The following is a 57,671-nucleotide window of genomic DNA, read 5'->3' on the forward strand; positions in this document are numbered from 1 at the left end:
CTCGCCGCCCCCTGTCACGGCGAGCCTGTCGAGCCACCTTTGGAGGGCCTGCCGCCCCATTCTGGTGTCGAGCCTCAACCTCCCGCGGGTTTCGAACCCGCGGGAGGTTCGATGCTGGTACAGGTACGCATAGCCGCCAGTGGTTCGCCAGTGGCTCCGGGGCCTATGGCGGCCGTGCCGTGTGCATGCTGTTGTCTTGAAGACAGTTCAGTCGGTCTGGCTCGACGCAAGGTTCCTCGCGCGGCAGCTCGAAGAATTGTTTGTGGGCGCTCGATGCCTGCTCATGCCTCGCGCGGCACCAGTCGCCAGGACAGGGCATACAGGGCGAACGCGGCGAGCAGGACGAGCCGGAACCCCCACGACACCGCCAGCACCATCGCCAGCACCGCACCCACCACCGAGGCCGCTCCATTCACCCCCCACGCCCACGGCGTCAGCGCGGGCCGCGTCTGGCCCAGGAGCCGCAGCCCGGAGGGGAACGGCATGCCCATGAAGAAGGCCAGGCTCCCCGCGCACGCCGTGGCCGCGAGCGCCCGAACGACGAATGCCTGCCCCGCAAACCAGCTCAGCAGCCAGTCCATTCCGAACCACAGAGCCAGCCCCAGCCCCAGAATCCACAGGAGGGCGCGCATTGCCGCGACTCCGGGCGGCACAGGCGTGCCGCCAGCGCTTCTCCGCCCCGCTGCCAGGCTGCCAAGTCCCGAGAAGACCATGAACGCCGCGAGCACAATCGCCGCCGAGTAGATGGGGCTGGCGAGGAAGAGCGACAGCTTCTGCATCATCGCGATCTCGATGAGCATGTAGGCCACGCCGAGGCAGGCGAAGTAGATGAAGGCGGGGAGAGACCCATGGCGTGTGATGCGTGATGCGTGAGAGGAGGGAGAGCGGAAGAGGAGGGGAAGCATGATGAGGAGGGCGCTGAGGACCAACGCCTGGGCCAGCGTGGCCCAGAGAACGATGTAGCCCCAGTCGGCATAGCGCACCCATTGGCCGCCCAGCGTCTCGCGCAGATGCCGAATGCCGCGCCAGCCCTGCGTGAGGGAATGATACGGCCGGTCGTCGGTTGTGGGGCTGAGCTCGAAGGGTTGACGCCTGATGAACGACGCCCTCTCAGGGGCGCCGAAGAGGCCGAGCAGATGCGGCATCGCCAGGTAGTGGTACGGCTCTGGGATGCGGTTGTAGCCGTTCACCTGGTCCCCGCGCGGCAGCATGCGGCCGGGAGCGAGGATCGCATGGTCAGGCGCGGTGATGAACTCCGGCGTCCAGATCACGTCGAACGACCGCCTGTGGCGGAACGCGCTCACGGCCGTCTCTTGCTCCTCTGAGAAGCGCCCGGGGCTTGCGCAGACGGTTGCGGTGAACCTGCCCCGCAGGGCCACGATGCGCAACGCTGGATGGGGGGCCTCGTGCCCCATCGCCTCGATGAGGGTGGAGAGGATGCGGACGAAATCGTAGTCGGTGTGCGGGTTGCGCAGCCAGCGTGTGACGCACAGGATGCCGTTGGGCGCGAGGTGGTCGAGGTAGGAACGGAATGCCTCGACGGTGTAGAGGTAGCTCTCGTTGAGCGACGCCACGCCTGCGCCTGCCACGCCGAAGGAGTCCACCAGGGGGAGCTGGATGAGGTCGAACTTCTCGCGCGTGCGCGCCAGAAAGCCGCGGGCCTCGGCGATGACCAGCCTGACGCCCGGCTGGCGGTAAAGGTGGCCCGCGAACTCCGCCTGGCTGCCCGTCATGATGTCCGCGATCGTGGGGTCGAGTTCCAGCGCCGTGATGTCGGGGCAGCCGTGGTGGCGGGCGAGCCACACGTCGCCTCCGCCGCCCGCGCCGATGATGAGGGTCTTCGGCTTGTCGAGGAGATGGTAGGGCAGGGCGCTCGTCGTGTAGTTGAAGACCTCGGCCTGCTTCGGTTCGTCGAGTCGGTAGATCGCTGAAGAGGCATCGGCGTCCACCACGATGGCGCGCTGCCGCGGCTGGTCCCCCTGCCAGGCGAGGCTCAGGCCGGGCACGAGGCGGATCATCGAGCCGTCGAGGACATGGATGGTGCCCAGGGGGCTCGTGCGAGTCTCCACCACGTTCGCCCCCATGTCGCGGAACGAGTTGAGAGCCTTGTAGGGCGAGACCTTCATCTCAGGGCGAGCGACGACCGCCAGGCAGGCGCACATCAGGGAACCCGTGACGGCGAGCGCCCACCGTCTCACGTAGATCGCCCATCCGGCGGCAGCCACGGCGAATGCCCCGAGCGGCAGGGCGGAGGGGAAGGCCACGAACATCAGCCCCACGATGCCCACCGAGCCCAGGCCCGAGCCGAGAAGGTTCCAGAAGTACAGGCGGTGCACGCGCTGTGTCTCGCGGGTGAGTGCCAGGCCGATGCAGGTTGCGCCCAGGAGGAACGGCACGAGGAGAATGAGGCACGCGAGCGACAGGTTGGCGAACTGGCGCCAGTCCCAGGCAAGCTGGAAGATGTCGAACGGCACACTCTGTGCGAGGAGGAACGAGGCGGGGATGGCGAGAGCGAACGCCAGCGCGAGGGCCGACAGGCTTCGCTCGAATCGGCGGCGGAGGCGTTCGCCCCACAGCGCCAGCAGCGTGCCGCTGGCCCCGAAGCCCAGCAGCGCCGTGCTCACGACCAGGTAGGCGAAGTGGTGGCCGAGCGCCACCGACAGCGCGCGCATCAGCGCCACCTCGTAGGCGAGGATGGCGGCGGAGACCGTGGCGATGAGGATGGCTAAGCGCACGGCGGAATCCACAGAGAGGCGTCTCTCCTATCCCTCTTCTTACGCATCACGTATCACGCATCTCAGATTCCTCGCGTCATCTCACCTCTCTCGTCAGCGGCACGAAGGCCACGCCCATCAGGCTCTCCGTCCGCACCTTGCCCTCGGCGTCCTTCGTTACGAGCACGAGGTCCTGGAAAAGGCCCGGGGGCCCGACGGGGATGCACATGCGGCCGCCCGGCTTGAGCTGCTTGAGCAGCGGCGGCGGCACGCTGCCCGCGGCGCAGGTGACGATGATGGCATCGAACGGCCCCTTCTCCTCCCAGCCGAAGTAGCCGTCGGCCACTTTGACCTCAACGGTCTTGTAGCCCAGGCGCTTCAGGCGCGCCGCCGCTTCCTCGCCGAGGGCCTTGATGATCTCGATGGTATAGACGTGCGGCGTCAGTTCGGCCAGCACGGCGGCCTGGTAGCCGGAGCCCGTGCCGATCTCGAGCACTCTATCGCCGGCCTTGAGCGCCAGCGCCTGGGTCATGTAGCCCACAATGTAGGGCTGTGAAATGGTCTGGCCGTGGCCGATGGGCAGCGGGTTGTCGTCGTAGGCGCGGTGCTGGAGGGGCTGGGGCACGAACTCGTGGCGTGGCACCTTGCGCATGGCCTCGAGCACCGCGGCGCTCGACACGTCGCGGCGCTCGAGCTGGAGGCGCACCATGTCCGCTCTCTCCTCGGCCCTGGGGGCAGGCTGGGGAGGAGCGGGGTCTAGCCGCTCCTTGGGGGGGGGCGGGGCGGGTCGGATGGGCGGCCCCGCGGCCGGCGCGGCCGGGCGGCCCACGAGCAGTGCCGCCGCGGCTGCAAGCCCAATCGCCGCAAGTACAAACGCTGCCTGGGCGCGCATCGTGCATCCTCCGGTCCCAGGCTAGCCCGGCCGGGCGGGGATGTCAAGCGCGCGCCCGCAGGAAAAATTCCGGTTGACAAGCGCCATGCAGGGCAGTAGAATCATAGGTCTCTATCGAAGCCTTGTGCTCGGGGCACTGGGAATCGCCATTCCGCCCCGATCCGGCCCGCGCGGAGGAGAATCGCGACGATGAACAAGCAGGAGCTGGCCTTCTACAAGAAGCTGCTGCTCGAGCGGCGCAGCATGCTGGCGGGTGACGTGAACCACTTGGAGGAGGGCGCCCTGCGCAAGTCGAAGGACGATGCGGCCACGCTCGATATCTCGAACTTCGCGGACCTGGGCAGCGACAATTTCGAGCAGGACTTCATGATCGGCCTGATCGAGAACTCCGAGGAGACCCTGCGCGAGATTGACGCGGCGCTCGATCGGATCGACCGGAATACGTTCGGCCTCTGCGAGGAGTCGGGGCACCCGATCGGCAAGGACCGCCTCAAGGTCATCCCCTGGGCCAGACTGTGCATCGAATGCCAGCGCAAGGCTGAGCAAGAGACCAAGGAATAATGCGGACCGGGCACATCTTCGGCCTCACAGCCGCCTTGGGCCTCGTCGCGGACCTCGTCTCGAAACACTACGTCTTCGCCTTCCTGAGCCAGCTTGCGCCGGATGCCCACGGGCGGCTCCGCTACCCGGTGCTCGAGCCGTGGCTCGTGCTCCAGCTCGAGCGGAACACGGGCGGCGTGTTCGGCGTGCTGCGCGGCAAAGGCTACGTGTTCGCCGTTCTCGCGGTGGCCGCTCTGGGCGTGGTGGCCTGGATGTTGCGCAAGGCCGGGCCCGACCAGCGGCTGCTGCCGCTTGCCTTGGGCCTGGTAGCCGCCGGCGCCGTGGGCAACCTGGTGGACCGCCTCTGGTTCGGCCACGTGCGCGACTTCCTCTACGTGGAAATCATCAACTGGCCGGCCTTCAACGTCGCGGACGCGTGCATCTGCGTGGCCGCGGGCCTGCTTGTGCTTGAGATCTACCGGGCCGAGGCCCGCGAGCGGCGGGAGGGCGCAGCCCGAGGCGGAGGCAAGCGGTGACGGCCCGCGGCTGCCGCTTCAGCGGATCAGGCGAGCGTTCGCCCAGTCCACGTGATCGCAGATGTCGAAGTCCCCGCCGAAGTCCACCACCAGCGTGAGGCGGGCGGCCCCGGTCACGTCGAGAGCGACGGGAACAGGCTGGTCTCGGCCCGTGAGGCCCTTGCGCTCGAACCTTGTGACACCGTCCACCTGGACCGCGACGTCCACGTTCCCCTTCTCGCCCACCTCGTCGTCAATGCCCACGGTGGCCAGGAAGCGGCGGTAGGTGCCGCCCAGGGTGTAGGTGAGCACGCAGCGCGAGTGCACGCCGAGGCCTTTGCGGAAGGTCTGCCCGCCCAGGCGCAGAGGGTTGCCATCCACGCTGCGGTCGCGGCGGTAGCTCCACACGAGGTCGAAGTAGGGCGTCTCCCGGACCGCGCTCGGCTCGAGATCCGAGAGATACGCCAGGCGCCCGCCGCGGAACTCCAGATGGAGCAGCCGGTCCACGCGGAGCGCCAGAGTCGGGCCGAATGCGGCCTGGAGCTCCAGGTGGCCGGCCTTGAGGCCCTTGAGTTGACCGGACACCGTGGTGCCGTCGTCGGCGCTGGCGATGGCCACCACGCCGTCGGCCGGGCCGGGCGACGGCGCCGCGTGGGTGGCCAGGGCGACCGCCGTGAGGCGGTCGAAGGCCACCTCGAGGTCGCCGAGAAGGGCGGAGCGGAACTTGATGCCCGTTGCGCCCAGCGATTCGAGGGTGCCCTCGACAGTCTCGCCGTTGCGCAGGAGCAGGCGGTCGAGCTTCTCGGCCGCCTGGAACGGTTGGCCAGGTTGGGGGCCGGGCAACTCGATGCGCGCGATGGCGGGGAGGGGACACTCCGCGACGCCGAACGCCCCCGTGCGGAGCGTCACGGCGCGGCTGGTGCCCCCCTCGACGGCTCCGCGGAGCGTGTCGCCGTTGCGCAGCGTGATCGCGGCCGTGCCGGCTTCGGGGAGGGGCTGGCCCCTGCGAAACTCCAGGGCGAGGAGATCAGCGCAGGCGAGCTGCCGCGGCTCATTGCCCACCTTGAGTTCGACTGCTGGCGTGGCATGGACGCCCAGGAGGATCCCCTCGACGACCTGATCGTCTACGGTCACTGCGCGCACGGCCGCCCGCGGCGGCGCGGCTCCGGCCGAGGCGGCTACCGCCTGGGAAGTGGCCGTGAGCAGGAGGCATAATCGGACCAGCATCGGGCTATTCCTCCGGCGGATGTTCCGTCGGTTCATCGTCCTTGGCCGGCGGTTCGGCCGCAGGGGGCTTGAGGGCGAAGGCGCGATACTCGGGGATCTCCTTGGGGTCCACGTTCGGGAACGGCTTGAGGGCCTCGAGAATGGCGCGCTGGAGTTGCGTGTCCTCCTCGCAGTCGCAGGCGAACTCGGCGCCCCGGTCGTCGGCCACCACGATGCGGAGCCAGGCGCGCAGCAGGCGGCGCGCCTTGTCGCGACTGACGCCGTTGCCGAGTTCCTTGTACCAGGCGTCGAAGCCGGGATAGGCCGCCGGGTCCAGACCGTCGAAGTCGGCCAGTCGGCTCAAGGTCTCCTTGTGCTGGGCGAAGTGGGTGGCCGTGTAGCGGTGGAAGGCGCCGGTCTCGCGCAAGTGCTCGAACTCCTTGGCCGTGTAAGGCGCCTGGTAGGCCACGCGGATGTCGGGCTCCACGCCTTTGCCGTGGATGCTGCGGCCGCTGGGCAGGAAATACTTGGCCACGGTGAGCTTGAGCCCGCTCTGGCCCGCGGTGGCCTGGAGCGGGAAGAGTTTCTGCACGCTGCCCTTGCCGTAGGTCTTCTGCCCGACGAGGATCGCGCGCTTGTGGTCCTGGAGCGCGCCGGCCACGATCTCCGATGCGCTGGCGCTGCCGCCGTTCACCAGCACCACGATGGGATAGTCGGGATGGGTGGTCGGGTCCTTCGTGCGGAACTCCTCGCGCGGCGCCACACGCTTGTTGCGGCCCTCGGTGTAGACGATCAGCTTGTCGTCCTTGAGGAACTGGTCGCTGATCTCCACGGCGCTCTGAAGCTGGCCGCCGGGGTTGTTGCGCAGGTCGAGGATGAGGGCCACGATGCCGTCGCGCTCCAGCGCGGCGAGCGCCTTGTCGAGGTCGCGCGAGGTCATCTCGCTGAACACGGTCAGGCGAACATAGCCCACCTTGCCCGGCAGAACGCGGGAGCTCACGCTCGGCACGTCAATGTCGGCGCGGGTGACCTTGAGCTTGCGCTTCTCGGCGGACCCTGGGCTGGTGACGGTGATCTCGACTTCGGACCCCGGTTTGCCGCGCAGGAGGCCGACGATGTCGTCGGCCTGCTTGCCCGTAGTGGGCTGCCCCTCGACCTCGAGGATGCGGTCGTAGGAACGCACGCCTGCCTTGTAAGCAGGGCCGTTGTAGCTGGGGCGCACCACCGTGAAGAGCGGCGTGTCGGCAGCGTCGAAATGCTTGAGGAACTGCACCACGGCCCCGATGCCGCCGTAGTGGCCCGAGATATGCTCGCGGAACTTCTTCCAGTCCTCCTCGTCGAAGTAGGCGCTGTGCCGGTCAGGGTGAGGGCCGGCTTGGACCGCGCTGACCATGCCCCTGGCCGCCGAATTGACGAGGATATGGTCGGGGAGCGGCTCCTCGACGTGGAACATCTGGATGCGGCCCTTGACCTCTTCGAGGAGCTTGTCGTTGAGCGAACCCTCGCGGCTCTTGGGCCGCAGGAGGAGGGCGCGGAGGCTGCGATTCTGGAGCAGCACACGGGCCAGGCGCCCCGTGGGCGTCGGCTCGGCCTCCATCGCCTTCAGAATGCCCTCGACCGGTTCCGCGAAGTCGTCAATCTCGGCGAGCACGAGGGCGCAGTCGCGCCGCACCCCCTCGTCTTTCGCGGACGCGAGGAGGCGCCGCAAGGCCGCGTTGGCCTTCTTGAGGCTCTCGTCGGTTGTGGCGGTGAAATACAAGGCTCGGGCCACGGCGCGGGCCACTTCGGGCGCGAGCGACGCGTCGTCGGCCAGCCGATACAGCTCGCGCTCGGTGACGGGCAGGTCCCGCGCCGGCTCCTCGCCGAGAATCGTGGCCGCCGCCACGGCCAGCTCGGGCGCACGCTTCGCCTCGATCAGGGCCACAAGGGGGCGCACGGTGTCCTGAGCGCTCCCCAGCTCGCAGAGGGCCTTAGCCAGGGCCACCTGCGCCGGCGGCTGGGCCTTGGCGAGCTGGTCCTTGAGGAACGGCACTGCATCGGCCCCGAGCTGCGTGAGCTCGCGCTGGGCCGTGAACAGTTCCTCGATGCTGGCCCGCTTCAGGCGCGAGACGATCGCATCCACCTGCTTCTGGAGGTCGGCCTCTGCCGCCGCGGCCAGCGGCAGGAGACACAGGGCGACGATCAGGCTCACGGCAAGGCATGGGCGACGCATCGAACTACTTCTCCTTGGACAGACGGATGCGGTGGACGCGCACGGCGTCGTCCCGCGGGGCGACGGGGGGCGTCCAGAGGGGGGCCGGGCCGGCCGGGCGCCCGGTAAGCACCACATCGCCGAAGTAGGCCGGGGTGAAGCCCCGGACCATCAGCGCACGGTCACGATCGAGAATCATCCCCGGAGTGAGCGAAATGCACTTCACGGCGCGGTCGCCGTCGTCGTCGGTCACGGTGACGTTGAAGCCGAAGCGGAGACCAGGCTTGGGGTCCTCGATGCCCAGGTAGTCCCACGGAAGGGCCACCTCATAGACGGCGCCCGAGTTGTCCTCTTTCAGGCGCACGCGGTATTCGCCGCTGGGCTCGTCCTCGCCCTCGTCGTCGCGGCGCTCGTCCTTGCGCGTCAGCGCCAGCGTGAGCAGCAAGTCCCTGCTCGTGAAGCGGTAGCCGTAGCCGCCGTCGTTCTCGCAGTCCACCGAGATGATCAGCCCGTCGCCTATCCAGGTCTCTCCCTGGCTCGTGTACGTGCGGTGCACGTCGTCGGTCACGTCAACGGCGAAGTAGAAATAGCGGGCGTCCCAGCCCGTGTAGACGACGGCGGAGAGGTCGCTGGGCGAGCGCCAGCGGGCCTCCGAGATGGGGATGCCCTGCACCTCGTCAATGGCGGTCGGGTCGTCGAGGCGCGCCGCCAGGTCCGCGCGCCAGGGCTCGTCAATGGCGCCGTCAATGTTGGGCGGCACGGCCATGTGGGCGGCCTCGAACGTCGCCGGCGAGCGCGCGGCAAGGGACTCGCGGAGCGAGTTGAGCTGGTCCTTCAGCGTGGCGTAGTCGGAGGCGGAGAGCGCTTCGCTTGCGCACGCTCGGGCGAGCATGGCGATGGCGTGCCTCTCGTCGCCCCGCTGGTAAAGGGCCGTTGCAAGCGAGGCCAGAGCCGCCAGGTCGCCCGCCTCGGCCCTGGGGCCCAGGGCAGCGATGCGCTGGTCCAGCGCCTCGCGCTGCGAGGAGCCGAAGGCGAAGACCCCCCGGTCGGTGGCGAGCACGAGCAGGTCCTCGGCTAGTGCCGTGGAGAGTTCGCTGGCGCCCCTGGGCGACGCGTCGCCGAGGATGCGGCCCGTGGCGGCATCCAGGAGGAAGGCGGTGCGCTGGCCCGCATGGCGCCCTGCGATGGCCACGAAGCGGTCTCCGACCGCCAGGGGCGATGGCTGCGCGACAGGCAACGGAGCCGCGCGCCAACGCTCGGCCAGGTTGCCCGGTTCCAATGCGCGGACGACCAACGCATTGTCGGTGTCGCGTTCCGCCACGTAGAGGGCGGCGGGCGTCAGCGCCGCATCGGTCAGCGAGCCGCCGAGCACGGTGCGGCGGCGGTGCACCTTGCCCGTGTCGGCCAGCAGCGAGACGATCTGCGCGTTGTGCAGGAAGCTGTCGGGCACGGCATAGGCGAAGCGGCCATCGTCGCTCGCCAGGATGCGGTTGATGCTGAAATCGAGGTGGGATTCCCACAGGCTCTTGCCCGCCCCCAGATCGAGTGCGTGCACCGTGTGGTCGTCCACGACCACGTACAGCCTGCCTAGGGCCGGAACCCAGGCCGGGCGGTCGGTGAGCCTGGGCAGGCGGAAGGCGGCCTCGTCGCGGCGGAACCCGATGGTAAGGTCGGGCGTCCCATCCTGCTCCTTCACGCCGATGACGGCGGCGGGGCTTTCGGCGCAGGCCCAGACCCGCCCGTTGTGAACGAAGAGCCCCCTGGCGAGCAGCACCCGGGTGTCGAGCTGGCGGCTCCACGCTTTCCGGCCGTCGGCCAGGGCGAAGGCTCCCACTTGGCCGCCCGCGAGGCCCGCGTAGAGCGTCTGGCGCCCTGCCGCCAGGGCCACCACGCGGCGGTGCTCGGCCCGTCGGCGGGGCAGGGGCCTCCAGGGCGCTTCTTCCTCGGGATCGAGCCCTGGGGCGGGCGGTGGCCTGGGGGCCACCTTGGGCTCGGGCGGGGCCTCCGCGATGGTCTCCGCGAGCGCCACTGTCCAGCGCTCCATCCCTGTGGCAGGGTCCAGCGCCCGCAACTGATCGAAGGCCGCAAGGATGAATTGGCCGCCCGCGAAAAGGGCGAGCCCATTCCAGTCATCCACCTCGCGCTGCCACACGAGCTGGCCTGTGTCGGCTCGGCGGCACTCGACGGCGTCGTAGGGTGTCGTGCGCTCGAAGCTGCGCCGCCCTGTGGCGAAGTAGATCAGCCCTGGAGGAGCGCCGGGCAGGGAGAGCACTTGCAGCCGCTGGTGTGCGATGCGCGTCTGGACCTGCCAGCGAGGCGACATGGGCTGCCCCGTCCCTGCGTCGCGGGAGAGCTCGGCGAACTTGGCTTCGAGGGCCGCCCGGGCCTCGGAGGCCGCGTCGGCGGGCATCGCTTGTGCGAGCGAGGCGAGGTGCGGCGCAAGGGCCTTGGCATTCGGCCTCGCGAGCAGGCGGAGCATGGCCTGCTCCGCCGCCGCACTGTTCGGAAACGTGCGGACGACCGCCTCGAGCGCCGCCTCGGTCTCCGCCTCAGCGAGCTGCTTCGCCGCGGCCGTCTCGATGGCTCGGTAGGGCGCGCGCCCCTGAGTGCGAATCATTCGGGCGATCTCCCCCGCCGCGAGGGCCTGCGCCGCAACGGTCAAGCCGCCTTCGATGCGGCATGGCGTCGCGCCGAACTCTGCGATGGTTCTGTGGTAAGCGGCAATGGCTTCCGCAGGGCGCCGCCGCTCCTCGTGGCGGCATGCGAGCGCGAGAAGGGCCGCCACGCCCCCTTGTGGTGTGTCGGCAAGCGTCGCGGACTTCGCGAGGGCGGTGTCGTCTCCCTGCTCACCCAACGCGCGCCAGGCCGCAAACAGGGCCTGACGGGCACGGCGCGCACTATCCTGGTCCTTTCGGGCGTCCGCGAGGCGATGGGCATTCTCAAGAAGTGGAATGGCCGCTTGCCATTCCCCGCGCTCCAGTTCGTGGAGTCCCGCAATGAGCGGCAGCAAGGGATCATTCGGGTCCTTATCGCGTCGTGGGGCGAGAGCGGCCAGGGTCCCTGCCCAGTCGCTGTAGGCGCAGAGGCGATCGCGGGTGGCCACGAGGAGCGCATGCTCCCCGACCGTCACGTTTCCGGGCGCCTCTCCCGGCTGCCAGAGACGCGCGGTGGCCAGCGTGCCGTCGGGGGTCTGGACCGCGAGGAGCGCCTTGCCCGTGGGAACATAGAGGCGCCCGCGGCACAGAGCGGGCCACGCAGCCGCCGCGCCGGGCAACTCGATCTCCCACAGGCGCCGTCCCGTGAGCGCATCCAGGGCGGCCACGTGGCTCCCCACGGCGAAGGCGATGGCCTCGTCAACGCCGAGCAGATACCGGGCCCCCTGTCGCGGAGCCGACCAGGCAAGAGAGCCGCTCACCGCATCCAAGGCCAGGACGCTGGAAGCGTCCTGGGGCGCCAGAAGCACCATGCCCGTGGAGACAATGGGGGGGATGTTGGTCCAGCGCTCGTTGCGTTCGAGGACGCTGCGCCGCAGGTGCGTAGGGAACGAGGCGTAGCGATGCACCCAGCGGAGCGCCCCTGTAGCTGCGTCCACAGCGGCCACGGCGCCGAGGTTGGTGGCGTAGTAGACGGTGCCGCCCGATACAGCCGGCGGGGCCGGTGTTGCCCCCATGCCGAGAAACGCCGGGATGCTGCGGGAGCAGGCGAACGTGCGCCAGAGTTCCTGCCCCGTCGCGGCGTCGAGAGCAACCAGGCTGGCTCGAGCCTCCTCCCCCAGGTGGGTGATGCCGACGTACACCCTTGCCCCAGCCACCACGGGCGGGGTCAGGAGGAGGGTGCTCTTTGCCCCCAGGGACTTGCCCGGCCTCCCCTTCGCCTTGCGTGGGGCATCTTTCTCCTCGGGTCCCCTCTGGGGGGGCTCCTCCGCGGGTTTCTCCTCGGGGGCTGGCTCGCGCCTCTCGTGAGCGAACATCTTGCGCCAGAGCAGGCGGCCAGTGGCCTCGTCGAACGCGGCAAGGCCCTGGGCCATGCGAACGAATGCCCGCCCGTCCGAGCACGCAACAGCGTGCAGTGTCTCGTCGAGGATGGGGGCTGGACCGTGCTCAGGTGCGTCGGGGAACAGCCAGGCGGGGGTTCCGGTCTCGAGATTCAATGCGTACACGCCGTCATGGTCCGCCAGGAATGCTCGGGGGCCCCGCACAGTTGCAATCATAGGCATGGCAATGGGATAGGGAGACTCGCCCGTGTCAGGGCTCTGGCTCCACGCGGCGGCGTGGGGGAGGGGGAAGCGCCAGGCCAACCCGCCCACATCCTCGAACCCAGCCGCCACCCTGGCGTGCGTGGCGTCCCCGCCCAACGCCGGCCACGAACCCAGCGGCGGCAAAGTAGGCGGCGTGACTTCGCGGCCAAGGAACGCGGCGACCGCGAGGTCCTCGCCAGCCACGCGAAGCATCTTCGCCGCGTACTGCGCGCGGAGGCGCTCGGCGATGGCCAGCGCCGCCCCCGTGTGGCCCAGCATCTTGTGGCAGACCCACATGCGGGCGAGAACCGAATGGAGGGGCACACTGGGCTCGGCGCACGCGTCCAGCAAGCGCCCCCAAGCCGACAGGGCGCCTACGAAGTCTGCACGCTCGAAGGCCAGCGACCCGAGGGCCATCAATGCGTCGTCGCCCCACGAACTCGCAAGGTAGCGCAGGGCGACGGTCTCAAGCACCGAGACATCCCGCGCAGTCACGCCGCGGTCAAGCAGGGCTTTGGCGGGGGTGTCGTAGGCTTGGCGATAGGTCTCGAGCGCGGGGCGGGGAAGCTTGGCGAGTTCGAGGGCGGCGGCCTGCTGGACCGTCAGGTACACGGCGGGGCTGGTCTGCGACGCCACGAGGGGCTGCGCCCCCGCCTTACCTGCGTAATCAGCGACGCGCTGGTACGCCTCTACCGCCGCGCGCCAGTTGCCTGTGCGGGCCTCGGCGCGGGCCGTGGCGAGGAGCTTCTCGGCGTCGCGATCGGCCTCGAGGTAGAGCGACGTGTCGTCGCTCGGCGGCCGGGTCTCGGCAGCGTAGGAGTCGAGGCTGCTGAGAGCCAGGCAAACGCCGCTAATGGCGGAAAATGTCCTCCGCAGCACAACTTCATCCTCAGTAGCCGAGGGGGAGTACAGCGGAACAGCTTGCATTCCCGCTTGGAGTATACCATAATCATGAAGCGGCAATCAACTGTTTTCACCGCAGGATGGGGAGCTGCCCAAACTCGGGGAGGAGCGACAGAACTTCAACGAAACACCCCTTGACACAGCCTGGGTCGGGGGTATACTAACAATGAGCGGGTGCAGACACCAAGTCAGCGAGACTCAGCGACTTAGGGCAATCTATGGCGAGACGAGTGATGAACTTGGCTGGTGCCCTTCTGTCGAGCGAGCGCGCCCAGGTCACGGTGGAGTACGCGCTGGTGGTGTCGGTGGTGGCGGCCCTGCTGATGGGCGTTTCAGCCATGGTAGTCAGCGGGCTGTCGAACCACTACAGGGAGATAACGTCCGTGGTGTGCCTGCCGCTGCCGTAGGTGGCGGGCCCTTTTTCAAGGAGGTCGAGTATGGGCTTTGGGCGTTGGCGTAGGCGGGGCCAGTCCACGACAGAATACATTCTGATCGTGGTGCTGGTTGCGGTGCTGTCGATCGGAATCATCACCGTCTTCGGCAACCAGATCCGCGACCTGTTCAGGGTCTCGACTGAGCGCCTGGGCGGTGACGACAGCTCGACGCTGGATTCCGGGATCACCGACAGCGCGCAGGGGCAAGTCAGAAAAGGCCTCCCCGATCTCAAGGACAGTGGGCCGTAGCACAGGGTGCGGCGCCACGAGCTTCCGGCGAGGCTGCTGCGCAGAGCGCGTGTCCGCCTCGCCTCACAGGCTGAGTCTACAGCCGGTTCCCGGCGGCGCTCCGACGTCGCCGGGAGCCGAAGCTGAGGGCGGCGGCAACCGCACTGTGTGGGTGCCTTGCAGGAAGCGAACACCGTGCTGAGCACCCTGGACGCGGCGCGTGAGATTCTGCTGTTGGCGGTCCTCGTGATTGCCGCATATACGGATCTCGCGTGGGGGAAGGTGTACAACTGGGCGACGCTGCCGGCGATTGCTGCCGGCCTGATGCTGGGCTACATCCTGGGCGGGGTGGGCAGCCTGGCGCAGACGGTGCCGAGCGCTGCGGCAGCAGCGGCGACGGGCGAGTCAACGAGGGGCTTCTGCCTGCTCGACAGCGTGTTGGGGATCGTGCTGGCGGGCGGCATCTTCGGGGTGTTCTTTCTCTATGGGGCGTTCGGGGCCGCCGATGTGAAGCTGGCCTGCGCGATCGGCGCCCTGAAGGGCTGGTACTTCGCGGTGCTGGCCATTGGCGCGTCGGCGCTGGTCGGCGGAGTGCTGGCGCTGGGCGTGCTGATCTGGAAGGGGCAGCTCCGCAGGGGGCTGCGGGACTCCTTGGCCGCGGTGCTGCGGCCCGGGAAGTTCGCGCGGCGCCAGCAGGAGCAGACCCCGGCGCGGCTCACCGTGCCCTACTGCTTCGCGATCAGCGTGGGCACGTTGTGGGTGTGGCTGGCGAGGGCCGGTGTGTTCTGAGAGGGGCGACAGGAGCAACGGGCGCCGAGGCGGGTGAGGCTGCCGAGCGCCGGCAACCATGTGTATCCTTCGCGACCAGCGCGGCCAGGTGATGGTCGAAACGGCCATCGCGTTCCCAATCCAGATGCTGATGACGCTCGCCGTCATGCAGTTCTGCCTCCTGGCGGTGGGCAAACAGGTGGTGAATTACGCCGCGCACGCGGCCGCCCGGGCTGCTCTGGTAGGCGACGACCCGCAGCGCGCCGCCGAGATCGTGTGCAGCCCCATCGCCGGCTCGAACTGCACGGGGGGCAGCGCGACCCCGATCTTCATGCCCGGTTGGGGCAACCTCCCGAAGTCCATCCAGTCCCAACTCAAAACGACCACGAGCGTGCTCAATCCCCTGGACGACGGGGACAAGATGGTCAGCGTGGAGGTGCAGCATGAGTTCGAGCTCATCCTCCCGTTCATCAGTGCGACGCCGTTCCCGAACTGGCATCCGATCTGGGGCAAGATTGTGAAGCTCGGCCCGCGCGGGGTCGTCCACAAGGTGCTCACGCAGACCGTCAGCATCCCGCAACCCTGGGATGGCGACCTCGTGGGTGTGAGGGGGCATGAGATCATCCCCGACGTAACGTCGGACGGAAGCGGCAGCCCATAGGGCGCGCGGGAGTTCATCGTCGGAACCGAGGCCCGTAGCTGGAAGGCGACAGGCATGCGACTCACGCTCAAGAAGCTGGCGTCGGACGAGCGGGGCCAGGCGCTGGTATTCGGCGCCTTGACTCTCTTCATGGTGGCGGCGTCGGTGATCTTTGTCGCCGACTCCGGCATGGTCACCAGCACCCGGATCCAGGTGCAGAACGCCGCCGACGAGTGCGCGTACGCCGGCTGCCTCTACGAGGCCAACGTCATCAGCTCCATCGCCTATCTGAACGAAGCCATGGCCTATCTCTACTATGATGGAGTCCGTTATGCGGCCAATACCACCATGTTGGGGGTGCTGGCCGGGCTGAAGCGCTGGGGGCCCCCGTTCCCCAGCGACGACCTGGTCTACAAGGACGGTCCCGACAACCCCTTCGGCGACGCCGACCCGCCCGACTACACGGGCGACGTGGTGGCGCACTACGACGCCGCCTATGCGCGCGCCAAGGAGTGGATCCCGCAGATCGAGCAGACGCTCAACATGTTCGCCCGCTGGGAGTGGGGCATGGCGCTCGCCTGCGCCGAGCTCGTGAAGATGGAGATCCATCGCACGGCCCTCAAGCACAACATCGAGGCCGTGGCTATCTATCCGGATGTGGACTTCTTCCCGGGGAATGGCGTGCAGTTCGACCTTCACATCCTCAAGCTCATGGAGGGCGGTGAGCACGTCGGCTGGCGCGTCTGGACCGACGACCCGCCCTTCTACGCCGAGGCGCGCAAGCTCGGCCCCTTCCATTGGCTCATCACCAACACCGACCGCAAGACCTATGAGATTCAGCGGATCAGCGACACCACCTACCGCGTCAAGAGCGACGATCAGGACGTCACGGTCGAGCGGATCAACGACCGGCACATCAAGCTCAAGCTCATCCAGCAGGACAACACCGGCACCACGCAGACGAACGTGGACGCCCAGTACCTCCAGGGCCTCGGCTGGGCCGTGGCGATGAGCAGCGACGACTACTCGGTGAGCTACGTGCCGATGACCAACGGCGGCTTCCAGATCAGCGTCACGAACAATAAGACGGGGCAAAGCGGCTCCGCAGGCGTCCGCCGCGACCCGGCCACCGGCAACCTCCAGCAGTGGAACGGCTCGCAGTGGAACGATGTGCCCGGCCAGAACGACACCGTCACCGTTGGCGGAGTGCGCATCCCGGTCCAGGTTGATACCCGCATCAACCTCGGCCAGAACACCTGGTTCAACATCCCCAACGAATTGCATCTCAAAGACATCACGTACCTGATCCCCAACGTCTTCCAGATGCAGAACATCTGGGTCACGCTGCTCCAAGACAGTTGTCGGATTGATGCATTCATAGACATCCGCACGCCCGGCGGCAGCCGGCGCCTGCGCTTCACCATCGAGGAGAACGACCCCGAGTTCCTCACCGTCTACGGCCTCATGGGCATCAACTACCGAGTGCCCGGCAACACGACCTGCAAATGGTTCGCCAGCGCCGACGGCGACGAGCGCGACCGCATGTGCCGCGACTGCCAGCTCCTCGAGCGCCGTTGCGACACCCCCGAGAGCGAAGAGACCGAATGGACCTATCAGTACCGCCTCGGGAAGCCGTACTTCATCAAGGAGGACCTGCGCCGGTTCGCTCACCATGCCCTGTGTGACCGCGACCCGTGGGCCCGCGCCAACAACTTCACCTATCCCCAGTGGACCGAGTGGTACGACGTCGCTCAGGGCGCGCCCAATGGCACCGACTACTACCAGACCCGGCCCCAGTGGGGCGCCCCGGCCAACTACGACTTCGACGGCGACGGGCGGAACGACTCGGTGCGCATCTACGCCTCCGACCACGGCGCCCTCACCCGCGATGACACACGCTCCTTCGACCCGTGGTACCAGCAGGTCAAGCCCTGGCAACTCCGCGACGTGGCCGAAGCGTCCCTGCGCTATGCGCCCCCCATCCGCCTGAGCGAGGACTTCTTCTACTATGCCCTCACCGTGGGCTGCTGGAAGAGCCGCTTCGACCGCCAGAGCACCCCGCTCACACTCTTCCGGAACCCCCCTTGGGGTTACATTGGCGTGGCCAGCGCACGGGCAGGATTCCTCGAACTCCGCAGCGACGACACCGACCCCGCGCCCCATTACCGGTTCACCTGGAAGTGGCCCAGCCAGGTCGAGGACTTCGTGAACGCGGGCTACGAGAACCTCTACGAGCCGGTCTGGACCTCTCATCTGTGGCCGATCAGCGACGCCATCCGCAGCGAGCACCTCGATGCCTACGTGGACAACCAGACGGGTCTCTCGTATCTCCTCTATGGCCTCATGCACACCCACTGGTACGAGCCGCGGCGACCCGACCAACTCGGCGAAGAGCCGCGTCTGCGCACCGACGTGAACCACGCACTCGGGCAGATGAACCTCAACACCGACGACCCCCGCATCGGAGAAGTGACCAAGCACTGACCGATGGCGGGCTGGTGACTGCGGGGCTTGAACCAAGGGGCGAGTGAACCAGGGCAAGGATTAGGTGCCAACCGATGAGAACGCGGCTCCTGAGGAATCTGCAACCGCCGACCCGCACTCGGCAGAAATGCCGCGGTGCCATGGCAGCCGAGCTCGCCGTCCTCACTGCCTTCGTCTACGTGCCGCTCATCTTCGGCTCCATCTATGTCGGCTGGCTCGCCACGGCGCGCCAGCGCGTTCACGAGGGCAATCACTACAGCCTGTGGGCCGAGGGCGACCAGAGCGAGGACTTCCCCACGCGGGGCGAGGTCCACGGGGTCGGCTTCCGCGAGTTCCCGGGCCAGGTCCGAGTGCAGGAGACCGATCCTCTCGATGCCGACGTGCCCGGTCCGCACGAGATCCGCGACCTCTTCGAGGAGTTCACGAAACTTCAGCACTACCGCAACGTGTCGGCCCACGGGAGCTTCTACCTGGACGGCAGCACGGTGCGGTACCGCGAGAGCGTGCGGGTGGATGAAGGCTACCGCATGCGCCCTGAGGGGCAGCTCGTCGAGGCGTGGAAGCTGCTCGACGACCAAATCCCGGAGCGCATCACCGACCAACTCATCGAGTACATGCGTCGCCGCCAGGCCCACACGAACTACCAGCACATGTGGTTCCACGACAAGGACAAGGTCGTGGCCGGGGACGGCAAAGTGGCGGGATGGAACCTCGAGATCCCCAACGACGCGAAGGCGACGAAGGACGAGTGGAGCCCCGTCGCTGCCGTGCGCTGGACCAAGAAGCGCGAGGCCCGCGACCAGTCGCCCCCGGGCGCCCGGGAGCGGAGCGAGGTGGGCATCTCGAACAGTCTGCCCGTGGTCGAACCTGACTACGATGTCTGGCATCCCTGCGAGGGCTGGAAGGCGCAATCCGGCCCGCCGCCGGGCGGCAATACGCCCTGAGGTCTACACGGAGCCGCACCATGAAGCTCGACCGGCCGACCGTCCTCAAGTACGCCTGGCGCGGCGGGCTGATCGCCGTCCTGAGCGTGGGCATCCTGGCATTCGGCTATCGCCACGGGCGAGCCTGGCTCGGCAGCGGGGCGGCGCTCACCGCCGGCCCGTCCCGTGTGCAGAACGTGGCGCCGCTGGCGCCGCTGCCCGACTCCACACTGCTGCGCTCGCACGATTGCGTGTTCAACGGCGAGCGGACTGCGTTCGCCCAGTACCGTTCCCCCAGGCCGGCGCGGGAGGTTATCGAGCAATTCGAGGAGCGCTACGGGAAGCCCACGGACCAGGCGCCTCCCGCTCGCGGTACGATGATGCACATGGCAGCGAGAGGCTACGCTGCTGCGGGAGCCGTGGACGCGGAAGGCTGCACCGTGGGCATCGTGGCCTTCGAAGACCCCAAGGCGAGCGGCTGCACGTACTTCGTTGGTCGCAGCAAGCCCAGTGCTCCGACACTTGCGCCTGGCGGCGATGTGCCCGGCGAGGAGGTGCCTGGCGTGCCGCGTCCTCCGCGGGCCCGGCGCGTCTTCTGCATTGACGGGCTGGGCGGCATCGCCTCTCGCCTGCTGGTCTACGAGGGGTGGGGCACGCTGGAGGAGGCGGCGGCCGTGTTCGCGGCCGACCTGCCTAAGGCCGGCTGGACCCGCAACAGCGACGCCGAGAACGTCATCCAGAGGCGCCTTGAAGGCAAGTTCCTCTCGTTCATCAAAGGCACCCGGCGCACGATGGTCTACATCGAACGCGACCCCGGCTCCAACAAGGTGCGCACCGCCGTGGCCTACACCGTGAAGGACTGGCTGCCGCCCGACCGTGGTCTGTGACCGCGGGGCCGGCCCGGCCCGATACACCAGGAGTGTGGAATGCGAACCAAGCTGGCTCTGCTGGCCGCTGTCGTCCTCGGGTTCCTTGCCGCCATCGGCGTTCGCCATTACGTGGAACAGAAGAAGGTGGAGCTCGAAGGCACGGCGCGGCGCGCCGCCATCGCCATCGCGCGTGAGGGGATCAACCGCGGTGACATCTTGCGCGAGCACATGATCAAGCCGGTTGAGGTCGAGGAAGTGGCCATCGGCGCGATGCACATCCTCTACGACCAGCGCAAGTCCTGGATCGGCACCCCGCTCGCCCGCAAGGTGAAGGCCGGCGATCCGCTGATGAAGACTGACTTCATTGGGGCGCCCGACATCGAGCAGACCTCGGCCCGGCGCATCGAGCCGGGCTGGCGGGCCATCACGCTGCCAGCCGACCAGATTTCCGGCGTCGCCGGCCTGATCACGCCGGGCGCGCGGGTGGACATCCTGGGGACCTTCCGTGAGCAGGGCGGTGGGCCCAATGTGGCGGCGACCGTGGTGACCAAAGTCATCGCCCGCAATGTCGAGGTGATCGCCGTAGACAACCGGACAGAGCTCACACTGGCCGCGCGCGCGGGCGGGCGCGCTCCGCAGAGCGATCGTGGCTACAGCTCGGTGACGCTGCACGTCACGGCCCTCGAGGCCTCGCTGCTTACCTTCGCGCAGGGCGCGGGCAAGCTGAGCTTCGCACTCCGGCGCACGGACGATATTCAGGCCAGGGCGATCCCGCCGATCACTCAGAATGAACTCGACGCGATCATCGCCGCGGCGGGCCAGGAGCGCGAGCGCCTGCTGCAACAGCAGTCCAACAAGCCGCCGGCGCCCGCGAGCCCGTGAGCCGGCAAGCGCGGATGCCGAGGGCCCTCAGAACAGAGTTTTTCGTATGGCAAACGGGCGCGGCGAAGTCCGCATGCCCTCAGCGAGGCGAACCCGATGCCCTTTCTCCACGTAATTGACAGCGAGACCAACGTCCAGCGGCGCATCCCGCTCACGAAGCCGTCGTTCACCATTGGCAAGTCGCCGGCCAACGATCTGACGCTCGACAAGGTCGCCATGTCGCGCCAGCACTGCGAGATCGTGAGTTCCAACGGCGCCTACGCCATCCGCGACCTGGGGAGCCGCAACGGCACCTACGTGGGCGGCCGGCGCATCACGGCGGCCACACCCCTCACCGACGGCACGCGGATTGACCTCGGCCCAGTCCAGATCATCTTCTACGCGGGAGAGATGCCTGCCGCGGCGACTCCCGCGCCCGGCGACAAGAAGGCCGCCCCAGGCACCCAGTTGGTGGCCCGCGAGGCGGGACCGCCCGGCCGTCGACTCGTGCCTCCCGAGCTCAAGAAGAAGATCCACGAGCGGCTCCTGATGGACCTGGACCTGCGGCACGTGGACCTCACGCAGCACACGGACGAAGAGCTTCGCCAGAAGGCGGAGGCCGTGGTGCGCAACGCCGTGGCCGTGATGGCCGCTGAAATCCCCCTCTGGCTGCCGCACGAGCAGTTGATCAAGGAGGTGGTGGACGAGGCGATCGGCCTTGGCCCCATCGAGGACCTGCTGGCGGACCCGACCATTGACGAGATCATGGTGAACAACTGGGACCGCATCTACATCGAGCGGAAAGGCAAGCTCGAGCTCACGGACAAGTGCTTCACCGACAACGCCCAGGTGATCCACATCATCCGCCGCATCATCGCCCCGCTAGGCCGCCGCATTGACGAGAGCAGCCCGATGGTGGACGCGCGCCTGCGCGATGGCTCGCGCGTGAACGCCATCATCGCGCCCCTCGCGCTCACCGGGCCCACGCTCACCATCCGCAAGTTCGCCGCCGAGCCGTACACGGAGAAAGACCTCGTCGAGAGGTTCGGCACCCTCACGACCCAGGTGGTGGAGTTCCTCAAGCTCATCGTGCAGTACCGCGCCAACATCCTCATCTCCGGCGGCACCGGCTCGGGCAAGACCACGCTGCTCAACGTCGTCTCGTCCTTCATCCCGCGCGATGAACGCATCGTGACCATCGAGGACGCGGCCGAACTCAAGTTGCACCAGGAACACGTGATCAGCCTCGAGGCCAAGCCGCCGAACATCGAGGGCAAGGGCGCCATCCCGATCCGCGAGCTGGTGCGCAACAGCCTGCGCATGCGGCCCGACCGCATCATCGTCGGCGAGTGCCGCGGCGGCGAGGCCCTCGACATGCTCCAGGCCATGAACACCGGCCACGACGGCTCGCTCACCACCATCCACGCCAACAGCGAGCGCGACTCGCTCGCCCGTGTGGAAACCATGGTGCTCATGGCCGGCATGGAACTGCCCAGCCGGGCTATTCGCGAGCAGATTGCCTCGGCCATTGATTTCGTGGCCCAGCTTTTGCGCATGACGGACGGCACCCGCAAGCTCGTGGGCCTCAGCGAGATCACGGGGATGGAGGGCGACGTCATCACGATGCAGCCCATCTACCAGTTCGAGCAGCGGGGCTTCGGCGAGGGCGGCAGAGTGCTCGGATCCATCAAGCCCACCGGGGCCATCCCGAAGTTCGTCCACGACCTCCGCGCCCGCGGCGTGCCGGTGGACATGACGCTGTTCCAGGACCTGAGCGTTCCGCCCCCGCAGCCGCGGCCGATGGTCCGCCACTGAGCCGGTTATTCCCCGACGGGGCGCTCGGTTGACAGCCCCCACGTTCCCGCCTATGATCCGCCGATGCCGGCACGCCCGGCTTCCAAGGAACTGTTCCACACGAGGCGAACGGAGGAACTCAGGGCCGTGAAGAGTGGAATGTCGCGCAGAGAGTTGTTGGCTGCCTTAGCGGCATCGGGCCTGGCGGCCCGAGCGCTGGGGGATGACGCAGCGGACGGGCCGGCGGCGACGCCGAAGGGCGACCTGGTCACGCCCAACGTCGTCCCCGCGACCCTGGTGGACGGCAAGGTGATCCAGCCGCAGCGCGAGCTGTCCGTGCTCCACAAGACCGAGGTGCTCGTGGTGGGCGGCGGGCCGGCGGGCGTGGCCGCGGCCATCGCGGCCAGGCGCGCAGGGGCCGACACCACAATCGTCGAACGCTACGGCCACTTCGGCGGGCAATGGACGGGCGGTCTGGTGCTCATCGTGATCGGCATGCACGTCAAGGGCGGCAAACACGTCACCAGAGGCATCGGCTACGAGATCATGCAGCGGCTCGAGAAGCTCGACCGCGGCATCGTGAACACCCGGCCTGGCGCCAGCCCCACCGTGGACGCCGAGGCGCTCAAGTATATGATGGTCGAGATGATCCGCGAAGCCGGCGTCAAGGCCTTCCTCCACTGTTGGGGCGTGGACGCCATCGTCGAGGGCAACGCGGTGCGGGGCGCCGTGTTCGAGAGCAAGAGCGGCCGCCAGGCCATCCTCGCCAGGGTGGTGGTGGACGCCACGGGCGACGGGGACATCTACGCCGCCGCCGGCGCCCCCTTCCAGCATCTGAGGTTCCGCATCGGGCTGGTCCACCGCCTGGGCAATCTCGACAAGGTGGACGCCGAGAAGGCCAAGACTGCCTCGAAGAAGCCCCGCGACCTCGGCGGCGTGACCCCCATCAAGGGCGTGACGTGGGTGAACATGCAGGGCCCGGACGCCGATGCGCTGAATGTGGCGGACCTCACAATGCTGGAAATGAACCACCGCCGCTTCATCTGGCGCAGCGTTGAGGAGATCCGCAAGACGCCCGGCTACGAACAGGTCTATCTGCTCGAGACGGCGCCCCAGCTCGGTGTGCGCATCTCGCGCCTGCTCGCCGGCGTCAAGCAGCTCACGTTCAAGGGCGTCATGGACCGCCAGGAATTCCCTGATGTGGTGGGCGTGGGCGGCATGTGGAACATGGAGCACCCGGAGTGGCAGATTCCCTACGGCGCGCTGGTGCCAAAGACGGTGGACAACGTGCTGGCAGCCGGGCGGTGCATTTCGGCCGAGGCCAAGATGGCGGAGATCATCCGCATCATCCCGCCCTGCTTCGTCTCGGGGCACGCGGCCGGCGTGGGCGCCGCCGTGGCGGTGAAGGACGGTTGCCGGCCCCGCGATGTGGACGTGGCGAAGGTGCAGGCCATCCTGAAGGAGCAGGGCGCCTACCTTGGCTGAAGGCGGCGTGAACGGGCGAGTTCGTAGTGCGGCCTTCAGGCCGGACGCTGGGTGCCGGATACGGGCTGAAGCCCGCACTACAAACTCCCTGATGGGGGTGTGATGCTTCGCACAGTCACCCGCTGCTGCGTGCTCGTGCTCGGCGCGCTGGTCGCGCTGCGGGCGGCGCCGTGGCCCTGGGTTGCGACGGGGCTGCCCGCGTTCAGCCCGTTCGTGGCCTTCTGTTCGTCCGTGGCGGCACGAGCCGTTGGCCTCGTCGCCCTGCTGGGGTTGCCGATTCTCATCCTGAGCGTCGCCCTTCGGCGCGGCTTCTGCCGCTATGGGTGCCCCGTGGGGTTGGTGCTGGAGTGGGTCGGCCGGCTGCGCGCCCGCGCGCGGCCCCCCCACCTGCCGCCGGTGGGCCAGTGGGTGCTGCTGCTCACCGTGGCCGGCTCGCTCGCAGGCTATCCGCTGCTGCTTTGGCTCGACCCTCTGGCGCTGTTCCAGGGCTTCTTCGGGGCGGTGCGGCCGCCCATCGTGTGGCTGTCGGCCATCGGGCTGCCGGCAGTTGTGCTCGTGACGCTCCTGTGGCCGGGCGCATGGTGCGGCAAGGTATGCCCGCTGGGCGCGGCGCAGGACCTGCTGACGTTGGCGCGCCGCCCAAGCGGCGAGGCCGCTTGCCCGTCTGGCCTTGCCCGCCGCTCGGCGTTGGCGATCGGCCTGGGGGCGGTCTGGGCGCTCTCCACCACGCGCTGGGCGCGGGCCGGCGCGTCCCGGACCCTCCGGCCGCCGGGGGCGCTCGACGAGGCGCGCTTCCCTGGCGTGTGCGTGCGCTGCGGCAACTGCGTGCGCGTGTGTCCCACCGGCATCCTGCGTCACGACACGGCCAGCGTGGCGGGCTTCCTCGCCCCGGTCGCGAGCTTCCGGAGCGGCTACTGCCGCGAGGACTGCGCCCGCTGCGGCCAGGTGTGTCCCAGCGGCGCGATCGCCCGCCTCCCGTTGGCTGCCAAGCGCACCAGGCCGATGGGGTGCGCTCAGGTGGATATGGGCCTGTGCGCCCTCGGCAACGGCCGCGAGTGCTCGGCCTGCATTCTCCGTTGCCCGTACGAGGCGATCACCACGGCCTTCAACTGGGACGACTACACGACCACCCTGCGCGTGGACCCGGCCAGGTGTCCCGGCTGCGGCGCGTGCGAGCTCGCGTGCCCCATGCCCCTCAAGGCCATCGTGGTCGTGCCACCGGCCAAGGAGAACCGACCGTGCCCGACCCCGCAGTCCGGCGCTTTGAAGGCAATCCCATCTTGACCGCGGGCGACGTGCCCTACAAGGCCACGCTCGTCTTCAACGCGGGCGTCACGAAGTATCAGGGCCGGTACGTCATGGTCTTCCGCAACGACTACGGCACCTGGGGGGATCCCTGCCTCGAGGGCACCAACCTGGGCCTCGCCTTCTCCGAGGACGGCCTGCGGTGGCGCGTCGAGGCCAAGCCGTGCTTCGAGCTCAAGGGGCCCAACATCACGCGCGCCTACGACCCCCGCCTCACGGTGTTGGACGGGCGGGTCTGCATGTGCTTCGCCGTGGACACGCCGCACGGCCTCCGCGGCGGCATCGCCGTTACGGACGACTTCGAACGCTTTGAGGTTCTGTGCCTCTCCGTGCCCGACAACCGGAACATGGTGCTGTTCCCGGAGAAGATCGGCGGCAAGTACGTGCGGCTGGAGCGCCCGTTTCCCGTCTACAGCCGCGGCGGAGGCGAACTGTTCGACATCTGGCTCTCCGATTCGCCCGACCTGCGCTATTGGGGCAACTCGGACGTCGTGCTCACCACGCGGGATGTCCCCTTCTGCAACGCCAAGATCGGCCCCGCCGCTCCGCCCATCAAGACCGCGAAGGGCTGGCTCACCACGTTTCACGCCGTGGACATTGATCCGTCCCGCGGCAAGAACGGCTGGGAGGCCGCGTGGAAGAAGCGTTACACGGCCGGCGTCATGCTCCTCGACCTCGACGAGCCTCGGCGGGTCGTGGGCTTGTGCAGACGGCCGCTCCTGGCGCCTGAGGCGCCGTACGAAACCGCCGGCGGCTTCCGCAACCACGTCATCTTCCCCTGCGGCACGGTCCTCGAGCAGGACGGCGAGGTGAAGATTTACTACGGCGCGGCCGACACGGTGATCTGCCTGGCCACGGCGCACGTGGACGACCTGGTGCGCCTGTGCCTGGAGGGGTAGCCAGAAGAGACTCGCCAAACATGCGAAAAGGATGCGAAAATGGCAGAATGGCGAAGGAGAGTCCTTCCCGCGGCCGTCCTGATGGCCACCGCGGCGTGGCTCGAGGCCGGAGAGGCAGGACCGTTCCAGCGGCGCTGGGTGTATGTCTCGGAAACGTCGGCGGTCATCTACTGGCAACTCGACGACATCCGCCGCGAGGCCCTGAGCTACGTCGAATACGGGCAGACGAAGGACCTGACGCAGAAGACGCCCGCCACCACAGACCCGCGCTGGGCGCACTTTCATCGTCTCAAGGGCCTCCAGACGGGCAGGCCCTGCTACTACCGCATGGTCATCGTGGATGCCGAGTCGAAGGCCGAGACGAAGAGCGAGGTGCTGAGCCTTGAGACGACGAGGCGGGAGGGCGCCATCCGCATCCCCCAGGAAGTCAAGGGGCCGCCCTTCACCCTGGACAAGCCGGGCGCGACCTACGTGCTCACTCAGGACGTGACCGCCGACGGCGACGTCTTCATCATCACCGGCTCCGATGTGACACTGGACCTCGACGGCCACACGGTGGTCTTCGGGAACAACACGGGGGAGCAGGTGAGCGGCGTCCTAGCGAAGAACACGGGCAAGGCCACGATCTGCAACGGCCACGTGGTCCAGGGCGCAAGGTGCAAGGCCTACAGCACGGCCGTCGAGAGCCGCTGGCGGCCCGAGCCGACCGAGATCTTCGGGATCAGCACCGACGTCCACCTGCCCAACGCCTACCCCGTGAAGTTCCTGGGCAAGGCGACGGGCGTCCGCGTCCACCACAACCTGCTGGCCAGCCGCGTGACCGAGATCGAGAGCCGCCACTATCCAGGCAACGACCTGCTGCGGCTCGACATCGCGGGCGGCAACATCGAGGTCAGCGACAACCTGCTCAGCGAGGGCTGCCACATCGGCATCCGCCTCGCCGGCGAGGGGCCGAACGTGGAGGTCCACCACAACGACATCCGGCACCACCAGCGCTACGTGAACGGCTACGCGCTCGCGTGCTCGTGCCCCGGCCTCAAGGTGCACCATAACCGTGTGACGTCGGCCGGCCGCGGCGCGCACCTCACGGCCGAGGGGATCGAGTTTGCCGACAACTACCTCGACCTGGTCGGCCGCCCCGACCTCGACGACATGCCCGCCAGGTCGCGCCCCTTCAAGACCATCGCCGTCGAGTTGCACGGCATCAAGTTCGAGGGCGATAAAGTGCGTAACTGTCGGGTCACGGGCAACTTCTGCCGCATCGTGCAGAAGCTGCCCGACGCCCGGGGGCTTTATGTGCCCGCCACACCCCTCAACATCGCCTGTTACGATCCGAATGCGATGAACGAGATCGCGGAAAACACGTTCGTCGCCCTCACCGAGCACCGCAAGACGCGCCACGGGGGCTACGGGGACTCGGGCGAGTGGGCGGCCTCAGTCTACTTCGTTGGGATGGACAAGGGCCCGGCCCAAGCAGGCAAGTGGTCGGCCTGGTTGCACGACAACCGCTTCATCAGCAACGACCTCTTCCTCGGGTCGCAGACGCCTGTCAACATGACCATCCGCATCGAGAGGAACACCTTCGTCCTGGCCACCGAGCCCCCGCCGACCGAAGCCCATGCCCCCTTCTGGCGAGTTGGCCCAGCCCTCGAGGCCGTCGTCAAGGCGGGCGGCAACCGCTTCGAGTGATGGACACAGTGTGTGATCTGGGCCAGATTCCTGATTCGTGCTTGTCACATCATGGAGCGGGTATGGGGGGCGGCCGCGGAGCGGCCAAGAGGGGCGCCGCACGTGGAACGTAGGAACGAGGGGACCGAGGGGAGGGAGGTAAGCCCAGTATTTTCAATTGGTTAGGAGTGGCGGCGACAAGGGGTGTCTCGGCCGGGTGTCGCCGGCGTCGCGTGGCTGTGGGGTAAGCGCCCATACTTGCTCATTCCTGAGGGAGAGGAAGTGAGCAAGTATGGGTGGAGGGGCGAGAATGGGCGATTGTGGCGGCTCCGGCCATACCGGCTCAGTCGGGGCAATGAGCAAGTATGGGCGAGGCGGCCGCAGGGCGGCCAAGAGGGGCGCCCCCACGCGGAGCGTAGGGACGAGGGGGCGCGCTACCGAGTGGAAAGGACAGGGTGGTTGGCGTCCGGTGCTCCCGAGCCGGAGGCGTCGGGTCAGGCGACTCTGGGCTTCCCGTGGTGGGACGGACAAGACTGGTCGGTCGAGGGGTCAGGAGGCTGGGGAGCGGAGTTCCCGCAGGGCGCGGAGGAGGGCAGCGAAGTCGGCGGGCGGCGGGGCGGCGAATTCGAGGCGACGGCCATCGGTGGGGTGGGTGACGATGATGCGGTGGGCGTGAAGGGCCTGGCGCTCGATGAGCGGGGCCTCGCCGGGGGCCGGGGGCTGGCCGAGCAGGTCCGAGCGATAGAGGGCGGCGCGGTCGCTGTAGAGGCTGTCAGCGACGACGGGGTGGCCTATGTGGGCGAGGTGGACGCGGATCTGGTGGGTGCGGCCGGTGAGGAGTTCGACGTCGAGGAGGGCGAAGCCACGGAAGCGTTGCTGGACGCGGTAGATGGTCTGCGCGGGCTTGCCGCCCTGGCGCACGACGGCGACGGCTTCGGGGTTGCGCCTGTGGCGGCCGAGCGGGAGGTTGATGAGGTCGGCATCCAACTGGGGTTCGCGCTCGACGACAGCCAGGTAGTGCTTCTCGACGGTGCGCGCCTCGAATTGCGCGGCGAGGGCGGCGTGGGCGAGGTCGGTCTTCGCGCACAGGATGACGCCGCTGGTGTCGCGGTCGAGGCGGTGGACGATGCCGGCGCGCAGTTCGCCATAGGCAGAAGAGAGTGTGCGCGTGTGGCCGGCCAGGGCATTGACCAGTGTGCCGCCCTGGTGGCCCTTGGCGGGGTGCACCACCATGTCGGGCGGCTTGTTGACCACGAGCATTTGCTCGTCCTCATAGAGGATGTCGAGCGGGATTTCCTCGGGGGGGACGGCGGGGCCTTGCGGCAGCTCGACGGTCACCTCGATGCGATCGCCTCGGCGAATGCGGCAGCTTGGCTCGCTGGGTGCGCCGTTGACGGTCACGCGCCCCTCGCGGATGAGGCGCTGGATGGTTGTGCGCGAGAAATCGGCCAGCGCGGCGGCGAGGTACTGGTCGAGGCGCCGATCGGTCACGCGGCCTCGGATCGTGAAGCGCTGGTGGAAGATGGTGGTGTCGCCGGTGCTCATGGCCACCTGTAAGCAACAGGCGCAGGGGCGATTCTGACGTCGCCTCTGCGCCTGCGGTGGGTCATCGCGTGGCGGCCACGCAACTACTTCTTGGCCTTCTTTGCGGGCTTCTTGGCGGCCTTCTTGGGGGCGGCCTTCTTCACGGCCTTCTTGGCGACGGCCTTCTTTGGGGCTTTCTTCGGCGCCGCCTTCTTGGCGGGCGCCTTCTTGGCTGCCGGCTTCTTCGGGGCAGCCTTCGGGGCGGCCGCGGGCGCGGGAGCGCCCAGCAGGGCCTTGGCCACATCCACGGCGGAGGCGGCGTCGGCGCCATAGCCGTCGGCGCCGATTTCGTCGGCGTAGCTCTGGGTGACGGGGGCGCCGCCGATCATGACCTTGGCCGCGAGGCCGGCTTCCTTGAGGGCGGCGACGACGTTCTTCATCTGGGGCATCGTGGTGGTGAGCAGTGCGGAGAGGCCGACGATGGAGCAGCCCTGAGTCTTCACGGCCTCGACGAATTTCTCGGGGGCCACGTCAATGCCGAGGTCCACGACCTTGAAGCCGGCGCCCTGGAGCATCATGCCGACGAGGTTCTTGCCGATGTCGTGCAGGTCGCCCTTGACGGTGCCGAGGGCGATGTTGGCGATGGGCTGAACGCCTGCCTTCTTGAGCTCGGGCTCGAGGACTTCCATGCCCCACTTCATGGCGCGAGCGGCGATGAGGACCTCGGGGACATAGAACTCGTTGGCCTTGAACTTCTGCCCAACGACGTTCATGCCGGCGATGAGGCCCTTGTTGAGGAGGTCGGCCACCGGCACCCCCTCCTGGAGGCCCTGGGCAACGAGAGCCTTCGTCTCGTTCGCCTTGCCCGCGATCACGTTGTTGGCCAGTTCCTGCAAGTCCACCATGTGCTCCTTCTCCTACTTCGAGGGTGCAGGGTTGGGCGACGAGGGGACAGGGGCGGCCGGCTCGCGCTGCGGGGCCTGCGGCGCCCGCCGGCCAAGCTGGGCGAGTGCGAAGTCCGCCTGCTCGGCGCACCACCCAGCGAGGGGGTCCACACGGAGTTCCTCGTACTTCATCCGGGCCTGGTCCAGACGCCCGAGCTGCTCGTAGCAGTAGCCCGCCTGCCACTTCGCCAGGGCGGCCAGGGCAGCGACTTGGGATGTGGATGCCTTCTCGAAGTGTTCGGCGGCCCGCTCCCACTCGCGCAGGTCCAGGCGGGCCTTCCCCGCCTGGTAGTGGGCCAGGGCGATCTGCTGATGGGCGGGGAAGTCGGCCACGAACTGCTCGGCAGCCGCGGCCGCCTTCTGGAGGTGCTGGCGGGCCTCCGCAAGCTTGTCGTCTCGGAGCGCGGCGGCGCGGAGCAAATGTCCCTGGGCCAGCTCGAGCAGGGTGATGGCTGCCACGGGGCGGCCCCGGTGCTGCTGCACGAAGTCGCCGAGCTTCGCAAGGAGGGGATCGGTCACCCGCTCGCCGTCGTCACGCGCGCTGGAGGCGAACTCCTCGGCGAGGCGATAGCGCTCCTCCCACGGCTGATCGCTGCGGTCGGCGAAGACGCGCGAGGCGACGAGCCAGGCGGCGACGGCCAGCAGGCCGACAACCATGGCGATGCCCACGGGCACGATGTACCGTTCGGCCTTCTGCCAGAGCTTCGAGAGAACCTCGGCGAACTTATCGGGGTGCTTGACTTCGCTGTACCGGAGGTGTTTGCCCACGCTATCCCATCCATTGCGGCCGGCCGAGCTGGTACGCCCGAGAGGACTCGAACCTCTGACCTGCGGTTTAGGAAACCGCCGCTCTGTCCTGCTGAGCTACGGGCGCAAGCTCTCGCGCCTGGTGTGCCCCCGCAGGCCGCCGGGCGCCTTCTGGCGCCGGACGGCTGGGGACCCTGCTACTCTTCCTCACTGGCGTACTGGACCAGTGTGAACACGTCGTGCGGTGCGAGCTTCTCCCGCCCCGCGAGAAAAGTGAGTTCCACGAGGAACGCACAGGCGACGATCACGCCGCCCGCCGCCTCGACCATGTCGCAGCAGGCCTTCATCGTGCCCCCCGTGGCCAGCAGATCGTCCACCATCAGCACCCGGGTGCCGGGGGCGATGGCGTCGCGGTGCATCTCCAGCGTGTCCGTGCCGTACTCCAGGTCGTACGTGGCCCGGAAAGTGTCGCAGGGCAACTTGCCCTTCTTGCGAATGGGCACGAAGCCGGCGGCGAGCTGGCAAGCTACCGCGGGAGCGAGGATGAAGCCACGCGCCTCGGTGCCCGCGACGACCTGGATGCCGTCGTCATAGAACGGCTCGCTGAGCCTGTCCACGGCCTCACGCAACAGCTCTGGGGAGGCGAGCACGGGCGTGATGTCCCGGAAGACGATCCCTTTCTTCGGGAAATCGGGTACGCCGCGGATCGCCGCCTTCAGATGGTCCTCCAAGTGGCACTCCTGCAACAAGGCCGACATGCATAGGCTCGAAGAGTCTAGCACCTTGCCACGCCGGCGTCAACTCTTTTTGGCCCCTCCGGATGCCGCTCACGCGGGCCGGAACGGTGTGGCGCGCCCTCAAGGGAGCGGCTTGCGCTCGCCGGTGAGGTACTGGTGCAGCTTCCGGAGGGCCTCGTTCTCGATCTGGCGCACACGCTCGCGCGTGAGGCCGAGGCGCGCTCCAATGTCCTCGAGGGTCATCGGAGCGTTGTCCTCGATTCCATATCGCATGCGCAGCACCTGGGCCTCGCGAACGCTGATCACATCCAGCAGTTCGCGGATCCGCCGCCGCTCGTCCTCGTCGAAGAACCGCTGGTCGGGCCGGGGCGTGTTGCGGTCCTCGATAACCTCGTTGAGGGAGGTGAGGACGTCGAGGCTCACAGGCTGCGAGGAAGTGATGGTGGCGCTGACGATGCGCTTGAGGACGCGCGCGTTGCTGGTCGGGATGCGGATTTCGCGGGCGATCTCCTCGGGCGTGGGCGCTCGGCCGAGGCGGGCCGTGAGCGCGGCGTCGGCGCTCTTCCAATGGGCGATGGTCTCGACCATGTGGGCCGGGATTCGCACGATCTTCACCGTGTTGGTGATCGCGCGCCGGATGGCCTGCTTGATCCACCACGTGGCGTAGGTGGAAAAGCGGCAATCGGCCTCGGGGGAGAAGCGTTCGACCGCCTTCAGGAGGCCGATGTTGCCCTCCTCGATGAGGTCGCCGAACGACAGCCCGCGGCTGACGTAGTTCTTGGCCACGGAGACGACGAGGCGCAGATTGGCCTTCACCAGGGCGTCGCGGGCCGAGGCATCGCCGCGCGCCATTCGGAGGGCGAGCTCCTTCTCCTCCTTGGCGCTCAGCAGCGAGATCCGGCTGATCTCGTGCAGATAGGCTTCGAGATTGGCTTCGCGGCTGATGGCACGCGCTCCTCTAAGGGCCCACAGGCCGCGCCCACTGGGGAATTATAGGTAGCCGGTTGTGCGGAGTCAAGGCGAGCGCCAGTCCGATGGCCCTCAGTGGGGCGCTCTCTGGTAGCGAACGAGGAGGCTGGCGGGGGCCGCTGCGATCTCGGGGCGGAACGCGGCCAGCGCGGCGCCCGTTATCCTGCGGGTCTCCCGCGCCGCATAGGTCTCGAGGAACACGACCTCGTAGGTGGCCTTGGCATCGAGGCCGCGGAGGGCGACCTCGGCGACCGTGTACGGACTCTGCGGCCGGCGGAAGAAGACGGCGAAGCCCGCGTCAAGGTCGGGCCGGTGCAGTTGCCAGCCGATCCATTGTGTCTCGTCGAGTGTGATGGGCAGCAGGGGGTAGTAGTCGCCCTGGTAGAAGGGGCGCAGGCTCTTGGTCTCGGCGATGGCCGCCTTGGCCAGTTCGGTCGGGAAGTCCTTGGCGAGGTCGCTTGGGCAGAGGTTCGTGCCTGTTGTGGCGATGCTGCGCCAGTTGTAGGGGTCGAATGCCCACACGCCACCGGTATGGAAGGGCACGTAGAGGCTCAGGCCCGCCATCTGCACCTGGTCCCAGGTGGGCATCGGCTTGCCGCAGCACTGGGTGTCAGAGCGCCACAGGGGCACGCTGCGAGTGAGGGTCTCCAGGTCAATGCGCCGCCCGCCGCTGGCGCAGGTGTCAATCCAGAGGCCGGGGTGGCGGCGGATCAATTCGTCCCACATCTCCAGGTGGCCTTCGACGTAGCGGATTTCGGTCATGCCCTTGCGGTCAGGCGCGTCGGCCGCCTGCCAGAAGGGGAGGGGGTCTATGTTGAAGTCATTGCGGTAGATGTCTATGCCGCTCTCGGTGATGCACTTCGAGAGCCAATCGGTGAGCCACTGTCGCGCCTCGGGCTTGCCCAGGTTGAAGAGGCCGTCGCCGCCGCCCGCGCGCAACACGAAGTCGGGGTGCTCTTTGGCGATGCGGCTGTTGGGGTTCACGCGCTCCGGCTCGAACCAGACGATGAACTTCATGCCCAGGCGATGCGCCTCGTCGCTGAGGGGCTTGAGGCCGCGGGGGAAGGCCTCGGCCTTGGGCACCCAGCTCCCGACGCCGCTCGGCCAGCCGCCCTCGAACCAGCCGGCGTCGAGCCAGTAGACCTCGACGCCCAGCGGCGCCATGCGGCGGATGGCCTCCAGTTGGTTCTTCTCGGTCACGTCGTTGCCTGTGCCATAGGTGAACCAGGTATTCTGCGTGACGGGCGGGGTGACCAGCGCGCCGTTCACGCGAGGCAGGTAGTGGGCAATGAGGAGCCGTCGGAAGGCGTTGTGGCCCGCAAACCGGTCGTTGCCGTCCCACAGGAGAAGGAGGATGCGGGGGGTGCGGATGCTCTCGCCGGGGTGGAGCTTGAGGTGGATGGTCTGCTGGCCGCTCTGGATGAGGACCGCGCTCGCCTCATCGCGTGCGGCATGCAGCGCCCACTGCCCCGACCAGCCGATGGCGCCCACGATGCCGCCGCCTGGCCATTCGAGGTTGAAGAAGGGCAGGCGGCCATTCGACGAGCGGCCGCCGGCAGGCGCCAGGTCAATCGCCGCCTTGGGCGCGAGCGGCTGGTCCACAGGCAGGAAGTCGGTCGCCGTGCACGTTGAGCCGTGGGCGTGATGCAGCACCACGTCGCCCTTATCGGGCACGTTCACGCGCAAGTCGAGGGGCAGCACCTTCTCGAGGAGTGGCGTGTCGGCCTGCCCCGTGTTGCGGAAGCGCAGCACCGATTCGACCGCGGGGAACTGCTCGAAGAGCGTGACTTCGGCTGTCACTTCGAGGCCCGTCGCCGGGTCTGTCCAGGTCACGGCATGCGCTTCGCGGCCCGGCTTGGCCGGCAGCTTGGCTTGCGAGCGCTTCCACGTGGGCAGCAGCTCAGACGATGCCTTGCCGCCGTAGGTGAACGAGAAGGGGATAGCCGTGGAGAGTCCCGCGGCCTTCCCCACCACCTGCATCTCATCGAGCCACAGCTTCTCACCTGTTTCGAGCATGACGAATGCCTCCGCCCAGTCGGTTTGGTCCCAACCCGGTCCATCGCCGCCGTCGAGGATGCGCAGGGTGAACTCGCGCGCCCCATTCAGTGCCACCCTCACGGGGAGCGGCGGGTCCGAGCCGCGCCGCACACCGGAACGGAACGCCTCCTTGCCGCCCACCTCGACCACGAGCACCACGCTGCCTTTCTCTGCCCTGGTGTCGTAGTTGTTGTCAATGCCCGCCTCGGCCTCAAAGGCCCTGCCTGGCCCCGGCAAGCGCACGACGATCTCTGCGACGGAGTGGCTTCCGATACCGCGCTGATACTTCCTGTCGCCCAATTGGAGGGGGGTCTTCATCACCGACCGGCGGCGCTCAAACTGGCCGTGGTCCTGACGCCTGACCTCGATGCCCGGCGGTGCAGGGGCCTCGTGCGCGCCCTCGCCGAGCAGCGCAGCGCGCGCCCAGGCGTGCGCCCGGGCCACATCGGGCAGCGGCTCGCCGGCGGAGGCCGCGAGAGAGGTGAAGACGCACGCTGCAAGCGGGGCCGCAAGGCACCTCATGGAGTTCTCCTCTGGACGCCTACTTTCGCAAACTCGTGCCTTGGAGTCAAGCCGCTTGCATTGTCTGCCCTCTTGGCTACACTATCGGGCGGAGAAGGGGCAACCAACGAGGAGCGTGATGCCCATCAAGCGTCTGGCAATGGGAACGCTGGCTGCGTTGCTGACGGGGTTGAGCGGCTGTGGCGCGCCGCGGCAGGGCAGCGATGCCGTGGTGCGTCTGGTGCCCGCGCCCGCGCTCACGTGCAAGCCGGAGCCGAAGTACCGTTGGCTCGACTGCCTCGGCCAGCCCTACTCCGACGAGTTTCGCAAGAGCTTCTCCTATGCGCGCGCCCAGGTAGAGGTGCGCTTCCCTCGGCGGGCCCCTGTCTTCGAGGGCACGATCTCTGCCCGGAGACTCAAGCCCAATTTCGCCTACCAGGTCAAACTCGTCGGGCTGCCGCCATCGCAGTGGGGCCGAAGGGGCCATGCCGCGTCGAACCGCGCCCTGGGCGACGCGGGCCGGTGGTGGCGCCCCGGCCCAACCGGCGGCAACGCCTACTTCCTGGACGAGGAGAAGGACAAGGACGGCATGGAGGGCTACCTGGTCTTCGGCTATTTCGTCACGGACGCCGAGGGCCAGGCGGAGATGTCGTTCTGCGCCGACAGCTCGTTCCACGTGCTGTGGAAGGTGAGCCAATGGAAGCCGGGCGAAGGGGATTCAGCGCCTACGACGCACAGGGTGATCGCCGAAGCGGGCCGCCCGGGCTACGACCGCTCGTTCCCAGCCGGCGAGGTCGCCCTGTACGCCGAGGCCCAAACAGGGCGCCCGCCAGTCGGTCAGGTGCGCCTGCCACCGGGCGACTACCGCTGCTTCTTCCTCCTCACCGAGGAGAGCTTCCACGACTACTACAACGAGCTGGGCGGCGACTGGGCCGCCGCCCTCGCCGCCCTGATCGAGTTCACCATCCTTCCGCCCCCGCCAGACTCCCCAGGCGATGGCAGTTGACTTTCCCCCCGCCAGTTCCTAAGATGAAGCCGTGTTGGGTGGCATTGGAAGCCATTGTTGCCTCTTGCGTTAGGAGCGTGGGCATGCGCGAGCTGAAGTGGGCGTTGACGGCGCTGGTCGTGGCGGGCTTCGCGGCGGCCGCCGTCGCGGGCGAGGAAGCATGGAAGCCCGAGGGCGAGGGCTGGATCCAGCTCTTCAACGGGCAGGACCTCACCGGCTGGAAGTTCAAGGGCGGCACCAACACGTCCTGGAGCGTCAAGGACGGTGAGCTGGTCAACACGAAGCCCGAGGAGAAGGGCAAGCACGGAGTGGATATCTTCACCGAGCAGACGTTCCGTGACTTCCAGCTCCACATCGAATTCAAGGTGCCCAAGGGCGGCAACAGCGGCGTGTACCTGCGCGGGCGCAAGGAGATTCAGGTGCACGACTCCTTCGGCGTCGAGAAGCCCGGCACCGGCCACTGTGGCGGTCTCTACAGCAAGGCGGGCGCCAGAGTGAACGCCTGCAAGCCCGCGGGCGAGTGGAACAGCTTCGATGTGACCATCGTAGGCGACACGATCACCGTGTACCACAACGGTCAGCTCATTCACGACAAGGTCGAACTGGTCGGCTGCACGGGCGGCGCCCTCGACGGCGACGACACGAAGCCCGGCCCCCTGATGCTCCAGGGCGATCACAGCAGCGTGTGGTACCGCAACATCTGGATCAAGCCGCTCGCTGCTAAAGAGAAGCCGAAGGAGAAGGAATAGGTTGAAGGCAATCTGGCCTGCGATGCTGCTGGCCGCCGTTGCGGTGGCCGGCGACGCGGACTTCAAGCCCGGCGAGGGCTGGCTGTCGCTGTTCAACGGCAAGGACCTCGCCGGCTGGAAGCCCGTGGGCCGCTACAAGAGCGAGTGGCGCGCAGAGGACGGCGTGCTCGCCAACCCGGTGGAGAGCGACAACCTGCACACGGAGAAGGAGTTCGAGGACTTCGAGCTCCACCTGGAGTTCAAGCTGCCCAAGGGCGGCAACAGCGGCGTGTTCCTGCGCGGCTGCAAAGAGGTGCAGGTGTTCGACTCCTTCGGCAAGGAGAAACTGGCTGAGGACGACTGCGGCGGCATCTTCGGCAAGCTGCCGCCTAGGGTCAATGCCTGCAAACCGCCGGGCGAGTGGAACAGCCTGGACATCGCGATCGTCGGCCGCAAGATCACCGTGGTGCTCAACGGCAAGACGACGGTGGACGGCCAGGTGGTGAACGGCGTGACGGGCGGGCAGATCAACGAGGACGAGGACAAGCCCGGCCCGCTCATGCTCCAGGGCGACCACAGCGCCGTGTGGTACCGCAATCTGTGGATCAAGCCGCTGACGAGGAGCGCCGCGACGAACGTCAAGTGATGCCCCCTCATTGGAGCTGAGGCGGGCGAACCCAGGGAGGAAAGGAGAAAGGCATGCGTCGGTTGATGGCTTGGCTGGTGGTGCTCGGCTTCGCGATGAGCACGGTTGGCTGCGCGTGGACCGCCCCGAAGAAGGCGGCCGAGCCGCCTGCGAAGACGACAACGCCGGCCCCCGCCACCAAGTGAGCGCTCACCCCCGAGGCGCGGGCGCAGCCATGGCGCCCGCGCCTCAGTCCTTTCAGGCCTCCGCGATGGCCGAGAACATCAGCCGCCTCACGTTTCTCGTCCAGAGCGCCAGGGCCTGCCTAGGCGCGGCGCTCGGCGGGACGCTCGCCGCAGGCTGCGGCAGGGGCGGGAGCGCGAGTGGGGCAAAGGCCCCCGGCGCGAGCAGGCGCCTCCTCGCGCGGGAAGAAGATGTCCAGACGGCGCTCTATTTCGTCCACGGCGACCTCAAGGGCGTGCTGGTGCGCACCCCTCAGGGAATCGTCGGCTACGAGAACAAGTGCCCCCACGACGGCGCGCCCGTGGTGCTAAAAGAGAACGCCCTCGTGTGCGTGTGGCAGGGCTCGGCCTTCGATCCCGCCACGGGCAAGCCGCTCAAAGGCCCGGCCAAGGAGCCGCTGGCCGCGCTCAAACTCGAGTTCAAGGACGGCCTCGTGCTGCTCGCCGGCCGCTGATGGCGCCGCCGGCTACGGCGAGCCGATGTAGACGAGGAAGCCCACGTTCCCCGCGATCGCATCCACGATCATCCAGAACGCGCCGCACATGAGTTGCCCGAAGATCATGCCCATAAAGATCGGCATGCAGCGGCGGTACGCCACGGCCCCGCCCGACCGCATGATCACCAGCTTCGCCAGCCAGCCCAGGAACACGCTCCACCACACCACGCCCGTGACCCAGCAATCGCCAATCACGAAACCAACGTAGTGGATCGGCCACCAGGCGAAACGGTGGCTCAGGAACACCAGCACCCACATCACCGCCCCGCCGAACGCCGTATAGCCCCAGCGCTGCCAGATCCAGCTCGTCTCCACCGGGTTCCGCAAGTGGTGCTCGACGAACTGGTAGGCCAGTGTGGGCACGCCGAACTGGCGCATGTTGGCTCCGCCTCGCGTGTAGTTCAGATGCATCGTGATCCAGACGGCGCCGGCCATGCCCGCCACCATGGCCACCAGCATCCCCAGGAGCACCCGACGCGGGCGGCCCCTGCACTCGTGGGCCAGCTTCATTCCGTGAATGCTCGAGGTCATCACCGACGTGCGGTACTCCGCCGCCCAGCTGTACTGAAAGGCCATCTGCACGAGGCCCTTGGTGCCGAGGAATTCCGGCCCGATCCCGTAGACCATGAAGAGCTGGGGCAGCATGGGCGCCGAGGTGAACCCCATGCCCCCCACCGCGATCACCCGCGTGATCCCGAAGAAGATCAGGTAAGCCACGGCCAGAAACACGAACGCCGCCAGCCACGACAGGCCCGACGCGTGGTACCAGCCACAGATGAACGCTACGCCGACGAGCGTGCCCACCACCGCGCTGCGGTAGGACATGATCTCGCCCGAGTCGTCCACGTCCCGCGCGTTGAGAAACGCCTTGCGCAGGACGTCGCGGATGTGGAATCGCGCCCGCCACAGCACGGCGGCCGTTAGCACGATGAGCGCCCCGAACGCCTGGTGCGCCGTGGCTGGGCTGCTGCCGGTGAGCCACTCGTGCCGTCCACCCACCGTCACCCCCACGGTCTTGAAGATCCCTGTCTGAATCCTGGCGAGGAGGCAGAAGATCCAGATGCTCGCGGCGACGTTCAGGTTGATGAAGTAGGTGACCCCGATGACTGAGAAGTTCCAGAAGAAGACAATCCACACGGTGCGGCGGAAGAAGGGCAGCGCATCGTACAGCTTGATTTCCGGGAACGCGGGATACCGGTAACGAATCGCATCGTTGCTGATGAAAAAGAAGGCGAGAAGGAACGGCACCCAGAACTTCCACGTGCGGAAGATAGGGGGCACGAGCTTCTCCTGGTTTCCCTTCAGCAGCTCCATGGGAGGGTGGGTAAGGGGAAAGGTGAGCCGCTCGTGCTCGACCCACTGCTTGCGCACGATGACCATGAGGCAGATCATTACGAAGTAGATGGCCACCATGAGCGCCGTCCACCAGAGGAGCGGCATCGCCCAGGCTCCCCACGGGATCGACTCGCCGCGTGGCAGGCCGTTGTAGAAGTAGTAGGCCACCTGCGGGTCGCGGGGCGCCACCCAGCTCGGGATGTGCGGCACAATCATCTCGGCCCAAGCATTCTCCGGCGTGGCGTAGTAGAACGGCCGCGTGAGGATGTGGAACATGTTCGTCACAAGCCCCCACGTCGGGATCGCCGAGGCCACGATCATCATGATGTAGATCAGCAGCAGCTCGTGGGTCGAGAGGGCGTTGCGCCCGAAGAGCAGCTTGAGCACGGGATTCACGATCAACACGAGCACGAAGAGCAGCATCATCGCGCCGGCGGTGATGTAGTCGGAGGTCAGACCCGCCGTCTGCATCACCAGCACCGAGTACGGGCAGGCGATGTTGAGGAACACCGACAGCGCGGCGCCGATGAGCAGCGCTCGAACGGTGAAGCCATGTTCTGCTACGCCAGCGAAGCCTTGCCTCATAGCCCGTAGGTTACCTGCATCGTCGCCGGCGGTCAAACCAGACTGTCGGCCGTCTGCCGGCAACGGCTCCTGGGCTCAGGAGTCACCGAAGCCTCGGTCCAGGGACGTGCCAGCCCCTCTCCACTTGACGCGTGCCGGACGACGGACTATTATCGCAAGGTGCCCAAGGCAGCCCGTGCTCACAAGGCGCGTCAGGGCCGGAGGTCAGACCCTGAGACCCCCAACGCCGAGGCGACGGAGAGACCTTGATATGAAGAGTTGCACAGGAGCGCTCGTGGCGATTCTCCTGGCGGGCAGTGCGTGGGCGGGCGGTCTGCCGGTCCAGATGTCTGTCGCCGACATCCAGGAGCTGAACGCAGGGGCATGGGGTGCGCTGGAGCGGGAGGGACAGCGCGCCTACCGATCGGCCCTGAGAGGCAGGGATGCCTGGGTGCGCCTCCCCGCCTGGTGGAGCGAAGGACCGAGGCCGCCCAAAGGCGTGCACTACATCCTCGAGGTCACATTCAAGGACGTTGCGGACGCGCCGACCATCGCGGAGTCCTTCGGGGCGCTCGGCAGCTACTATGGCCGCACCGAGCTCCATCGGTTCGGAGGGGAGGGGGACGCCCAGTGGAAGGTGGCTCACGTTCCCGCGAGTTGGGACCTGGTGATCTCACCGAAGGGCACGCAGGCGGCCGAGTTCGCATTCCGCGCGCCGGCGGACGTGCCGATCTCAAAGATCGAGGTCCGCGAGGCGAAGCTGCCCGAGGACCAGGCGCGCTACGAGGCCGAATCGCGGGCCTGGGTGGCCAAGGCCCAGGCGGCCAAGGCGGCCACGGCGGAGCAGATGGGCGCCGACGAGACGCCCGACATCCCAGATGCGTTCAAGGGCAAAGCCGTTGTGCCCTACGTCCGCGCCTACTACGACCGCATCTGCCCTAACAGCGCGCCCAAGAAGGGCGAGGTGGGGGCGACCATTCACGTGCGAATGGCCCGCAACGAGTTCGAGCCGGGCACCTTCGCCGTCTACGCCCAAGAGGACCTGCGCGGTGTGGAGTTCACCGCGTCGGAGCTGACCGGCCCTGCGGGCAAGCTGGCGTGCGAGATTCGCCGCCACACCATCGAGTATGCCCTGGAGCCGAAGGGGAAGGCCCTCGCCTGGGCGCCGCAGCGCCTCTGGCCCGCCTTCCCCGCTGCGATCAAGAAGGGGCAGTCGGCCTGGTTCTGGATCACCGTCCACACCCTTGGCGAGGCGAGCCAGCCGGGGAAGTACCGCGGCAAGGTGACCATCACCGCGGGGCCGCACACCGCGGAGTTGCCCATCCAGGTGGAGGTGCTGCCTATCACGCTCCTCACGATGGACGAGGCGGGGCTGCGAATGGGCGGCTGCGTGACCGGCCTCCCATCGGCCGGCGAAATGGCCACGATGCGCGAACACAACCACAACATGGTCAACCTCTGGTTCGCAGGCGTCCAGCCCGAGATGAAGAAGGCGGGCAGCAAGATCGCCCTCGACTTCCACTATCTTGATGACTGGATGAAGCTGGCGAGGGAGAACGGCCAGGGCGCCATCGTGTGGTTCCTGGGCGGCAATCCGAATGGCTTCCCCATGACGCTCTCAATGGAGCGCGACCTCTACGGCCTGGCCGTCGGCCCGCGCGATGAGTTCTTCAAGAAAGCCGGCTCGCAGGAGTTCCGCGGCAAGGTGCTGCCCGAGGTGCGGCCCCACTACGCCCAGTGGCTCAAGGACGTGGTTGCGCACGCGAAGGAGAGAAGCTGGCCCGAGCTGATCTTCACGCCGTTCGACGAGCCGGCGAAGTGGAGCTATCCCGAGCCGCGGGCCGACAAGAACTACAAGTTCGCCATCGGCTGCGGGCCGTGGATACGCGACCACTTCAAGGACGCCTGCGCCCTCATCCACGAGGCCGTGCCCGGCACGAAGGTCTACATCTCGATGCACCGCAACTTCCACCGCAAGGTCCACGGCACCGACGGGCGGGTGGGCGAGATCTTCATCCCAGACTGCGATGTGATCTGTACCAACGCCATCGAGGAGGACCACGAGCTTGGCGACAAGGTGCGGAAGGCGGGGAAGATCTTCTGGCAGTATTCGGGCAACCGCAGCCGCCGGTTCGGGTTCGGCTTCTACTTCGCCGCCTGGGAATCCACCGGCTCCCTCTGCTGGGCCTACAATTGGGGACGGCGCTTCGACATCACCGAAGGCTCGAACTGGCAGTATGCCTGGTGCTCCCCCTTCGACACCATCCTGACGCCCGACTACGAAGAGCTGCGCGAGGCCTGGGACGACCGCCGCTATATCGAGACCGCCAAGGCCGTCGCCAAGGCCGCGGGCAAGGACATCAGCGGCCTCCTCGCCCAGATTCGCACCGAGACCCTCGCCAACCAGGGCACCGGCGGCCGCGACCTCGTCAACGACTTCTGGGAAGAGGGCCGCCAGGCCAACAAGATGGACCACTGGCGCGACCTGCTGGCGAATAGGATCGTGGAACTAATGCGGAGGTAGCGGGATGGGCAAACCGAAGCCGCTCAGCCGCCGCACGGCACTTCAGGTGGGACTGGGCGGCATTGCCATGCCCGCCATCGGAGCCGATGGCACCAAAGCCATACGAAAGAGCCCGAACATCCTGTTCCTGATGACCGACCAGCACCGGGGCGATTGCATCGGGGCCGATGGCAACAGGGTCATCCGCACGCCGAACCTCGACCGCATCGCGCACGAGGGTGTGCTCTTCCGCTGCGCCTATACCTCGACGCCCTCGTGCACGCCGGCCCGCGCGGGACTGCTGACCGGGCTTTCGCCCTGGCATCACGGGATGCTCGGCTATGGTGCCGTGGCCGACGCCTATCGCAACGAGAAGCCGAAGATGCTCCGCGAGGCGGGCTACCAGACCCTAGGCATCGGCAAGATGCACTGGTCCCCGCAACGCAACCTCCACGGCTTCCATAGGACCATGCTCGACGAATCGGGGCGCGTGGAGTCGAAGGACTTCGTGAGCGACTGCCGAGCGTGGTTTCGCCAGGAGGCACCCGACCTCGACCCCGACGCGACTGGGATCGGCTGGAACGACTATGCCGCGAAGCCCTATGCACTCGACGAACGCCTCCACCCGACCCGCTGGACGGGCGACAGGGCGGTCGAGTTCCTTCAGTCCCACAAGGGGGATGAGCCGTTCTTCCTCAAGGTCTCCTTCGCCCGTCCCCACAGCCCCTACGACCCGCCCGAGCGGTTCTGGAAGCTCTACGAGGGCGCTAACCTGCCGAACGCCGTGGTGGGCAAGTGGGCGGAGCGGCATGCGATGCGTGGGGCGAAGCTCCCCGCCGATACCTGGCGCGGCGACCTGGGCGCGGAGCAGGTCCGCCGCTCGCGCCAGGGCTACTACGGCTCTGTGAGCTTCATTGACGAGCAGATAGGCCGCATCCTGGATGCGTTGGAGAAGCGCGGCTGGCTGGAGGACACGCTCATCCTGTTCACCAGCGACCACGGCGACATGACGGGCGACCACCACCTCTGGCGCAAGACATACGCATACGAAGCTTCGGCCCGCATCCCCATGCTCATCCGCTGGGGCAGCAACTTCCTCGACGCGAAACGCGGGCAAGTGCTGCACCAGCCGGTCGAGCTGCGCGATGTGTTGCCCACATTCCTCGACACCGCGGGCGTCGAGGCCGACCCCAAGCGCTTCGATGGACGTTCGATGCTCGACCTCGTTCGGGGCAAGACGCAGGGCTGGCGCGAGTGGATTGACCTGGAGCACGACGTCTGCTACGCCTCCGAGAACCACTGGAACGCCCTCACCGACGGCCGCTGGAAGTACATCTTCCACGCCATGCACGGCGAGCAGCAGCTCTTCGACCTGGCGGCCGACCCAGGCGAGCTGAACGACCTGGCCTCCGACCCCGCACATGCCGCCACGCTGCGCCTCTGGCGCGAGCGGCTGATCGAGCACCTGGGCGAGCGGGGCGCGCCGTTTCTCGCAAATGGCGATCTTGCCCTGCGACCTCGCGGCCTGCTCTACAGCCCGAACTACCCGCGGAAGCAGGGGAAGCCCTGACGCCCCGCTCACTCGTGACGCAGGGCCTCGATGGGGTCCATGACAGCGGCGCGATAGGCAGGGTAGATGCCGAAGACCAGGCCAATTGCAACCGAGATGGAGAAGGCGAGAGTGGATGCGCCCACCGTCACAATGGTCAGCATGCCGGCGAATCGCGTGACGAGGTAGGGGATCACCACGCCGAGGGCCACGCCGAGCAGGCCGCCCGTGGAGGAGAGGAGGGTGGTCTCGGCCATGAACTGGGTGATGATGTCTCGACGCCTGGCGCCCAAGGCGCGCCGGATGCCGATTTCGCGCGTCCGCTCGGTCACAGTGGCGAGCATGATGTTCATGATCCCGATGCCGCCCACGAGCAACGAAATGGCGGCGATGGAGCCGAGCACGATGCTGAAGATACGCTTCGTGGCCTTGGCCCGCTCCATGAGGTCGAGGGGGACGACGACCTCGTAATCCTTCTTCGCGTGTGCGTGAGCCAGGAGGCGCTCCACCGCCTTGGCCGCGGGCATCACATCGTCCAGGCGCGGCGCCCGGACGTAGATGGTGTGTAGCTGAATGGTGGTTGCCTCGAAGCTGCCGCTCCGGCGATGGAAGATGGTGTCGCCGTACCGCGACTGCGCCGTGGTCATGGGGATGTAGACTTCCATTCCGGCCCCTGCGGCCTTGTTGGAGGAGCTGGGGGCGGTCACTGTGGACGCCCGGAGGATGCCGACGACCTCATAGGAGTCGGTGCTTGCCCGCACGGTCTGGCCTATCGGGTCCTCCAGCGGGAACAGCTCGCGCGCCACCGGCTCGTTGAGCACGCAAACAGCGCTCTGGCGGTGCATGTCGAGCGTCGAGATGAACCGGCCACGCAGCAGGGTGCGATTGGCCACCTCGCGGAACCATGGCACGGTGCCCACCAGGTTGCCATCCACGCGCCGCTTCCAACTCCGGATGTGCTTGGGAATATTCCGGGCGGGCACGACGACCTCAACGTTGGGCACCGTGGACTGGATGCGCTCGGCGTCCACATAGGTCAACCCGTAGCGAAGCGAGCGGGTCTGCTGTGCGCTCATGCTCGTTTCCTCGGGCGGCTTGACGCTGTGGACGATGATGTTGTTGCTGCCGAGCTGGCGAATCTGTTCCTGGGCTTCGAAGCTTGCGCCCTCGCCGATGGCGAGCATGGCGATCACGGAACAAACGCCGAAGATGATGCCCAAGGCAGTGAGAGCCGAGCGCAGCTTGTGGAGCCACAGGCTCTTCAAGCCCATCCGAATCGTGCGTCGAACCCTGAAACCCAGCATGCGGCACCTGAGTACGCAGCGATGGCGACGCGGGGACGCAAGGCTCACGGCCCCGCGCTGCCCCTATGCGGAGTCATCCACGATGAGGCCATCTCTGAAGCGCACCGTGCGGTGCGCCCGTGTGGCGATGGCAGGGTCGTGGGTGACCATGATAATCGTCTTACCCTGGCCATTGAGCTGGTCAAGCAGAGCCAGGATCTCCTTGCCCGTGGCTGTGTCGAGGTTGCCGGTCGGCTCATCGGCCAGGATGATCAGCGGGTCATTCGACATGGCGCGGGCGATGGCAACACGCTGCTGCTGTCCGCCCGAGAGTTCGGAGGGGCGGTGGTGGAGGCGGTCGCCCAGGCCCACCAGCTCGGCCAGCGCCTCGGAGCGCCGACGGCACTCGCGCGCCGACCAGCCTTGATAGTAGAGCGGCACCTCGATGTTCTCCAGCACGGAGAGCTGTTGGATGAGGTTGTAGGACTGGAAGATGAAGCCCAGGCGCCGACATCGCACATCGGAGAGCTCAGCGTCGCTCAGCCTGGCCACATCCTCGCCGCCGAGGAAGTAGGAGCCGGCAGTCGGCGTGTCCAGGCACCCGAGGATGTTGAGGAAGGTGGACTTCCCCGAGCCGGAGGGTCCCATGATGGCCAGGTAGGCCCCCTCCTCGATGGCAAGAGAGACCCCGCGGAGGGCGGGCACGAGCACCGGCCCCATCCTGTAGGTCTTCACCAGCCCGCAGACCTCGGCAATCGCCATTCGACTATCCCGTGCCCCCCGGCTTGGCTGAATCGTGGGATTCTGAAGAGGCCCTCGGGCGCTTGCGGTCCGTGCGTGGGGGCTTGCCGCCGGGTCCCTCGGGGCGCCGATCCCCCGAATCGCGCGGCCCGGGGTCGCGCCCAGGGGGGGGCACAGGCGGCGCGTCACCGTTCAACTCGTCTTCCTTCTTGGTTGCTTCCTCCTCCTCCTTGGACGGGGCCGTCTGCGGGGCCTCGAGGAGCACGAGCTCGCCTGCGGCAAGCCCAGCGGCAATCTCCACCGTCTGGTCATTGGACTCGCCGGTCACCACGTCGCGTGGCTCCTCGGAACCGTCGCTCCTGAGAACGTATACGATGGTTCTGCCGCGCCGCGCGCCTACGGCCTGCACGGGCACCTGGAGCACGTTCTTGAGGGTCTTGACGTCGATCTCGACATTGGCCGACATGCCCGGCTTCAGCCCCGTCAGGTCGCCCTCGATGCTTACCTGGGTGTCATACTCCTTGAGGTCCGGGTTGATCCAGGACGAGGAGGTGTTGGGCAGGATAGCCACCTTAAGGACCTTGCCCGTGAACCGCCGGTTCGGGAACGCATCCACCGTGATCCGCGCGTTCTGGTCACGCTTGACTTTGTCCACCACGGTCTCATGAACGCGAATGTTGACGGCGAGCGACGTGAGATCGGGCATCTTGATGATCTCCTGCTGCTCCCGAACGGTCGCTCCCGTCTCAATCGGGGTGCCCGACCAGTGACGCCCCGAGCCCGAGGTCGCGTAGACGACCAGGCCGGGTTTCGTCGCGCGCATCGTGCAATTCTCGAGCTGAGTCCGCAGCTTCTCGAGGCGGTCCTTCTGGAGGAGGTACTTGGACTCGGACGACTTGACCTCGGCCTCGTAGCCGGCGAGGGCGCTGCGTGCGCGGGCCTTGATGCGCTCCAACTCGCGCTGGGTCTCGCGGTAGCCGGAGAGGAGTTTCTCGGCCTCCTTGGGCAGATCGTAGCGCAGGTAGAGTTCCCGCGCGGTGAGAGCCTGGTCAAGGGCAATGCGCGCGCGCATCAAGGCGAGCTGCTCGGCCTCGAGTTGCTGCGAGCTCTTGATTCCGAGGTGCCGCAGCCGTGCGTAGCTGGCCACTTTGTCGGCTGCCCGCTTGAACTCCTCGAAGGCCAGCCCGATGTCGGCCTCGAACTTGCGCGTCTTCTGGAGGGCTGTCCCGCCGAGGAGCTCGTCCAGGCTCTCGGCCTGGGCAGCCGCTCCCGCAATGGCCGAGCGGCCGCCCTCCGCCGCCTCCTTCCGGGCGGACTTCCCCTGAGCGTCCTGTTTGCCTCGAGGCCCCGCGTCACCGCTCTCCGAGGCGGGCTCCTTGAGGGCCTTCTCCACTTCGACGAGCGAACGGGCGACTTCCGCCTCCACGGCCCGGCGGTCGTTGATGGCGTCGGTGCACAGGCGGGCGGCCAAGGCGGCCAAGTCTCCACGCCCTTCGAGGGCGTCTTCAGCAAGCTTCTGGCCCACATAGGCTTGGAGATCCATCTTCCCGAAGCGTACGTCAAGTTCCCCTTGCTTGATCTTGCTTTCCCCTGCGCTCTTCTCGATGTCGTAAGACTCCTTGGCCTGCTTGTACGTGGCCTCGGCGGTGGCGAAGGTGACTTCCTGTTGGCTCAGCTTCTCCCGGATATCCTTGGAGTCCAGCTCGACCAGGATCTTGCCCTGCTTCACGTCCTCTTCGGTGATGATCGTGCCTTCGGGGACAAGGTTGATGATGGTGTTCATCCCCTCCACCCTGGACTTGATGATCTCAGACTGGAGGGAGTCAATGCTCCCAGTGTCGCGGATGACAATGGGCAAGTCGGCGCGCTGCACGGTGTAGGTGGCTCGTGTGGCCGTGGGGGCCGCTGTGCGCGAGCGCCACAGCCGGGGAGCCCCCAGGGCTCCCGCCGCAACAACGGCGGGGACCAACAGCCACGGCCACCAGCGCCGTCGGGGAAGCGAAATGGGCGAGCGGGCCGCGTGGGCCGGTGCTCCGGCCTCACGGGCGGGGCTCAAGAGGCCGGCCAAGCCCACGGCCTCGTCGTCGCTGCTGAGAATGGAATTGGCCCTACTGTTGGTTGACATCGGTCACTTCCTGCCAGACGCCGTTCTCGTCCACGCGCAACAGCTCCGTGTCGCGCCAGAGTGCGAGGCGGGCGAGGATATGGTCCACCAAAGCCCTGGTCAGGGCATTCTGAGCATTCACAAGGGCCTCGTTGGCATCGAGAAGGTCGCGGGCGATTGCCTCTCCGATGCGGAAGAGCTCTCGGGCGGCCTGCTCGCGGCGTTGAGCGAGGGCCACGCTATCGCGCTCGATGCGATAGGTGGCACTGGTCTCCTGAAGGGTGCGCGACGCCTCGCGCACCTCCAGCTTGATCCTCTCGCGCAGGTCGTCGGCACTGCGGCGGGCTCGGTCGAGCCCTATGAGCGCGCTTCGGTACACATTCCGCTCTTCCAGGCGCTGGAGCGGGAGGCCAACGGTGACCCCCGCGCTGTACGTGCCGCGGTGCGGCTCCAGCTTGAGGGCATTCGTCGGCGGGTCGGACGGGATGCTGGCGCTTACCTTGAGGTCCACGTCCGGGGCCAGGCCGTTCCGGGCGATCTCGACGGCCCGCTCGGCATCACCGACCCGGTCCATGGCCGTCAGGAGGTCGAGCCGCCGCTCGAGTGCGATGGCCGAGGCGGCATCGGGCGAGAGCGTGATCTCGCGCAACCCGGCCTCACGGAGGCGATCACCCTCGACGGGGTCGAGTTCCACGATTGCGTCGGCTGGGAGGCCAAGGAAGACTTTGAACTGGTCGATCTGCTCGCGGTACTGTCGCAAGGCCCGCACCCAGCTCGCCCGGGCGCGCAACTCGTCCTGACGGATCTGGTCCACCTGGAGGGCCTCCACGAGGCCCTCCAGCTTCTCCGCCTCACGATCGGTCCGCGACTGGCGAATGCGCTTGTAGTTGCTCCACTGGTTCATCACCGTATCGCGCTGTTGAAGGACGCGGTAGTACCGGCTGGTGACATCCACGCAGAAGCTCTTGCGGTAGTGGGCGAACGTGCGGAGAGCGTACACCACGTCGCGCTCGGCCTGCGTGAGGCCCTCTTTGGCCACCAGACTTCCGTAGTTGCGCCACAGGGGCTGGAGGAACTCCAGTCCCAGCAAGGATGTGGCTGTGGTGCGCGGGTCGCCCGTCGAGAAGCGGACGAGGTCGGTAGCCAGACTGGCCGTCAATCGGCCCCCCATGTCCAGGAGGCGGCTGAAGGTGAAGGCAGACCCGAACTCCCCCCACTTGCTGTTCGGTGTGCGGGTGGCGCCGGCGCTCAACCTGCCCGTCCACTGCGGGTCCCATCGGAAGCGCTCGCGCGTCAGTGCCAGGACGACCAGGTAGAGGTCCTCCTCGCGTGTCTGATACTCTCGGCTGTGGCGGGCCGCCAGCTCGAGGGCCTCGCGCAGTGTGAGGCGGTGAGCGCCTTCCAGGGGAGGGAGGCCATTGCCCCTTTCGGCAGCTTCCGTATCGTCCTGAGGCGCGGGAAGCTCGCCAGGTTCCTTCGGACGTGGCGGGGTGAATCGCTCGAGTTCCTCCTGGCCAACCCGTTCGATGCTCACGGTGGCCGGCGTGCCGGGCACGGCGTCGCGCCGTTGCTCGACAATCTGTGAGACCTCGTGGTCTGCCTTCTCCGCCGCATCCTCGCGGAGCACCCTCCGCCGGCACCCAGGGGCGCAGCCGGGCATGAGAAGGCTGAGAGCGAGAAACGCATGAAATGCTCGGTGCGAGAAGGGCATCCTCGGTCTCGGAAGCAGTCGTGGCCACCAGGCGCAGCTACCCTGCGACAATACCCTAACTTAGCACGATCGCCCCGAATGTTCAACCAGAAAGGCGTGATTTTTCGGCCAGCGCGGGGCAGCGCCCCGAGCGACCAAGGCAGCGGACGAGGGCCTGGCCTGTGTACGAGTGCGGGGTGCCGGCTACGGCCTCCGGGGGGCCCTCCGCGACGACATGGCCGCCGGCGTCGCCGCCCTCCGGGCCCAGGTCAATCACCCAGTCTGCACACTTGATCACGTCGAGGTTGTGCTCGATGACCAGCACCGTGTTCCCGCGGTCGGCCAGAGTCGCGAGGACTTGGAGGAGGCGGGAGATGTCGGCGAAGTGCAGGCCCGTCGTTGGCTCGTCCAGGATGTAGAGCGTGTTGCCCGTTGAGACCCTGGCGAGCTCGGTGGAGAGCTTCACGCGCTGAGCCTCTCCGCCTGAGAGGGTAGTGCTGGCTTGCCCGAGGGCGACATAACCAAGGCCAACGGCGCACAGGGTATCGAGAATGCGCTTGACCCGGGGGAAAGCGTCGAAGAGGGCCAGGGCCTCCTCGACCTGGAGGTCCAGGACGTCGGCGATGGACTTGCCCTTGTAGCGGATGTCAAGCGTTTCGCGGTTGTAGCGCCGCCCCTTGCAGGTCTCGCAGGTGACGTAGAGGTCGGGCAGGAAATGCATCTCGATGCGCTTGGTGCCCTGGCCCTCACAGGAGTCGCAGCGGCCGCCTCGCACGTTGAAGCTGAAGCGGCCCGCCGTGTAGCCGCGGACTCTGGACTCCTTCAGCCCGGCGAAGATGCGGCGAATATCGTCGAAAACGCCCGTGTAGGTTCCCGGGTTGGAGCGGGGCGTGCGGCCGATCGGGGACTGGTCAATGACGATGACCTTGTCAATCTGCTCGATGCCCGTGATGCCCTTGTGCTTGCCCGGCTTGGCCCGGCTGGCGTGGAAGTGGCGCATCAGTGCCCGGTAGAGCACGTCGTTGACAAGGGTGCTCTTGCCGGACCCGCTCACCCCCGTGACGCACACGATGCCGCCGAGAGGGATGGCGACGTCGATCCCCTTCAGGTTATTAGCGGCCGCTTTGCGAACCACCAAGGCGCGGGCCTTCGACACGGGGCGCCGCCTCCGAGGCGTCTCAATGGCGAGGCGTCCCGAGAGGTACTGGCCCGTCAGCGAGGCCGGGGCAGCCAGGATCTGGTCGAGAGTGCCCTGGGCCACCACGTTCCCGCCGTGGACGCCGGCTCCAGGCCCGAGGTCAATGATGTGGTCGGCGCTGCGGATGGTAAGTTCGTCGTGCTCGACCACGATCACAGAGTTGCCGAGTTCCTGAAGCCGCCGCAAGCTGGCGATGAGGCGGGCAGCGTCGCGCTGGTGGAGGCCGATCGTCGGTTCGTCGAGAACGTAGCACACGCCGACCAGGCCCGACCCCACTTGGGTGGCGAGGCGGATTCTTTGCGCCTCGCCGCCTGAGAGGCTGCTGCTCGCCCGGTCGAGGGTCAGGTAGCCGATCCCCACGTCCATCATGAATTGCAGGCGCTGGACAGCCTCGTGCAGAATCGGCTGGGCGATTGCCGCCTTTTCGGGTGGCAGGGCGAGCGCCTGGAGGAAGTCGCGCGCATCCGCAATGGGCAACGCCACGACCTCCTGGATGTGGCGGCCGCCTACCTGGACGGCGCGGGCCTCGGGGCGCAGGCGCGCGCCCTGGCACTCGCGGCAGGGCAACTCACCCATGTAGCCCATCAGGCGCGACTTGAGCGAGTCGCTCTCGGTCTTGCGGAAGCGTTCGTGCAGGTCGGGGATCACTCCGCGGAAGTGATGGGCGTTGTCGGCCCCCCCCTCGGGCTCGCCGCCGTGAAGCAAGGCACGCTGCACCGTGGCGGGCAGCTTGTCGTAGGGAGTGGTCATGCCGACACCGAAGTCCCGGCAGAAGCGCTCGAGGGCGCGGTTGTACCAGGACGACATGGCTTCGCCGCGTCGCCAGGGGTGGATGGCGCCTTGGGCCAGGCTCAACGACTTGTCGGGGACGATGAGGTCGGGGTCGAACTCCAGGCACGTGCCGAGACCTCCGCACGCCGGACAGGCGCCGTAAGGGCTATTGAATGAGAAGAGCCTGGGGGTCAATTCCTCGAGGCTGACCCCGCAATCGGGGCAGCCGTAGTGGCGGCTGTAGAGGGTGTCTTCCCAGCGATTCCCCGAGGCTCGCGCGATCACAACCAGCCCGTCGGCCAGGTGGAGAGCGGTCTCGACGGAGTCGTGGAGCCGTGACCGGTGCTGAGGGTCAACCACCAGCCTGTCCACGACGGCATCGATCGAGTGAGGCTTGCGCTTGTCGAGGTGGGGCACTCCTTCCAGCGGGTAGACCTCGCCGTCCACCCTCACGCGCACCAGACCCTCGCGGCCTATGCGGTCGATCAGCTCCTTGTGCTCGCCCTTGCGGCCGCGTGCCATCGGGGCAAGGACCATGAAGCGCAGGCCCGCCGGCAGGGCGAGAACCGCCTCGACGATCTGCTCCGGCGACTGTTGGCGGATGGCCCGGCCGCACAGGGGGCAATGTGGCTCGCCCACGCGGGCGTAGAGGAGGCGGAGGTAGTCGTAGACCTCCGTGGTCGTTCCCACCGTCGAGCGCGGATTGCCGATCCCGGTGTGCTGCTCGATCGAGATCGTCGGGGGCAGGCCGTCCACGGACTCGACGTTCGCCTTCGGCATCTGCTCCAGGAACTGCCGCGCGTAGGCGGAGAGGCTCTCGATGTACCGCCTCTGGCCCTCGGCGAAAACGGTGTCGAAGGCGAGGGAACTCTTGCCGGAGCCGCTGAGGCCGGTGATCACGACCAGCCGGTCGCGCGGAATGGCAATATCGAAGCCCCGCAGGTTGTGTTCTGCGGCGCCTTTGATGACGATGCAGTTGCCGGTGTCTGGCACTTGGCAGCCTTCCTTCACCTCGGACGGTAGCGCGCGGCGCGGGAGGAGTCAAGTTGACTTTCGCGCGCGGGGAACGTACAATCCAGAAGGAGCATCAGTATAACCGAGATTGGGGCGAGCATGATTCAGTGCGAACTCGTCAAGATCATGATCACTGAGACGGCGGACCCGCAGGTGATCGTGCTGAAAGAGGTGGACGGCGAGCGCGCCTTCCCGATCCTGATTGGGATCTCGGAGGCGATTGCCATAGACCGCAAGATCAAAGGCTACGAGCCGGCGCGTCCGCTCACGCACGATCTTCTGGCCAGCGTGATGACGCGCCTGGGGGCCTCGCTGGACCGCATCGAGGTCTGCGGGTTGCGCGACAACACGTTTTTCGCGAAACTGATCGTCTCCAGGGATGGCGAGACGATCGAGATCGACTCGCGGCCCAGCGACGCGATCGCCTTGGCCGTGCGGCTGGAGGCGCCCATCTTCGTCGCTGAGGAAGTGATTGACGAAGTGTGCCAGTAGGCTCTTCCCTGGGCGGGCGCGCAGAGCGAGGCGGGTTGGCCGAGTGGTCGAAGGCGACGGTTTTGAAAACCGTTGCGAAGCTCCCCATGCACAAGACGCAAGCCAAGATGTGCCCGTAGGTTGTGGCGGCAGTGGCGTGTGCGCCGCCCCTGGCCTGACAGCAGATTTGCAGCGGTCCGCGAAGAAATGCCCCCCCGATCTGGCCGAGGTCAAGGGCGCGTGGCGCAACCTGTCGGCCACGGCACGGGCGGCGATCCTTGAGGTCGTGCGCCTGGATGTGAACGCCCGACGCGCTGCCGACGCGGGGATCGCCCGCAAGGCGTGGCGGCGTGTGCGGTGCGGGCGGCGGCTGGCGGGGAGGGCGGCGCTGTGAACGCTCCCCACGCCGATGCCTGCCTGCCCCCACACACGCCACACGATGCCCCTGCGTGGCCTACAGGCGACGCGGGGGCGGGTGCGCGACATTCCCTGCCTTGCCCCACGAGGACGGCCCCCACGCCCACGGCGGGGCTGCGCTTCCGCCTGCGGGCGCTGCGGGAGCGCTGCAAGGATTGTGTGGGCGGGCCGCAACTGGCGTCGCGCTGTGACGATGCCCGCTGCCCCTTGCACGACTACCGCACGGGGCACCGGCCACGGGGCCGCAAGGCGAAGCGGACGCCCCTCAAGGCGCTGCGGGCTTACTGCCTCTGGTGCTGCAAGGCGCAGCCGGGCGAAGTCCGCCTGTGCCCGGCCACGGGCTGCGCGCTCTGGCCGTGGCGGCGGGGGCGGTCCCGAACGGGTGAGGGTGCGCGGGGCAGTCGCCCGTGACGGCCCCTTGCCGCGCGAAATGGCCAGCGCTGCAAGCAGTTCCAGAAGCCGCGCGATGCGATTGACCCATCAGCCTTGCCGGTGCATGAGTGTGCGGATTGAGGGGAAGACGCGGACACAACGGAAAAAGTCGGATCGCGATTGGTGGTGCCTGTTATATGCCCTTCCGCTGCGGGAAGAAACCTCGGGGTATAGCGCAACGATACACCGCTTGTGGGGAGGGGGAAAGAGGGAGGGGGCATGGGCCATGATCCATGCTATGGCGTAGAGGGGCGTCAACGCCTCGAAGCCGGGAGGGGTAGTTGGGCGGGGGGCTGCGTCTGCGGGACTTTGCGGAGCGCGTGGGATGGCGCTAGGAATCCCACGCGGCTTGTCAAGGGGTCGGGACGCGCGCGGCAGTCGCGCTGGACAATTGGAGCTTGGCGCGCCACAATGGGCTAGCCCGCGCGATCTCGCGGGCCGGGGCTAGGGTCGCTCCCGAACGCGGATACCCTTGCCGCTGCCCCGGCCCGGTCCTCCCAAGGGCGCAAGGAAGGGGTTGCGATGCCGGCGCCAGACCTTGAACGCCTGAAGTGGGCTTGCCGAGTGGCTTGCCCGGGAAGGCTGGGTTACGCGCTGCATCAAGCGCATGGTTGAGGGAGGTGGCAATGATCCCCTACCGATGCGAGTGTGGCAAGGTGTACCCCTTGGCGGACGAGCATGCCGGCGCACAAGTGACTTGCCCGGTATGCAACCGGGTAGGGACAATCGCACTTGCCGATGGTCAGGTGTCGCAAGGCGACAGAGCGAGAAGCTCGGACGATCTTGACCGGCTGACGATAACGACAGATGCGGGGAAACTGGCGTTCCGACTGCTCATGGCTCATCGGTTCATTGTCGGGGCTGTAAAACGGTACGCCTCTTTGGTGACGACGGACGCGACTGAACCTAACGTGCCTCTCAGCACCGACGTTCGGGGGAGGGAGGGCGACGAGATAATCGCACGGGAAATCGAGGCAATCTTAGGTCGTGACCTCGTCAAGCGGCTCCTGGTTACCATCGAGTCCGTTCCGCCTTTCGTTCCAGGTCAGGAAGTAGTAAGCGCGGATGAGTCGGCGGCCAGCGCCATCTTCGCAGCACAGTGTCGGCTCGAAGAAGCTGCAAGACCTATCCTGCCCAAGGTGTTTACTGACGATCCGCTTGGTGATGGTCTATTCAAGAGGGACAGGTGGATCTGGCCCAGGTTGCCGCTGGCCCAGCGTGGGATGCCCTGGCAGCTCTACTGGCAGCGCATGGGGTCCACCCCCAATGCCATATGCTCCAAGCTCCGGCACGTGATGAACGTCGAGGAACACTCCCTGAATCGAGAATACGAGCAAAGCCCCAAGGGCGGGCTCTCCAAGAAACCGCGCCGGCGCAGGCGCGCAAGCGAAGCCGCCAGCAAACTGACGGTCAGGCAGCTTGAGGCAGTGCAGATTGTCGGCGAGTGCAAGGGGAACTTCACGGAAGCCGCGCGGCGCATGGGTCTCAAGGACCCCAAGAGCGTTCGGGAGCTTTACGAAAAAGGGGTGCGGAAGGCAGGGGTTGCGGCGGTCTTGAAGCCCAAGATGATACGTGAGGCGCAGGACAGGCGGGGGCAGTCGTTGATTGCTGACAAGGACGAGGGCGAAGGTGTGAAGACGCTGGGGCCGGCGGCGAGGGGGACGGTGCTGAAGGACCGGCGCTGGTAGGGGTGCCGGGGGTTCGGTTCGGGGTAGGTTACGCATTTCTGCGCTTTTTTTCCTTCCTCCCAAGACGTGATTCTCCAATCACTTGCGGCTGACACCGGGGGTATCCAGTCCTTACGCTACCCCCTTTTCTCGGAAGAGGTCGAGGGGAGAGAGACCTTTTCTGAGGAGACGGCCATGAGCCGCAAGGTGACGAAGGCTGAGGAACGGGCCTTCCGCGAGTTGGCCCGCGTGGCGCGGAAGCTGCGGCGCGCGCAGGAACGCGCACAGAAGGCAGAGAAGGGAGGGCGCGACAATGCTTGAGCGAACAACGGGCTGTGAGTTGGCGACGGTTCGGGAAGCGGCAGAGCTGCTGCGGATTCACCCGCGCAGCGTGTGGCGGCTGAGTGCGCTGGCCGAGGCGGGCACGGGGGGTTTTCCCCGGCCCGTGCGGCTGGCGGCGAAAACCGTCCGCTGGCGCGTGGCGGACATTCAACGGTACCTCGACGGCCTGGCCGGGGAGGGGAAGCGATGAGCCACAACGGGACTCCCCCCTACGACGCGGATGCGGAACAGGCGGTGATCGGGTCGTTGCTGATTGACAACGACACGTTTGAGGATGTGGCGCGGCTCGTGGGGGCGGGCGATTTCTACCTCAACGGCAACCGGCGCATCTTCGAGGCGGCGGCCGCAGAGATCGCGGCGGGTCGGTCGGCGGACGCCGTGACGATGACGGCGGCGCTTGAGGCGTCGGGCCAGCTTGAAGCCATAGGTGGCGCGGATGCGCTGGTCGAGTTGCTTGAGAAGGTGCCCACTGCGGCGAATGCGGAGCACTACGCGCGGATCGTGGCTGACCGCGCGCGACGGCGGCGGATCATCGAGGCGGCTGAGCGCGCCGCACAGCGGGCCGCCGACTTGACGGCAGACGATGCCGAGATCGCGACGGCGCTTGAGGCCGTGGCCGCTGCGGGCAACGGGGCTTGGCGCGGCGGAGCCGAGGCGGTGCTGGTGAAGATGGCGGACGTGGCCCCCGAGCCGGTGCGCTGGGTGTGGCCGTGGCGGGTGCCCCTGGGCAAGCTGACGCTGTTCGCCGGCGATCCTGGCCTGGGCAAGAGCCTGCTGAGCCTCGACATTGCGGCACGAGTGACTCGAGGTGCCCACTGGCCCGGCCCCGACGCGGCGGGCGAACCCGCGCCCCTGGGCAACGTGATCCTGCTGTCGGCAGAAGACGACAAGGCCGACACTATCCGGCCCCGGCTCGATGCGGCGGGGGCCGACGTGGAGCGGATCGTGGTGCTGGACTCGGTTCGGGAGCGTGGCGGGGAACGGGGCTTCACCCTGGCGGACCTTCCCATCCTGAGCCGGGCAATCGAGGACACGGGGGGCGTCAACCTTGTGGTGATTGATCCCCTGAGCGCCTACCTGGGCGGCGTGGACAGCCACAGGAACGCCGAAGTGCGAAGCCTGCTCGGGCCGTTGAAGGCCCTGGCCGAAGCGCGGGGCGTGGCTGTGGCGGCTGTGACGCATCTCTGCAAAGGCGGCGGGCAGTCGGCGCTCTACCGCGCGATGGGGAGTCTTGGGTTCGTGGCCGCGGCCCGCGCCTACTGGGTGCTGTCGCGCGACGGCGACGATCCCAAGCGGGTGCTGATGCTGCCGGGGAAGCAGAACCTTGCGCCCGACGTGGGGGGCCTGGCCTTCCGCGTCGAGGACTCCCCGGACTCCCCTGGCGTGCCCGTGCTGGCGTGGGAGTCGAGCGCCGTCACAGTGCCCGTTGACGAGGTGCTCGCGTCATGCGTCCCGGCGGACCGCGAGACGCGCCGGG

Annotated in this window: 44 protein-coding genes, 1 tRNA gene and 1 pseudogene (1 of these 46 running past the window's edge); 28 read left to right on the top strand and 18 right to left on the bottom strand. The window is 67.5% G+C overall.

Translation table 11 applies throughout. From position 1 onward, the window contains the following. Positions 1 to 281 precede the first annotated feature (281 nt). Together PLE19_06285 and PLE19_06290 are read right to left on the bottom strand one after the other, a co-directional pair. Complete coding sequence (locus PLE19_06285) at positions 282 to 2,747, bottom strand: SAM-dependent methyltransferase (protein HPD14537.1); 2,466 nt, start codon at positions 2,745 to 2,747, stop codon at positions 282 to 284. A gap of 64 nt (positions 2,748 to 2,811) precedes the next feature. Continuing rightward, the gene (locus tag PLE19_06290; protein ID HPD14538.1) at positions 2,812 to 3,507 is read right to left on the bottom strand and encodes a protein-L-isoaspartate(D-aspartate) O-methyltransferase; all 696 of its coding nucleotides are present in this window, start codon (positions 3,505 to 3,507) and stop codon (positions 2,812 to 2,814) included. A 288-nt stretch (positions 3,508 to 3,795) separates the two neighbouring features. On the opposite strand from PLE19_06290, the gene PLE19_06295 reads away from it, so the two are divergent. Both PLE19_06295 and lspA read left to right on the top strand, forming a co-directional pair. Next, positions 3,796 to 4,167, top strand: coding sequence for a TraR/DksA family transcriptional regulator (locus PLE19_06295; GenBank protein ID HPD14539.1), 372 nt, complete (start codon positions 3,796 to 3,798; stop codon positions 4,165 to 4,167). Further along, on the top strand, positions 4,167 to 4,682 hold the full coding sequence (gene lspA / locus PLE19_06300) for a signal peptidase II (protein HPD14540.1): 516 nt from the start codon (positions 4,167 to 4,169) through the stop codon (positions 4,680 to 4,682). The genes PLE19_06295 and lspA overlap by 1 nt, the downstream gene beginning before the upstream one ends. Before the next feature lie 18 nt (positions 4,683 to 4,700). Here lspA and PLE19_06305 read toward each other — a convergent pair whose 3' ends face one another. Genes PLE19_06305 through PLE19_06315 form a run of 3 tightly spaced genes read right to left on the bottom strand, consistent with a single transcriptional unit; the run spans position 4,701 to position 13,174 of the window. Continuing rightward, positions 4,701 to 5,888 (bottom strand): NPCBM/NEW2 domain-containing protein, encoded by a 1,188-nt coding sequence (locus PLE19_06305; GenBank protein ID HPD14541.1) that lies wholly within the window; start codon positions 5,886 to 5,888, stop codon positions 4,701 to 4,703. Positions 5,889 to 5,892: 4 nt separating this feature from the next. Continuing rightward, a complete protein-coding gene (locus PLE19_06310) occupies positions 5,893 to 8,079 on the bottom strand; it encodes a S41 family peptidase (protein ID HPD14542.1) in 2,187 nt (728 codons plus the stop codon). 4 nt (positions 8,080 to 8,083) lie between these two features. Further along, complete coding sequence (locus PLE19_06315) at positions 8,084 to 13,174, bottom strand: PQQ-binding-like beta-propeller repeat protein (protein HPD14543.1); 5,091 nt, start codon at positions 13,172 to 13,174, stop codon at positions 8,084 to 8,086. A 257-nt stretch (positions 13,175 to 13,431) separates the two neighbouring features. On the opposite strand from PLE19_06315, the gene PLE19_06320 reads away from it, so the two are divergent. From PLE19_06320 to PLE19_06380, 13 genes are all read left to right on the top strand, one after another. Beyond that, positions 13,432 to 13,605, top strand: coding sequence for a hypothetical protein (locus tag PLE19_06320; GenBank protein ID HPD14544.1), 174 nt, complete (start codon positions 13,432 to 13,434; stop codon positions 13,603 to 13,605). Positions 13,606 to 13,635: 30 nt separating this feature from the next. Further along, positions 13,636 to 13,881: a hypothetical protein gene (locus tag PLE19_06325; protein ID HPD14545.1), complete on the top strand. Its 246-nt coding sequence runs from the start codon at positions 13,636 to 13,638 to the stop codon at positions 13,879 to 13,881. 174 nt (positions 13,882 to 14,055) lie between these two features. Further along, entirely contained in the window at positions 14,056 to 14,649 is a 594-nt protein-coding gene (locus tag PLE19_06330; GenBank protein HPD14546.1) for an A24 family peptidase, read from the top strand. A 58-nt stretch (positions 14,650 to 14,707) separates the two neighbouring features. After that, positions 14,708 to 15,289 carry a TadE/TadG family type IV pilus assembly protein gene (locus PLE19_06335; protein ID HPD14547.1) on the top strand — a complete coding sequence of 194 codons (582 nt, stop codon included), beginning with the start codon at positions 14,708 to 14,710 and terminating at the stop codon, positions 15,287 to 15,289. A 54-nt stretch (positions 15,290 to 15,343) separates the two neighbouring features. Further along, positions 15,344 to 17,752 (top strand): Tad domain-containing protein, encoded by a 2,409-nt coding sequence (locus PLE19_06340; protein HPD14548.1) that lies wholly within the window; start codon positions 15,344 to 15,346, stop codon positions 17,750 to 17,752. A gap of 140 nt (positions 17,753 to 17,892) precedes the next feature. Then, entirely contained in the window at positions 17,893 to 18,696 is an 804-nt protein-coding gene (locus PLE19_06345; GenBank protein ID HPD14549.1) for a hypothetical protein, read from the top strand. Positions 18,697 to 18,716: 20 nt separating this feature from the next. Beyond that, entirely contained in the window at positions 18,717 to 19,562 is an 846-nt protein-coding gene (locus PLE19_06350; GenBank protein HPD14550.1) for a hypothetical protein, read from the top strand. Between the two features lie 39 nt (positions 19,563 to 19,601). Further along, complete coding sequence (cpaB, locus tag PLE19_06355) at positions 19,602 to 20,426, top strand: Flp pilus assembly protein CpaB (protein ID HPD14551.1); 825 nt, start codon at positions 19,602 to 19,604, stop codon at positions 20,424 to 20,426. Positions 20,427 to 20,522: 96 nt separating this feature from the next. Further along, the gene (locus PLE19_06360) at positions 20,523 to 22,220 is read left to right on the top strand and encodes an ATPase, T2SS/T4P/T4SS family (protein HPD14552.1); all 1,698 of its coding nucleotides are present in this window, start codon (positions 20,523 to 20,525) and stop codon (positions 22,218 to 22,220) included. Between the two features lie 138 nt (positions 22,221 to 22,358). Continuing rightward, positions 22,359 to 23,684, top strand: a complete 1,326-nt coding sequence (locus PLE19_06365; protein HPD14553.1) for an FAD-dependent oxidoreductase — start codon at positions 22,359 to 22,361, stop codon at positions 23,682 to 23,684. A gap of 102 nt (positions 23,685 to 23,786) precedes the next feature. Further along, positions 23,787 to 24,968 (top strand): 4Fe-4S binding protein, encoded by a 1,182-nt coding sequence (locus tag PLE19_06370; protein HPD14554.1) that lies wholly within the window; start codon positions 23,787 to 23,789, stop codon positions 24,966 to 24,968. Beyond that, on the top strand, positions 24,923 to 25,888 hold the full coding sequence (locus PLE19_06375) for a glycoside hydrolase family 130 protein (protein HPD14555.1): 966 nt from the start codon (positions 24,923 to 24,925) through the stop codon (positions 25,886 to 25,888). The genes PLE19_06370 and PLE19_06375 overlap by 46 nt, the downstream gene beginning before the upstream one ends. A gap of 39 nt (positions 25,889 to 25,927) precedes the next feature. Then, positions 25,928 to 27,577, top strand: coding sequence for a hypothetical protein (locus PLE19_06380; GenBank protein ID HPD14556.1), 1,650 nt, complete (start codon positions 25,928 to 25,930; stop codon positions 27,575 to 27,577). A 528-nt stretch (positions 27,578 to 28,105) separates the two neighbouring features. Here the strand turns inward: PLE19_06380 and PLE19_06385 are convergent. From PLE19_06385 to PLE19_06415, 7 genes and pseudogenes are all read right to left on the bottom strand, one after another. After that, positions 28,106 to 29,101, bottom strand: coding sequence for an RluA family pseudouridine synthase (locus PLE19_06385; protein ID HPD14557.1), 996 nt, complete (start codon positions 29,099 to 29,101; stop codon positions 28,106 to 28,108). A gap of 260 nt (positions 29,102 to 29,361) precedes the next feature. Further along, positions 29,362 to 29,985, bottom strand: a pseudogene (locus PLE19_06390) (corrinoid protein). A gap of 12 nt (positions 29,986 to 29,997) precedes the next feature. After that, a complete protein-coding gene (locus tag PLE19_06395; protein HPD14558.1) occupies positions 29,998 to 30,792 on the bottom strand; it encodes a tetratricopeptide repeat protein in 795 nt (264 codons plus the stop codon). 29 nt (positions 30,793 to 30,821) lie between these two features. Next, positions 30,822 to 30,898, bottom strand: a tRNA-Arg gene (locus tag PLE19_06400). Between the two features lie 70 nt (positions 30,899 to 30,968). After that, positions 30,969 to 31,502, bottom strand: a complete 534-nt coding sequence (locus PLE19_06405; GenBank protein HPD14559.1) for an adenine phosphoribosyltransferase — start codon at positions 31,500 to 31,502, stop codon at positions 30,969 to 30,971. Positions 31,503 to 31,628: 126 nt separating this feature from the next. After that, positions 31,629 to 32,453 (bottom strand): RNA polymerase sigma factor RpoD/SigA, encoded by an 825-nt coding sequence (locus tag PLE19_06410; GenBank protein HPD14560.1) that lies wholly within the window; start codon positions 32,451 to 32,453, stop codon positions 31,629 to 31,631. A 96-nt stretch (positions 32,454 to 32,549) separates the two neighbouring features. Then, the gene (locus tag PLE19_06415; protein HPD14561.1) at positions 32,550 to 35,036 is read right to left on the bottom strand and encodes an alpha-galactosidase; all 2,487 of its coding nucleotides are present in this window, start codon (positions 35,034 to 35,036) and stop codon (positions 32,550 to 32,552) included. A gap of 118 nt (positions 35,037 to 35,154) precedes the next feature. On the opposite strand from PLE19_06415, the gene PLE19_06420 reads away from it, so the two are divergent. The 5 genes from PLE19_06420 to PLE19_06440 all read left to right on the top strand — a co-directional run bounded on the left by PLE19_06420 (position 35,155) and on the right by PLE19_06440 (position 38,071). Then, positions 35,155 to 36,021: a hypothetical protein gene (locus PLE19_06420; protein HPD14562.1), complete on the top strand. Its 867-nt coding sequence runs from the start codon at positions 35,155 to 35,157 to the stop codon at positions 36,019 to 36,021. A gap of 83 nt (positions 36,022 to 36,104) precedes the next feature. Beyond that, positions 36,105 to 36,770: a DUF1080 domain-containing protein gene (locus tag PLE19_06425; GenBank protein HPD14563.1), complete on the top strand. Its 666-nt coding sequence runs from the start codon at positions 36,105 to 36,107 to the stop codon at positions 36,768 to 36,770. A 1-nt stretch (position 36,771) separates the two neighbouring features. Continuing rightward, positions 36,772 to 37,395, top strand: a complete 624-nt coding sequence (locus PLE19_06430) for a DUF1080 domain-containing protein (protein ID HPD14564.1) — start codon at positions 36,772 to 36,774, stop codon at positions 37,393 to 37,395. Positions 37,396 to 37,448: 53 nt separating this feature from the next. Further along, positions 37,449 to 37,580 carry a hypothetical protein gene (locus PLE19_06435; protein ID HPD14565.1) on the top strand — a complete coding sequence of 44 codons (132 nt, stop codon included), beginning with the start codon at positions 37,449 to 37,451 and terminating at the stop codon, positions 37,578 to 37,580. Between the two features lie 65 nt (positions 37,581 to 37,645). After that, complete coding sequence (locus tag PLE19_06440) at positions 37,646 to 38,071, top strand: Rieske (2Fe-2S) protein (protein ID HPD14566.1); 426 nt, start codon at positions 37,646 to 37,648, stop codon at positions 38,069 to 38,071. 12 nt (positions 38,072 to 38,083) lie between these two features. On the opposite strand, the gene PLE19_06445 is transcribed toward PLE19_06440, so the two are convergent. After that, positions 38,084 to 40,033 (bottom strand): hypothetical protein, encoded by a 1,950-nt coding sequence (locus tag PLE19_06445; protein ID HPD14567.1) that lies wholly within the window; start codon positions 40,031 to 40,033, stop codon positions 38,084 to 38,086. A 250-nt stretch (positions 40,034 to 40,283) separates the two neighbouring features. Here PLE19_06445 and PLE19_06450 point away from each other — a divergent pair, with 250 nt between their 5' ends. Both PLE19_06450 and PLE19_06455 read left to right on the top strand, forming a co-directional pair. Next, the gene (locus tag PLE19_06450) at positions 40,284 to 42,536 is read left to right on the top strand and encodes a hypothetical protein (GenBank protein ID HPD14568.1); all 2,253 of its coding nucleotides are present in this window, start codon (positions 40,284 to 40,286) and stop codon (positions 42,534 to 42,536) included. Between the two features lie 4 nt (positions 42,537 to 42,540). Beyond that, a complete protein-coding gene (locus tag PLE19_06455) occupies positions 42,541 to 44,085 on the top strand; it encodes an arylsulfatase (GenBank protein ID HPD14569.1) in 1,545 nt (514 codons plus the stop codon). Between the two features lie 8 nt (positions 44,086 to 44,093). Here the strand turns inward: PLE19_06455 and PLE19_06460 are convergent, their stop codons facing one another. From PLE19_06460 to uvrA, 5 genes are all read right to left on the bottom strand, one after another. After that, positions 44,094 to 45,335, bottom strand: a complete 1,242-nt coding sequence (locus PLE19_06460) for an ABC transporter permease (GenBank protein HPD14570.1) — start codon at positions 45,333 to 45,335, stop codon at positions 44,094 to 44,096. A 96-nt stretch (positions 45,336 to 45,431) separates the two neighbouring features. Continuing rightward, on the bottom strand, positions 45,432 to 46,109 hold the full coding sequence (locus PLE19_06465; GenBank protein ID HPD14571.1) for an ABC transporter ATP-binding protein: 678 nt from the start codon (positions 46,107 to 46,109) through the stop codon (positions 45,432 to 45,434). 4 nt (positions 46,110 to 46,113) lie between these two features. Beyond that, the gene (locus PLE19_06470; protein ID HPD14572.1) at positions 46,114 to 48,213 is read right to left on the bottom strand and encodes an efflux RND transporter periplasmic adaptor subunit; all 2,100 of its coding nucleotides are present in this window, start codon (positions 48,211 to 48,213) and stop codon (positions 46,114 to 46,116) included. Beyond that, a complete protein-coding gene (locus PLE19_06475; protein HPD14573.1) occupies positions 48,197 to 49,819 on the bottom strand; it encodes a TolC family protein in 1,623 nt (540 codons plus the stop codon). Before PLE19_06475 ends, PLE19_06470 begins: the two co-directional genes overlap by 17 nt. Positions 49,820 to 49,985: 166 nt before the next feature. Continuing rightward, positions 49,986 to 52,844 carry an excinuclease ABC subunit UvrA gene (gene uvrA, locus PLE19_06480; protein ID HPD14574.1) on the bottom strand — a complete coding sequence of 953 codons (2,859 nt, stop codon included), beginning with the start codon at positions 52,842 to 52,844 and terminating at the stop codon, positions 49,986 to 49,988. Between the two features lie 120 nt (positions 52,845 to 52,964). Here uvrA and PLE19_06485 point away from each other — a divergent pair, with 120 nt between their 5' ends. The 6 genes from PLE19_06485 to PLE19_06510 all read left to right on the top strand — a co-directional run. Continuing rightward, positions 52,965 to 53,357 carry a bifunctional nuclease family protein gene (locus PLE19_06485; GenBank protein ID HPD14575.1) on the top strand — a complete coding sequence of 131 codons (393 nt, stop codon included), beginning with the start codon at positions 52,965 to 52,967 and terminating at the stop codon, positions 53,355 to 53,357. Between the two features lie 166 nt (positions 53,358 to 53,523). Then, entirely contained in the window at positions 53,524 to 53,730 is a 207-nt protein-coding gene (locus tag PLE19_06490; protein HPD14576.1) for a hypothetical protein, read from the top strand. Between the two features lie 1,081 nt (positions 53,731 to 54,811). Next, the gene (locus PLE19_06495; protein ID HPD14577.1) at positions 54,812 to 55,873 is read left to right on the top strand and encodes a hypothetical protein; all 1,062 of its coding nucleotides are present in this window, start codon (positions 54,812 to 54,814) and stop codon (positions 55,871 to 55,873) included. A gap of 174 nt (positions 55,874 to 56,047) precedes the next feature. Further along, positions 56,048 to 56,173, top strand: coding sequence for a hypothetical protein (locus PLE19_06500; GenBank protein ID HPD14578.1), 126 nt, complete (start codon positions 56,048 to 56,050; stop codon positions 56,171 to 56,173). Continuing rightward, the gene (locus tag PLE19_06505; GenBank protein ID HPD14579.1) at positions 56,166 to 56,384 is read left to right on the top strand and encodes a hypothetical protein; all 219 of its coding nucleotides are present in this window, start codon (positions 56,166 to 56,168) and stop codon (positions 56,382 to 56,384) included. The genes PLE19_06500 and PLE19_06505 overlap by 8 nt, the downstream gene beginning before the upstream one ends. Continuing rightward, positions 56,381 to 57,671: the 5' portion of an AAA family ATPase gene (locus PLE19_06510; GenBank protein ID HPD14580.1), read on the top strand. Its footprint extends 203 nt past the window's final position; 1,291 of the gene's 1,494 nt are visible here — the first part of the coding sequence; the start codon lies at positions 56,381 to 56,383; the stop codon falls past the right edge of the window. Before PLE19_06505 ends, PLE19_06510 begins: the two co-directional genes overlap by 4 nt.

This window comes from Planctomycetota bacterium (assembly GCA_035384565.1).
In the GTDB taxonomy this organism is placed as follows: Bacteria; Planctomycetota; PUPC01; order DSUN01; family DSUN01; genus DAOOIT01.

Excerpts from the sequence above, each read along its gene's own strand:
- PLE19_06370 (HPD14554.1), top strand. The coding sequence starts at position 23,787 with ATGCTTCGCACAGTCACCCGCTGCTGCGTGCTCGTGCTCGGCGCGCTG.
- PLE19_06495 (HPD14577.1), top strand. The coding sequence starts at position 54,812 with ATGATCCCCTACCGATGCGAGTGTGGCAAGGTGTACCCCTTGGCGGAC.
- PLE19_06425 (HPD14563.1), top strand. The coding sequence starts at position 36,105 with ATGCGCGAGCTGAAGTGGGCGTTGACGGCGCTGGTCGTGGCGGGCTTC.
- PLE19_06385 (HPD14557.1), bottom strand. The coding sequence starts at position 29,101 with ATGAGCACCGGCGACACCACCATCTTCCACCAGCGCTTCACGATCCGA.
- PLE19_06335 (HPD14547.1), top strand. The coding sequence starts at position 14,708 with ATGTGTATCCTTCGCGACCAGCGCGGCCAGGTGATGGTCGAAACGGCC.
- PLE19_06470 (HPD14572.1), bottom strand. The coding sequence starts at position 48,213 with ATGTCAACCAACAGTAGGGCCAATTCCATTCTCAGCAGCGACGACGAG.
- PLE19_06420 (HPD14562.1), top strand. The coding sequence starts at position 35,155 with ATGCCCATCAAGCGTCTGGCAATGGGAACGCTGGCTGCGTTGCTGACG.
- PLE19_06500 (HPD14578.1), top strand. The coding sequence starts at position 56,048 with ATGAGCCGCAAGGTGACGAAGGCTGAGGAACGGGCCTTCCGCGAGTTG.
- PLE19_06445 (HPD14567.1), bottom strand. The coding sequence starts at position 40,033 with ATGAGGCAAGGCTTCGCTGGCGTAGCAGAACATGGCTTCACCGTTCGA.
- lspA (HPD14540.1), top strand. The coding sequence starts at position 4,167 with ATGCGGACCGGGCACATCTTCGGCCTCACAGCCGCCTTGGGCCTCGTC.
- PLE19_06365 (HPD14553.1), top strand. The coding sequence starts at position 22,359 with ATGTCGCGCAGAGAGTTGTTGGCTGCCTTAGCGGCATCGGGCCTGGCG.
- PLE19_06485 (HPD14575.1), top strand. The coding sequence starts at position 52,965 with ATGATTCAGTGCGAACTCGTCAAGATCATGATCACTGAGACGGCGGAC.
- PLE19_06345 (HPD14549.1), top strand. The coding sequence starts at position 17,893 with ATGGCAGCCGAGCTCGCCGTCCTCACTGCCTTCGTCTACGTGCCGCTC.
- PLE19_06350 (HPD14550.1), top strand. The coding sequence starts at position 18,717 with ATGAAGCTCGACCGGCCGACCGTCCTCAAGTACGCCTGGCGCGGCGGG.
- PLE19_06380 (HPD14556.1), top strand. The coding sequence starts at position 25,928 with ATGGCAGAATGGCGAAGGAGAGTCCTTCCCGCGGCCGTCCTGATGGCC.
- PLE19_06415 (HPD14561.1), bottom strand. The coding sequence starts at position 35,036 with ATGAGGTGCCTTGCGGCCCCGCTTGCAGCGTGCGTCTTCACCTCTCTC.
- PLE19_06310 (HPD14542.1), bottom strand. The coding sequence starts at position 8,079 with ATGCGTCGCCCATGCCTTGCCGTGAGCCTGATCGTCGCCCTGTGTCTC.
- PLE19_06295 (HPD14539.1), top strand. The coding sequence starts at position 3,796 with ATGAACAAGCAGGAGCTGGCCTTCTACAAGAAGCTGCTGCTCGAGCGG.
- PLE19_06320 (HPD14544.1), top strand. The coding sequence starts at position 13,432 with ATGAACTTGGCTGGTGCCCTTCTGTCGAGCGAGCGCGCCCAGGTCACG.
- PLE19_06440 (HPD14566.1), top strand. The coding sequence starts at position 37,646 with ATGGCCGAGAACATCAGCCGCCTCACGTTTCTCGTCCAGAGCGCCAGG.
- PLE19_06435 (HPD14565.1), top strand. The coding sequence starts at position 37,449 with ATGCGTCGGTTGATGGCTTGGCTGGTGGTGCTCGGCTTCGCGATGAGC.
- PLE19_06505 (HPD14579.1), top strand. The coding sequence starts at position 56,166 with ATGCTTGAGCGAACAACGGGCTGTGAGTTGGCGACGGTTCGGGAAGCG.
- PLE19_06360 (HPD14552.1), top strand. The coding sequence starts at position 20,523 with ATGCCCTTTCTCCACGTAATTGACAGCGAGACCAACGTCCAGCGGCGC.
- cpaB (HPD14551.1), top strand. The coding sequence starts at position 19,602 with ATGCGAACCAAGCTGGCTCTGCTGGCCGCTGTCGTCCTCGGGTTCCTT.
- PLE19_06450 (HPD14568.1), top strand. The coding sequence starts at position 40,284 with ATGAAGAGTTGCACAGGAGCGCTCGTGGCGATTCTCCTGGCGGGCAGT.
- PLE19_06325 (HPD14545.1), top strand. The coding sequence starts at position 13,636 with ATGGGCTTTGGGCGTTGGCGTAGGCGGGGCCAGTCCACGACAGAATAC.
- PLE19_06465 (HPD14571.1), bottom strand. The coding sequence starts at position 46,109 with ATGGCGATTGCCGAGGTCTGCGGGCTGGTGAAGACCTACAGGATGGGG.
- PLE19_06455 (HPD14569.1), top strand. The coding sequence starts at position 42,541 with ATGGGCAAACCGAAGCCGCTCAGCCGCCGCACGGCACTTCAGGTGGGA.
- PLE19_06305 (HPD14541.1), bottom strand. The coding sequence starts at position 5,888 with ATGCTGGTCCGATTATGCCTCCTGCTCACGGCCACTTCCCAGGCGGTA.
- PLE19_06460 (HPD14570.1), bottom strand. The coding sequence starts at position 45,335 with ATGGGCTTGAAGAGCCTGTGGCTCCACAAGCTGCGCTCGGCTCTCACT.
- PLE19_06340 (HPD14548.1), top strand. The coding sequence starts at position 15,344 with ATGCGACTCACGCTCAAGAAGCTGGCGTCGGACGAGCGGGGCCAGGCG.